Source organism: Pseudomonas sp. RGM 3321 (assembly GCF_022836805.1).
In the GTDB taxonomy this organism is placed as follows: domain Bacteria; phylum Pseudomonadota; class Gammaproteobacteria; order Pseudomonadales; family Pseudomonadaceae; genus Aquipseudomonas.
Genome location: NZ_JALHBH010000093.1, coordinates 1 through 57,671 on the forward strand (window position 1 = coordinate 1; position 57,671 = coordinate 57,671).

General features: G+C 55.1%; 47 protein-coding genes and 1 pseudogene (1 of these 48 running past the window's edge). 16 read left to right on the top strand and 32 right to left on the bottom strand.

All coding sequences use genetic code 11. The features are described 5' to 3' along the window. Positions 1–273: 273 nt before the first annotated feature. From RGM3321_RS05015 to RGM3321_RS05025, 3 genes are all read right to left on the bottom strand, one after another. The gene (locus RGM3321_RS05015; protein WP_244391846.1) at positions 274–492 is read right to left on the bottom strand and encodes a DUF1289 domain-containing protein; all 219 of its coding nucleotides are present in this window, start codon (positions 490–492) and stop codon (positions 274–276) included. Further along, positions 492–1,016: a gamma carbonic anhydrase family protein gene (locus RGM3321_RS05020; RefSeq protein ID WP_244391847.1), complete on the bottom strand. Its 525-nt coding sequence runs from the start codon at positions 1,014–1,016 to the stop codon at positions 492–494. Before RGM3321_RS05020 ends, RGM3321_RS05015 begins: the two co-directional genes overlap by 1 nt. Before the next feature lie 91 nt (positions 1,017–1,107). After that, positions 1,108–1,704, bottom strand: coding sequence for a CoA pyrophosphatase (locus RGM3321_RS05025; protein WP_244391848.1), 597 nt, complete (start codon positions 1,702–1,704; stop codon positions 1,108–1,110). Between the two features lie 150 nt (positions 1,705–1,854). Between RGM3321_RS05025 and RGM3321_RS05030 the strand changes: the two genes are divergently transcribed. Both RGM3321_RS05030 and RGM3321_RS05035 read left to right on the top strand, forming a co-directional pair. Next, a complete protein-coding gene (locus RGM3321_RS05030) occupies positions 1,855–2,406 on the top strand; it encodes an NUDIX hydrolase (protein WP_244391849.1) in 552 nt (183 codons plus the stop codon). Positions 2,407–2,470: 64 nt separating this feature from the next. Then, the gene (locus tag RGM3321_RS05035; RefSeq protein WP_004656325.1) at positions 2,471–3,034 is read left to right on the top strand and encodes a L,D-transpeptidase family protein; all 564 of its coding nucleotides are present in this window, start codon (positions 2,471–2,473) and stop codon (positions 3,032–3,034) included. A gap of 146 nt (positions 3,035–3,180) precedes the next feature. Here RGM3321_RS05035 and RGM3321_RS05040 read toward each other — a convergent pair whose 3' ends face one another. Both RGM3321_RS05040 and purL read right to left on the bottom strand, forming a co-directional pair. Next, on the bottom strand, positions 3,181–3,492 hold the full coding sequence (locus RGM3321_RS05040) for a YqfO family protein (RefSeq protein ID WP_244391850.1): 312 nt from the start codon (positions 3,490–3,492) through the stop codon (positions 3,181–3,183). 5 nt (positions 3,493–3,497) lie between these two features. Further along, complete coding sequence (purL, locus tag RGM3321_RS05045) at positions 3,498–7,394, bottom strand: phosphoribosylformylglycinamidine synthase (RefSeq protein WP_244391851.1); 3,897 nt, start codon at positions 7,392–7,394, stop codon at positions 3,498–3,500. Positions 7,395–7,607: 213 nt separating this feature from the next. On the opposite strand from purL, the gene mltF reads away from it, so the two are divergent. After that, on the top strand, positions 7,608–9,098 hold the full coding sequence (gene mltF / locus RGM3321_RS05050; RefSeq protein ID WP_244391852.1) for a membrane-bound lytic murein transglycosylase MltF: 1,491 nt from the start codon (positions 7,608–7,610) through the stop codon (positions 9,096–9,098). Here the strand turns inward: mltF and tadA are convergent. The 3 genes from tadA to RGM3321_RS05065 all read right to left on the bottom strand — a co-directional run bounded on the left by tadA (position 9,095) and on the right by RGM3321_RS05065 (position 13,130). Next, positions 9,095–9,604: a tRNA adenosine(34) deaminase TadA gene (gene tadA / locus RGM3321_RS05055; protein ID WP_244391853.1), complete on the bottom strand. Its 510-nt coding sequence runs from the start codon at positions 9,602–9,604 to the stop codon at positions 9,095–9,097. The two genes, mltF and tadA, sit on opposite strands and share 4 nt — an antisense overlap. After that, complete coding sequence (locus RGM3321_RS05060; protein WP_244391854.1) at positions 9,604–10,977, bottom strand: multicopper oxidase family protein; 1,374 nt, start codon at positions 10,975–10,977, stop codon at positions 9,604–9,606. The genes tadA and RGM3321_RS05060 overlap by 1 nt, the downstream gene beginning before the upstream one ends. Positions 10,978–11,153: 176 nt before the next feature. After that, positions 11,154–13,130, bottom strand: a complete 1,977-nt coding sequence (locus RGM3321_RS05065; RefSeq protein ID WP_244391855.1) for a tetratricopeptide repeat protein — start codon at positions 13,128–13,130, stop codon at positions 11,154–11,156. Positions 13,131–13,375: 245 nt separating this feature from the next. Between RGM3321_RS05065 and RGM3321_RS05070 the strand changes: the two genes are divergently transcribed. Then, complete coding sequence (locus RGM3321_RS05070) at positions 13,376–14,110, top strand: hypothetical protein (protein ID WP_244391856.1); 735 nt, start codon at positions 13,376–13,378, stop codon at positions 14,108–14,110. 171 nt (positions 14,111–14,281) lie between these two features. On the opposite strand, the gene RGM3321_RS05075 is transcribed toward RGM3321_RS05070, so the two are convergent. After that, the gene (locus RGM3321_RS05075) at positions 14,282–14,767 is read right to left on the bottom strand and encodes a hypothetical protein (protein WP_244391857.1); all 486 of its coding nucleotides are present in this window, start codon (positions 14,765–14,767) and stop codon (positions 14,282–14,284) included. Between the two features lie 323 nt (positions 14,768–15,090). Between RGM3321_RS05075 and RGM3321_RS05080 the strand changes: the two are divergent. Beyond that, positions 15,091–16,080: pseudogene (locus tag RGM3321_RS05080) on the top strand (membrane dipeptidase). A 530-nt stretch (positions 16,081–16,610) separates the two neighbouring features. Here the strand turns inward: RGM3321_RS05080 and RGM3321_RS28450 are convergent. The 3 genes from RGM3321_RS28450 to RGM3321_RS05095 all read right to left on the bottom strand — a co-directional run bounded on the left by RGM3321_RS28450 (position 16,611) and on the right by RGM3321_RS05095 (position 21,094). Further along, positions 16,611–17,333: a reverse transcriptase domain-containing protein gene (locus RGM3321_RS28450; RefSeq protein WP_347880965.1), complete on the bottom strand. Its 723-nt coding sequence runs from the start codon at positions 17,331–17,333 to the stop codon at positions 16,611–16,613. 607 nt (positions 17,334–17,940) lie between these two features. After that, complete coding sequence (locus tag RGM3321_RS05090) at positions 17,941–18,147, bottom strand: hypothetical protein (RefSeq protein WP_244391858.1); 207 nt, start codon at positions 18,145–18,147, stop codon at positions 17,941–17,943. Between the two features lie 229 nt (positions 18,148–18,376). Beyond that, complete coding sequence (locus RGM3321_RS05095) at positions 18,377–21,094, bottom strand: AAA domain-containing protein (protein ID WP_244391859.1); 2,718 nt, start codon at positions 21,092–21,094, stop codon at positions 18,377–18,379. 728 nt (positions 21,095–21,822) lie between these two features. Between RGM3321_RS05095 and RGM3321_RS05100 the strand changes: the two genes are divergently transcribed. The 4 genes from RGM3321_RS05100 to drt3b all read left to right on the top strand — a co-directional run bounded on the left by RGM3321_RS05100 (position 21,823) and on the right by drt3b (position 27,978). Next, complete coding sequence (locus RGM3321_RS05100; protein WP_244391860.1) at positions 21,823–22,365, top strand: SLATT domain-containing protein; 543 nt, start codon at positions 21,823–21,825, stop codon at positions 22,363–22,365. Then, positions 22,350–23,726, top strand: a complete 1,377-nt coding sequence (locus RGM3321_RS05105; protein ID WP_244391861.1) for an RNA-directed DNA polymerase — start codon at positions 22,350–22,352, stop codon at positions 23,724–23,726. Before RGM3321_RS05100 ends, RGM3321_RS05105 begins: the two co-directional genes overlap by 16 nt. A gap of 1,029 nt (positions 23,727–24,755) precedes the next feature. Beyond that, positions 24,756–25,982 carry an antiviral reverse transcriptase Drt3a gene (gene drt3a / locus RGM3321_RS05110; protein ID WP_244391862.1) on the top strand — a complete coding sequence of 409 codons (1,227 nt, stop codon included), beginning with the start codon at positions 24,756–24,758 and terminating at the stop codon, positions 25,980–25,982. After that, a complete protein-coding gene (drt3b, locus tag RGM3321_RS05115) occupies positions 25,969–27,978 on the top strand; it encodes an antiviral reverse transcriptase Drt3b (protein WP_244391863.1) in 2,010 nt (669 codons plus the stop codon). Before drt3a ends, drt3b begins: the two co-directional genes overlap by 14 nt. 788 nt (positions 27,979–28,766) lie before the next feature. On the opposite strand, the gene RGM3321_RS05125 is transcribed toward drt3b, so the two are convergent. Then, positions 28,767–29,138, bottom strand: a complete 372-nt coding sequence (locus tag RGM3321_RS05125) for a CopG family transcriptional regulator (protein ID WP_244391865.1) — start codon at positions 29,136–29,138, stop codon at positions 28,767–28,769. Positions 29,139–29,742: 604 nt separating this feature from the next. Here RGM3321_RS05125 and trbJ point away from each other — a divergent pair. From trbJ to RGM3321_RS05140, 3 genes are all read left to right on the top strand, one after another. Continuing rightward, complete coding sequence (gene trbJ, locus RGM3321_RS05130; protein ID WP_244391866.1) at positions 29,743–30,474, top strand: P-type conjugative transfer protein TrbJ; 732 nt, start codon at positions 29,743–29,745, stop codon at positions 30,472–30,474. Between the two features lie 190 nt (positions 30,475–30,664). Continuing rightward, positions 30,665–32,275 (top strand): P-type conjugative transfer protein TrbL, encoded by a 1,611-nt coding sequence (gene trbL, locus RGM3321_RS05135; RefSeq protein ID WP_244391867.1) that lies wholly within the window; start codon positions 30,665–30,667, stop codon positions 32,273–32,275. 2 nt (positions 32,276–32,277) lie between these two features. Then, on the top strand, positions 32,278–32,598 hold the full coding sequence (locus RGM3321_RS05140) for a hypothetical protein (protein ID WP_244391868.1): 321 nt from the start codon (positions 32,278–32,280) through the stop codon (positions 32,596–32,598). 142 nt (positions 32,599–32,740) lie between these two features. On the opposite strand, the gene RGM3321_RS05145 is transcribed toward RGM3321_RS05140, so the two are convergent. The 9 genes from RGM3321_RS05145 to RGM3321_RS05185 all read right to left on the bottom strand — a co-directional run bounded on the left by RGM3321_RS05145 (position 32,741) and on the right by RGM3321_RS05185 (position 42,440). Beyond that, positions 32,741–33,352 (bottom strand): hypothetical protein, encoded by a 612-nt coding sequence (locus tag RGM3321_RS05145; RefSeq protein WP_244391869.1) that lies wholly within the window; start codon positions 33,350–33,352, stop codon positions 32,741–32,743. Continuing rightward, positions 33,342–34,334 carry a hypothetical protein gene (locus RGM3321_RS05150; RefSeq protein WP_244391870.1) on the bottom strand — a complete coding sequence of 331 codons (993 nt, stop codon included), beginning with the start codon at positions 34,332–34,334 and terminating at the stop codon, positions 33,342–33,344. Before RGM3321_RS05150 ends, RGM3321_RS05145 begins: the two co-directional genes overlap by 11 nt. A 619-nt stretch (positions 34,335–34,953) precedes the next feature. Continuing rightward, on the bottom strand, positions 34,954–35,460 hold the full coding sequence (locus RGM3321_RS05155) for a hypothetical protein (protein WP_225924198.1): 507 nt from the start codon (positions 35,458–35,460) through the stop codon (positions 34,954–34,956). 232 nt (positions 35,461–35,692) lie between these two features. Continuing rightward, positions 35,693–36,571: a helicase RepA family protein gene (locus RGM3321_RS05160; RefSeq protein WP_244391871.1), complete on the bottom strand. Its 879-nt coding sequence runs from the start codon at positions 36,569–36,571 to the stop codon at positions 35,693–35,695. 3 nt (positions 36,572–36,574) lie between these two features. Then, positions 36,575–36,805: an AlpA family phage regulatory protein gene (locus tag RGM3321_RS05165; RefSeq protein ID WP_244391872.1), complete on the bottom strand. Its 231-nt coding sequence runs from the start codon at positions 36,803–36,805 to the stop codon at positions 36,575–36,577. Between the two features lie 304 nt (positions 36,806–37,109). Beyond that, positions 37,110–38,318 (bottom strand): site-specific integrase, encoded by a 1,209-nt coding sequence (locus RGM3321_RS05170; RefSeq protein ID WP_159909187.1) that lies wholly within the window; start codon positions 38,316–38,318, stop codon positions 37,110–37,112. 308 nt (positions 38,319–38,626) lie between these two features. Beyond that, a complete protein-coding gene (gene guaA, locus RGM3321_RS05175) occupies positions 38,627–40,204 on the bottom strand; it encodes a glutamine-hydrolyzing GMP synthase (RefSeq protein WP_004406449.1) in 1,578 nt (525 codons plus the stop codon). Positions 40,205–40,327: 123 nt separating this feature from the next. Further along, complete coding sequence (gene guaB, locus RGM3321_RS05180) at positions 40,328–41,797, bottom strand: IMP dehydrogenase (RefSeq protein ID WP_003314194.1); 1,470 nt, start codon at positions 41,795–41,797, stop codon at positions 40,328–40,330. Between the two features lie 94 nt (positions 41,798–41,891). Next, positions 41,892–42,440: a sugar ABC transporter ATPase gene (locus RGM3321_RS05185; protein ID WP_244391873.1), complete on the bottom strand. Its 549-nt coding sequence runs from the start codon at positions 42,438–42,440 to the stop codon at positions 41,892–41,894. 131 nt (positions 42,441–42,571) lie between these two features. On the opposite strand from RGM3321_RS05185, the gene xseA reads away from it, so the two are divergent. From xseA to RGM3321_RS05205, 4 genes are all read left to right on the top strand, one after another. After that, complete coding sequence (xseA, locus tag RGM3321_RS05190) at positions 42,572–43,951, top strand: exodeoxyribonuclease VII large subunit (protein ID WP_244391874.1); 1,380 nt, start codon at positions 42,572–42,574, stop codon at positions 43,949–43,951. Positions 43,952–43,958: 7 nt separating this feature from the next. Next, on the top strand, positions 43,959–44,783 hold the full coding sequence (locus RGM3321_RS05195) for a peptidoglycan DD-metalloendopeptidase family protein (protein ID WP_244391875.1): 825 nt from the start codon (positions 43,959–43,961) through the stop codon (positions 44,781–44,783). A 373-nt stretch (positions 44,784–45,156) separates the two neighbouring features. Further along, entirely contained in the window at positions 45,157–46,827 is a 1,671-nt protein-coding gene (gene leuA / locus RGM3321_RS05200; RefSeq protein ID WP_244391876.1) for a 2-isopropylmalate synthase, read from the top strand. Positions 46,828–47,184: 357 nt separating this feature from the next. Beyond that, positions 47,185–48,054, top strand: a complete 870-nt coding sequence (locus RGM3321_RS05205) for an oxaloacetate decarboxylase (protein ID WP_003314188.1) — start codon at positions 47,185–47,187, stop codon at positions 48,052–48,054. A 110-nt stretch (positions 48,055–48,164) separates the two neighbouring features. Here RGM3321_RS05205 and RGM3321_RS05210 read toward each other — a convergent pair whose 3' ends face one another. The 10 genes from RGM3321_RS05210 to pilW all read right to left on the bottom strand — a co-directional run. Continuing rightward, positions 48,165–48,611: a FlxA-like family protein gene (locus RGM3321_RS05210; protein ID WP_244391877.1), complete on the bottom strand. Its 447-nt coding sequence runs from the start codon at positions 48,609–48,611 to the stop codon at positions 48,165–48,167. A 59-nt stretch (positions 48,612–48,670) separates the two neighbouring features. Continuing rightward, the gene (locus RGM3321_RS05215; RefSeq protein WP_244391878.1) at positions 48,671–49,462 is read right to left on the bottom strand and encodes an amidohydrolase; all 792 of its coding nucleotides are present in this window, start codon (positions 49,460–49,462) and stop codon (positions 48,671–48,673) included. Continuing rightward, positions 49,450–50,598 (bottom strand): pyridoxal phosphate-dependent aminotransferase, encoded by a 1,149-nt coding sequence (locus RGM3321_RS05220; RefSeq protein WP_244391879.1) that lies wholly within the window; start codon positions 50,596–50,598, stop codon positions 49,450–49,452. Before RGM3321_RS05220 ends, RGM3321_RS05215 begins: the two co-directional genes overlap by 13 nt. A gap of 109 nt (positions 50,599–50,707) precedes the next feature. Then, the gene (gene der / locus RGM3321_RS05225) at positions 50,708–52,180 is read right to left on the bottom strand and encodes a ribosome biogenesis GTPase Der (protein WP_004666071.1); all 1,473 of its coding nucleotides are present in this window, start codon (positions 52,178–52,180) and stop codon (positions 50,708–50,710) included. A gap of 138 nt (positions 52,181–52,318) precedes the next feature. Further along, positions 52,319–53,473 (bottom strand): outer membrane protein assembly factor BamB, encoded by a 1,155-nt coding sequence (gene bamB, locus RGM3321_RS05230; RefSeq protein WP_003409122.1) that lies wholly within the window; start codon positions 53,471–53,473, stop codon positions 52,319–52,321. Next, on the bottom strand, positions 53,466–54,107 hold the full coding sequence (locus RGM3321_RS05235) for a tetratricopeptide repeat protein (protein WP_244391880.1): 642 nt from the start codon (positions 54,105–54,107) through the stop codon (positions 53,466–53,468). The genes bamB and RGM3321_RS05235 overlap by 8 nt, the downstream gene beginning before the upstream one ends. A gap of 39 nt (positions 54,108–54,146) precedes the next feature. After that, positions 54,147–55,436 carry a histidine--tRNA ligase gene (hisS, locus tag RGM3321_RS05240; protein WP_244391881.1) on the bottom strand — a complete coding sequence of 430 codons (1,290 nt, stop codon included), beginning with the start codon at positions 55,434–55,436 and terminating at the stop codon, positions 54,147–54,149. Positions 55,437–55,458: 22 nt separating this feature from the next. Continuing rightward, a complete protein-coding gene (ispG, locus tag RGM3321_RS05245) occupies positions 55,459–56,568 on the bottom strand; it encodes a flavodoxin-dependent (E)-4-hydroxy-3-methylbut-2-enyl-diphosphate synthase (protein ID WP_004656273.1) in 1,110 nt (369 codons plus the stop codon). A 3-nt stretch (positions 56,569–56,571) separates the two neighbouring features. Then, positions 56,572–57,582 carry a RodZ family helix-turn-helix domain-containing protein gene (locus RGM3321_RS05250; protein WP_244391882.1) on the bottom strand — a complete coding sequence of 337 codons (1,011 nt, stop codon included), beginning with the start codon at positions 57,580–57,582 and terminating at the stop codon, positions 56,572–56,574. Further along, positions 57,582–57,671 carry the 3' portion of a type IV pilus biogenesis/stability protein PilW gene (gene pilW, locus RGM3321_RS05255; protein ID WP_244391883.1) on the bottom strand. Its footprint extends 669 nt past the window's final position, so 90 of the gene's 759 nt are visible here — the last part of the coding sequence; the start codon falls outside the window, past its right edge — the gene reads right to left on this strand; its stop codon occupies positions 57,582–57,584. The genes RGM3321_RS05250 and pilW overlap by 1 nt, the downstream gene beginning before the upstream one ends.

A 57,671-nucleotide genomic window follows, 5' to 3' on the forward strand; every position in this document is an offset into this window, starting at 1 on the left:
CAGTCGCACGGCCTCAAGCTTGAACTCGAGGGTGTATTTAACGCGGTCTGTCTTGAGCTTAGTCATGTCGTATCCTTGCGGCTATTGAGGCACCTGGCAAGGGATACGTTTTTCAGGGGCAAGGTCAAGAAGCGAACTAAGTCCCTCCTCCTCCCTTCAAGTCTTACCATACAAGCGAACTTGTTCGCCAAAGTGCTATTCCTGACGCAGGAAATGCATTGACTGCACCGGCCTCTTCGCGAACTTGTTCGCGGCTACAAGACCATCGGAACATCAGCGTGCCTCGCCCACTGTCCACATCAGGCCGCTAGCCCTGGCGCGCTCGTCGCACAGCCCGAGCACGACACGGCGCTCGTCGTTGCTCATACGGCTCCACCGGGTGATCTCGTTCACGGTTCGCTGGCAACCGGTGCATATATCCTGCTCATCGAGCGCACAAATACTCACGCAGGGAGAACGGACCGGCTTTTCAATCGGGGTATCAGTGCTCATCACTCTTCCTGCACAACCAGGTCACGGGCGTAACGCTGGGCATTGTGTACATAATGGGCGGCGCTGGCTTCCAGCATCTTCTTCTGCACGTCGGTGAGTTCGCGCACCACTTTACCCGGTGTGCCCATGACCAGCGAGCCATCAGGAATGACCTTATTTTCTCCGATCAGCGAATTGGCGCCGATGATGCAGTATTTACCAATCTTCGCCCCATTGAGGATGACCGCATTGATACCGATCAGGCTGTAATCGTCAACGCTGCAACCATGCAACATGGCGTTATGCCCAATGGTCACGCCTTTGCCGATGCTCAGGGGTGAGCCCATGTCGGTGTGCATTACTGTGCCATCCTGCACGTTACTGTTTTCACCGATATGGATCAGCTCGTTGTCGCCACGTAACACCGCGTTGAACCACACACTTGCCCCGGCTTCCAGCCTGACATTGCCGATCAGCACTGCATTGGGAGCAACCCAGCTCTGCGGGTCGGTCTGGACACGGGATTCCCCCAGGCGATATTTCATACAGCCTCCTCAGGCGGGTCGTACTCATAGGTACGGATTGTTATGAACAGCACTTCTTGTGAACAGCTCTTTTGCTGCAGGCCACTCAGGTTCAGGTGGTCGAGCGTTCGGGCGGATGATGCAGACTGATTTTGGTGTCGTACAGCACATTGACCAGTTCGACGATCATGATCGCGGTAAGCCCCCAGATCTTGTACCCGCCGTAACGGTAACTGGGCACGTACCAACTGCGGCCTTCGTAATCGATGCGGTGCGTGTGCTCACGGGCGTCCTGACGAAAAAACTCCAGCGGTACGCTGAACACCGCCGCGATCTCGCCGTCATTGGGCTGGTATTCGACAAAATCGGGGATGACACCGACATACGGCGTGACTTTGATGCCATGTCTGGAGATGAGCGGGCTTAACGGGCCGACTACTTCGACCAGCCCGGGAGGCAGGCCGATTTCTTCCTCGGCTTCGCGCAGGGCAGTAAAAATCAGGTCCGGGTCACCCGGATCGCGTCGACCACCCGGAAAAGCCACTTCGCCACCATGCGTCGACAGGCCACTGGCACGCAGGGTCAAAATCAGCTCGGGTTGCTCACTGCGGGTGACAGGCACCAGAACAGCCGCCTCGGGGAATCGTCGATCCGAGTCGAGGGTTTCGGGCGTATGATTGACTACACGGCGAAGTAGCTCATCCAGCATGGGAAATCTCGATCTGTTGCCTGTCTGGCATCATGCACCAAAGCGAGGTTGCGCCCAACCCCTTGCAAGGCAACTCCTGTCGCACAGAGGGTTGCCGAGCCGCGGTACGACAGGCCAAGATAGCGACTGCGTTCACTATCGAATGACCCCATGAAATTTTGCAGCCAGTGCGGCAACCCCGTTATCCAGCGTATTCCCGAAGGCGACAGCCGATTGCGGTATGTCTGCGAGCATTGTCACACCATTCATTACCAGAATCCGAACATCGTTGCGGGCTGCCTGGTGACGCTGGGCGACAAGATCCTGCTGTGCCGCAGGGCCATAGAGCCGCGCCTGGGCTTCTGGACGTTACCGGCCGGTTTCATGGAGAACGGCGAAACCATAGAACAGGCCGCGCGGCGCGAAACCACTGAAGAAGCCTGCGCCACCCTTACCGAGCTGCATCTGTACACCTTGATCGACGTTCCGCATATCAATCAGGTGCATGTGTTCTATCGGGCAGAAATGGCTAATGATGCGTTCGCCGCAGGAATCGAGAGCCTGGAAGTGCAGTTATTCGACGAAGCCGACATTCCGTGGTCAGACCTGGCTTTCATGACAGTCGGACGTACCCTAGAATACTTCTTCGCGGATCGGCGTCGGCAGGTCTACCCGGTTCATACCAGCGCCCTTCCCCCGTCACGTCCGTTGCTGGACACCTGAAAGTCAGGGTCGCACACAATATCGGCGCTTTTTTATAGAAAGAAGCACCTTCAGGGAAATCGTAATGCGCTGGTTGTTCGCCTTCTTTTGCATGTCATTCGTACCGCTTTCGCAGGCTGCGTTTACCCAGACCATCGTGCCCAAGGGCAGCGAACAGAAAATCATCAACAATAAAGTCATCAATACCGAGAGTATTGCCAGCAAGCCGATCGACAAGGTGCTGGTACTCAAGTCGGTTCGCCAGTTGCAACTGATCAGCGGTGGCGAAGCCCTGAAAACCTATCGAATCTCTCTGGGCAAGAACCCCAAGGGCACCAAACTGCAGGAAGGCGACCAACGCACGCCGGAAGGTTTCTACTGGCTCGACTGGCGCAAGCCCAGCAATAACTACAACCTGTCGATGCACATTTCCTACCCGAACATTTCGGACTCGGCACGGGCACGTCGCGAAGGCGTGAAACCGGGCAGCATGATCATGATTCACGGCACGCCAGTGGATGAAGAGTATCCGGAGTGGTACTTCCACACACTGGACTGGACCAACGGCTGCATCGCGCTGAAGAACAACGATATGCGGGAGATATGGGATCTGGTGAAAGACGGGACGATGATCGAGATTCGGCCTTGATCATTGCAGCGGGCAGTCAGGATTGGACGCAGAGCGTCCAGAACAGCATGCCGACGCGGAGCGTCGCACGATAGGCGTCAATAGTTATACATCGTGGGAGCGGCCGGGCGACGCTTGGCTTGCTCGCGAAGAGGCCGTGCAGCGCCTCAGAACTCTGCCAGCCGCCATACTTCGTAAGCAGGCGTTTCGTAGGGATGGCTCTGCTTGAGAGCCACCACCACTTGCTGAATCAGATCATCAGCCACGACCAGCTCGACCTTCCATTCCTCCACTGATTCTACCACTCCACTCTGCCCGACAAATGGCTGACTGCCATCCAGCGGGCGGAACTGGCCCTGGCCGAGCACTTGCCATGAACAGTGATCGTAAGCGCCGATTCGCCCTGCACCAGCAGCGAATACGGCGCTCTTGACCTCGTCCACATGACTCGGAGGAACAAAGAAGGCGAGCTTGTACACGCGCCTTAGTTAACCCAGGCCCGCGCGTTGCGGAACATGCGCATCCAGGCGGCGTCCTCGTTCCAGTCCTCGGGACGCCACGAGTTCTGCACTGCGCGGAACACGCGTTCCGGGTGCGGCATCATGATCGTCACGCGACCGTCCAGGGTGGTCATGCCGCCGATACCGCGCGGCGAGCCGTTCGGGTTGGCCGGGTAGGTTTCGGTGACCTTGCCGTGGTTATCGACGAAGCGCAGTGCCACAGTACCCGACACATCCGCTTCAAGCAGCGCGTCGTCATTGCGGAACTCTGCGTGACCTTCACCGTGAGCGATGGCGATTGGCATGCGCGAACCGGCCATGCCTTGCAGGAAGATCGACGCCGACTCCTGAACCTGAACCATTGCCACGCGCGCTTCGAACTGCTCGGAGCGGTTACGCACGAAATGTGGCCAGAACTCGCTGCCCGGAATCAGCTCGTGCAGGTTGGACAGCATCTGGCAACCGTTGCACACACCCAGCGTGAAACTGTCGGCACGCTCGAAGAAGCCCTGGAACGCATCGCGGGCGCGGCTGTTGAACAGTGCCGACTTGGCCCAGCCTTCACCGGCACCAAGCACGTCGCCATAGGAGAAGCCGCCACAGGCAACCATGCCCTTGAAGTCGTTCAGGTCGACACGACCGGCAAGGATGTCGCTCATGTGCACGTCAATCGCGTTGAAGCCTGCGCGATCAAAGGCTGCCGCCATCTCGACCTGACCGTTGACACCCTGCTCACGCAGAACGGCAACCTGAGGGCGGACGCCCGTCTTGATGTACGGCGCAGCGATGTCTTCGTTAACGTCGAAGCCCAGTTTGACGGTCAGGCCCGGATTGTCTTCTTCCAGCAGTGCATCGAATTCCTGATCAGCGCATTCAGCGTTATCGCGCAGACGCTGGATCTGGTAGCTGGTCTCGGCCCACTGACGTTGCAGCAGGCGGCGCTGGCCACTGAAGACCGGTTCGCCGTGGAAACTGATCGAGACTTCGTCGTTGTTGATCGGCTGACCGATCACCGCAACGCAATCTTCCAGACCGGCAGCGCTGAATTGCGCCAGCACCAGCGGAGTCGCGTCCTGACGCACCTGAATGACCGCGCCCAGCTCTTCGTTGAACAGGATCGCGCTCAGCTCGGAAACGTTGTCGGCCAGACCGTCGAGGTGCAGGTTCAGGCCGCAGTGACCGGCAAAGGCCATTTCCAGCGTGCTGACCAGCAGGCCACCGTCGGAACGGTCGTGATAGGAGAGGATATGACCGTCTGAATTGAGGCCCTGAATCACGGCGAAGAAGGCTTTGAGGTCTTCAGCGTCGTCGACGTCTGGTGCGACACGACCCAGTTTGCCGTGGGTCTGGGCGAGAATCGAGGCGCCCATGCGGTTCTGGCCACGGCCCAGATCGATCAGGATCAGGTCGGTGATGCCCTTGTCCATGCGCAGCTCGGGCGTCAGGGTCTGACGGATGTCGACCACTGGTGCAAAGCCGGTCACGATCAGCGACAGCGGCGAAGTCACGCTCTTCTCAGTGCCTTCGTCGCTCCAGCGGGTTTTCATGGACATCGAGTCCTTGCCCACCGGAATGGTGATACCCAGTTCCGGACACAGCTCCATGCCGACCGCTTTGACAGTGTCATAAAGACGCGCGTCTTCACCAGGGTGGCCAGCAGCCGACATCCAGTTGGCCGACAGCTTGATGTCAGACAGCTTTTCAATACGTGAGGCCGCAATGTTGGTCAGCGTCTCGCCAATCGCCATGCGGCCCGAAGCCGGAGCATCCAGCAGCGCCAGCGGAGTACGTTCGCCCATCGCCATGGCTTCGCCGGTGTTGACGTCGAAGCTGGTGGCGGTGACGGCGCAGTCAGCCACAGGCACCTGCCATGGACCGACCATCTGATCGCGAGCGACCAGACCGGTAATGCTGCGGTCACCGATGGTGATCAGGAAGCTTTTGCTGGCGACGGCCGGGTGGCGCAATACGCGCTGCACGCTTTCTTCGATGTCCAGCGTGCTCGGGTCGAAATCATCGCCGATCTCTTCTTCGCGTGCGACCGAACGGTGCATGCGCGGCGCCTTGCCCAACAATACTTCCAGCGGCATGTCCACCGGACTGTTACCGAAATGGCTGTCGGTGACGGTCAGTTGCGGCTCTGCAGTGGCTTCGCCGACAACCGCAAACGGGCAGCGCTCACGCTCGCAGATAGCCTTGAAACGGTCGAAATCTTCAACGCCCACGGCCAGCACGTAACGTTCCTGGGATTCGTTGCTCCAGATTTCCAGCGGGGCCATGCCCGGCTCGTCGTTGGGTACGTTACGCAGTTCGAAACGTCCGCCGCGATCGCCATCATTGACCAGTTCAGGGAAGGCGTTGGACAAACCACCGGCACCGACGTCATGGATGAAGCTGATCGGGTTACGGTCGCCCAGCTGCCAGCAGCGGTCGATGACTTCCTGGCAACGACGCTCCATCTCGGGGTTTTCACGCTGAACCGAAGCGAAATCCAGGTCTGCGGAGCTGGTGCCGGTCGCCATCGAGGAAGCCGCGCCGCCACCCAGGCCGATCAGCATCGCCGGGCCACCCAGTACGATCAGCTTGGAACCCACGGTGATCTCGCCCTTCTGGACGTGATCTTCGCGGATATTGCCCATACCGCCCGCGAGCATGATCGGCTTGTGGTAGCCACGAACCTCGTCACCGTGCGGCGTGGTGATGGACTGCTCGAAGGTACGGAAATAGCCGGTCAGCGCCGGGCGACCGAACTCGTTGTTGAACGCCGCGCCACCCAGCGGGCCTTCGATCATGATGTCCAGCGCAGTCACGATGCGCTCGGGCTTGCCGTACGGCACTTCCCAAGGCTGCACGAAACCGGGAATCTGCAGGTTGGAGACGGTGAAACCGGTCAGCCCGGCCTTGGGCTTGGCACCGCGACCGGTTGCACCTTCGTCGCGAATCTCGCCGCCGGAGCCGGTCGCTGCACCAGGAAACGGTGCAATGGCGGTCGGGTGGTTGTGCGTCTCGACCTTCATCAGAATGTGCACCGGCTCCTGAACCGCGCCGTACTGACGGGTTTCAGGGTCCGGGAAGAAGCGACCGGCGACATTACCGACGATCACCGAAGCGTTGTCCTTGTAAGCGGACAGCACGCCTTCGCTGTGCATCTGGTAGGTGTTCTTGATCATGCCGAACAGGCTTTTTTCCTGGCTCTGGCCGTCGATATCCCAACTGGCGTTGAAAATCTTGTGGCGGCAGTGCTCGGAGTTCGCCTGGGCAAACATCATCAGCTCGATGTCGTGCGGGTTGCGCCCCAGACCGTTGAAGCTGGTGATCAGGTAATCGATTTCATCTTCAGCGAGGGCCAGACCCAGTTCGACGTTGGCTTTTTCCAGCGCCGCGCGGCCGCCACCCAGAATGTCCACCGCGGTCAGCGGCTTGGGCTGGGCGTGGCTGAACAGGCTGGCGGCCTGTTCGTGATCGCCCAACACCAGTTGCGTCATGCGGTCGTGCAGGCTGTCGGCGATTGCCTGAGCCTGGGCCTCACTGAACTGGCCTTCTACATAGAAGGCAATCCCGCGCTCGATGCGCTGGATTTTCGTCAGGCCGCAATTGCGGGCGATGTCGCTGGCCTTGCTCGACCAGGGTGAAATGGTGCCAAAACGCGGCAACACCAGAAACAGACGGCCGCTCGGCTCTTGAACCGGCACGCTGGGGCCGTATTTCAGGAGACGATCAAGAACCTGCTGTTCTTCGCTGGTCAGAACGTCGTTGACGTCCGCGAAGTGGGCGAATTCGGCGTACAAGCCACTGACAGCTGAAACTTTTTGTTTCAGTTGTTCTAGTAATTTGCTGTGGCGGAAGGCAGAAAGGGCAGGAGCACCGCGCAGGATCAACATCTTCGGGACAGCCTCGAGAAGGGGGTGTGCTTTGAGGCCGCACATTCTAGCCTAAAGCGGGCCTTTGATCACCCAAAACGGCGGCATCGGGTACGCCCGAATGTCGCTCCGCGCAAAAAAAGTCTGAAAATGCCTGTAAAACCTCCTCGCCTATCAGACGCAGGCTTCACTGTCGAGATATGGCGCCCGGTGCGCTTTGCGTATACTGCACCGATGTTCTTCAGACCAGATTTCCGCCCACGTTGCGCCAAGTGGCTCATCGCAACCGGACTCTTCCTGATGCTCGGCGCCTGTGTGGATAAACCCACCACACTGGAGCGAGTCAAGGAGGACGGCGTACTGCGGGTGATCACCCGTAACAGCCCGGCGACTTACTTTCAGGATCGCAACGGCGAAACCGGCTTCGAATACGAGCTGGTCAAGCGTTTCGCCGACGATCTGGGCGTCGAACTGAAGATCGAAACGGCCGACAATCTGGACGATCTGTTCGACCAGATGAACAAACCGGGCGGTCCGGTCCTGGGTGCCGCGGGCCTGATCGAGACGCCAAAGCGAAAGCAACAGGCGCGGTTCTCGCACGCTTATCTGGAAGTGACCCCTCAGGTTGTCTACCGCAACGGCCAGTCGCGCCCCACCGACCCGGGCGATCTGGTGGGCAAACGCATCGTGATCCTGAAAGGTAGCGCGCATGCCGAGCAGCTTGCGGCGCTCAAGGCGCAGAATCCCGGCCTTGAATACGAAGAGTCGGACGCGGTCGAGGTCGTCGATCTCCTGCGTATGGTCGATGAAGGCCAGATCGACCTGACGCTGGTCGACTCCAACGAGCTGGCGATGAATCAGGTGTACTTTCCCAATGTGCGTGTAGCCTTCGACCTTGGCGAAGCCCGCGAACAACGCTGGGCGGTTGCCCCGGGGGAAGACAACAGCCTGCTCAACGAAATCAACGCGTACCTCGACAAGGTCGAAAAGAACGGCACGCTGCAACGCCTGAAAGACCGTTACTACGGCCACGTTGACGTGCTCGGCTACGTTGGCGCCTATACCTTTGCCCAGCATTTGCAGGAACGCCTGCCCAAATACGAGAAACACTTCCAGACATCGGCCAAGAAAGAACAGGTCGACTGGAGATTGTTGGCCGCCATCGGCTATCAGGAATCAATGTGGCAACCGGCTGTTACCTCGAAAACCGGTGTGCGCGGCCTGATGATGCTGACCCAGAACACCGCTCAGGCGATGGGCGTGACCAACAGGCTCGACGCGCGACAAAGCATTCAGGGCGGGGCAAAGTATTTTGCCTACGTAAAGGATCAGCTGGATGACAAAATTCAAGAGCCTGATCGTACATGGCTGGCTCTTGCGTCCTACAACATTGGTGGCGGACATCTTGAAGATGCACGCAAACTGGCGGAAAACGAGGGGCTGAATCCCAATAAATGGCTGGACGTGAAAAAAATGCTGCCGCGTCTGGCGCAGAAGAAGTGGTACAGCAAAACACGTTACGGCTATGCCCGAGGCGGCGAGCCGGTACATTTCGTTGCCAACATTCGTCGCTATTACGACATTCTGACCTGGGTCACGCAGCCTCAGCTCGAGGGCAGCCAGGTCGCCGATGGCAACCTGCATGTTCCCGGTGTAGACAAGACCCAACCACCTGCGCCGCCTACACCTGCTTCAGGCAGCAGCCAGGACAAGCCTGCGCTCTAAACGGCGCCCTGGTTTTTGTCTGCATCCTTGGCCGCCCGGCGCATTCTGAAAAACTCGCTCAGCATTGCCCCGCACTCCTCGCCCAATACCCCGCCCTCAAACAGCACGCGGTGATTGAGAAAGCCCTCACTGAAAAACTGCCCCTGGCTTTGAACGATGCCTGCCTTGGGCTCAAGCGCGCCGTAAACCACGCGCGCCACCCGCGAATGTACGATCAACCCGGCGCACATGCTGCACGGCTCCAGCGTCACGTAAAGCGTACTGCCCGGCAGCCGATAATTGTCCAGCGCCTTGGCGGCATCGCGAATAGCGACCATTTCGGCATGCGCACTGGGGTCGCTCGCACTGATCGGGCAATTGTAACCACGACCAATGATCTCGCCGTTCTGCACCACGACTGCACCGACCGGCACTTCACCAAGCAATGCGCCTCGCGCGGCGAGCGCCAGTGCCTCACGCATGAAGTCCTGATCCTTGCTGCGGTCGATGATTTGCGGCTGACGCATTACGACACCTCGATCGCGGCCATGAGACCGGTTTCCATGTGATCGATCACATGGCAGTGGAACATCCACACGCCAGGGTTATCCGCCACCAGCGCAACCCGCGCCCGCTCGTTGCGGCCCAGCAAGAACGTGTCGGTAAAGTACGGAATGACCTTGCGCCGATTGGACGCAACTACCTTGAAACTCATGCCGTGCAAGTGAATCGGGTGCTGATACTGAGTCATGTTCTTCAACTCGAAGATGTAGCTCTTGCCCAGCTTCAATTTGGCGATAGGCCGGTCGGCGCAGGTCTTGTCAGTAATGTCCCAGGCTTCGCCGTTGATCTGCCACAGGCTGGGCGGCTTGCCGTTGTCGGTGTTGACCGACATCGAGCCCACCCATTCGAAGTTGAAATTGATCTTCTCGGCATTATCCATATCCGGCTCGGCCACCGGGTTGGCAGGCAGCTCGGGTGGCCATTGGCCGGGCGCGTCGTTATTGGCGACCGACCGAAATGTCCCCAGGCGCACCGGGCCGTTACGCAATGAAATTTCCTCACCCGCAGGCGGTGCCTTGATCGCCAGACAGATGCGCATGCCCGGCCCCAGCCAGTATTCGTCGCCAAACGGCCGCGGCGTGACCGGGTTGCCATCCAGCGCATAAATCTGCGCCTCGGCGTCCGGCAGGTTGAGGCGATAGGTGACGGTATTGTCGAGGTTGAGCAAGCGCACGCGGGTAATCTGCCCCGCAGGCAATTCAATGACCGCCTGCGGAACACCATTCAATGTCGAAAGCCGCCCTGCCGTACCTTCACGCGCCGCCTCACGCAGCACGCTGAACTCGGTAAACGCGCCAACTTCATCCACATGCCAGCTTTTCAGGCTGACCGTGCGCTCATGGGCGAAACCGGTAGGCTCGCGCTCTTCAACGATCAGCGGCCCGACCAGCCCACGGCCCAGTTCTTCGCTGCTGCTGACGTGCGGGTGATACCAATAGCTACCGGCATCCGGCACCCGGAATTTGTAATCAAAATATTCACCCGGCTTCACTGGCAACTGTGAAACGTACGGCACGCCATCCATCTCCAGCGGCAAGCGGATGCCATGCCAGTGAATGGTCGTCTCGACCGGCAGCTGGTTGATGAAGCGCAAGCGCAACCACTCGCCCTGCCGCACCCGCAACTCGGTGCCCGGTGCAGAACCGCCAAACGCCCAGGCAGGTGTCTTGTGGCCAGAGACCAGCTCTATATCCAGCGGCGCAGCGATCAGCACGAAGTCCGAGCCCACTTGCGACTCGCGACGCCCCATCCAGTAACGCGAAGCACCACCAGCACCGAGGCCGACTACAGCAAGACCGGCGATGCCTGTGAGGATCTGACGACGGGTAAAGGACATGAACGGCGCAACCTCAAAAACGACGACTAAGCGCATCTGCGAGCAAATGCGAGGGGCGAATACGATACACCTGCATTTGCGTAAAGATAAGGGTGGATACCACGAACTGAAGTTGAGGCGTAAAAAAGCCGGACAAGGCAGTGACGCCTGCTCCGGCTTTTTGCATCGATCAACCGCTACGACTGACTAACTCGCTCCAGCCATTCGATATACGCAGGCTCTGCATCAAGCGATACATTGGCGCGGTAATCCTGCAACTCTGCCTGCATGCCAAACCCTTTCCATATCAGCGGTGCCAGGCGTGATGCCGGGCTGTTCGCCCGTTCCAGTTCGCTCAGCACTTGCAGGCTTCGTTGCTCGTGCTCGGCCACTGTTTCCGACTTGTAGTCGAAAGCCTTTCCCAACACGGAGATGTACATCAGTTTTGCGGTTTCTATCTCAGGCCACTGGAGCGCCATATTCAGGGGCCATTCGAGCATCGCGCGCTCCCCCCACATCGACGATTTGGGTAAGTGGTCGTTCGCAAGCAACGTCAGCATGAATGATTGGCCCAACTGAGTCAGATACACCGGCAAGACCTCAGCAGTAGGCTGCCGGTAAAACACATCCAGTGGCTGCTCACGCTTGAGTCCGATGCCGGCCAGCAAGCGCTGTTGGAGATCAAGTACCAGCGCGCCAAGTTCCGCCTTGCCTGCACTACCGTTTTCAACGGTTTGCCGGGTGCGGGTCGTGCAATTCCATAGGCTCAGTGAAATCCGCCATTGGGCCTGATCGCCCTCACCCGAACAACCCACCTCGCCCGTGACGAAATACTTCGTCGTTGGCGGGACGATATCGAACAGTGTGTTGCCGTCGACCTCAACCCCCGATACAACCGGCCCCGCACCCTCCGCGACCTGAACATAGCAATTGGCTACATAGTCATGCCAATAGTGAACCGACTCCGCCAGGTAAAGAGGAATGGCACGCGTATAGCGCCCGACATCATCTTCGCGCTGCGATTCGGCAGGCTCTGCTTTCTCCATGATTTTGGACAAGGCGAAGAAACCGATTTCTGGCGCACCTTCCGGTTTTTGCGCGAAGAGCCAGTCAGCATTGCGCAAACCGTAGTGCCAGACCGGCTTGTTCAGCGCCAAGGTATTGATCGTCACGCTGGCAGGGTCAATCGGAATGCCTTTGTCTTCCTGCCTGCGCACGTCCTCGAAAGCATGCGCAAACTGGTCAAGGTGACTTTTGATTGGCGCAAAGCCGAGTGCATACAAGCGAGTAAGCAACGCTTCGCCTTCATCCACCCTGCCAAGCTCCTGATAGGCACGCAGCAAGTTGAGACCTGCCGTCGAATCATGTTTGTGCTCATCATAAGCAGGCCCGACAAGCTCAATGATCAGCGGGATGTGGCCATTGTTGCCCAAGTCGCCCGATATCATCTGCAAGGCACTGCGGTCGAAATGACCTCCTGCCAGTACCTCCTCATACAACACACGCGCCTGCGCGACGTTCTGCTGCTGCAGGTAATGCCGCGCCATCCACAACTGCGCACGCCAACTGCCCGGCAACGCCGCTACAGTGCGTAGAGCATCGAGATAGGCGGCCTCACCACCCCGTTCCTGCTGGATGCTCAGCCACCACAACAGACCGTTTTCCTGATTCGGATCGGCTTCAACCGCCTGCCAAAGCGTCGCCTCTGCACCTGATTGATCACCACGCTCGGCAAACACCTTGGCCAGATTGGTCAGAATGATTCCCGACACGCCGACTTTAGCCAGCCCTTCGCGTAGCGAGGCTTCTGCTGCATCGAGCCGCGCGTTATGCATCAGCACGATGCCATTCACCACATGGCTGCGCTCGGGATTAGCGTCGATCTCGACCAGTCGTTCGGCGGCAGACATCAGGTCAGTCGCAAATCCATCGTTCAGCCCCGAAACGATGAGGTTGTAGAGCTCGTCAGCATCACCCCACTGCTGTTGCAGATTGGGCAGGAACACCTTCTCGCGCCACTCGCTCCGAGTGATCTTTATCTCGCGTCCGTAACTGTCGTAGGCAGTGATCAACTCGCCGTCGTGAGCTTCTGGCGGCGTTGTATCAGCAGGCGAGTTATCTGTTGAAGCTTGAGATTTCTTGCCGCTGAGAGCGGACAGAATGCGTTTGAACATAAATGGAGCCGCCGCGGTTTGGGGTTAGTGGGCAAGTGGCTTCAGGTCATAAAGTGTGCGGAGGGCCAGCCTTTGAATTCGCCACTGGAGATATTGTGGCGTTTGGACCTGGTTTGGCTGGCGTCCCTGGAGTAGCCGCCATAGCCTAGTACAGTTACAGCGGTCGGCCTGCTCGCGCAATGCGCAATGCCCAGAGTCGGCCAGGACAAACTGCTGGATGACACAACAAAGGATTATTGGCCGAGATGAGCACTATTTACGATCCGGACGCACGAACGGTCAGGCAAGTATCGACAGCGATATTCTTGCTCACCGGGACCTTTGGCGTCATGGGTCCAGTGAGCTTTTCAGGTGGCTGGTGGATTTACGGCTGCATGTCGCTGACGTCTTTCATTTATGCGCTTTATATAAAGTATGCGTGTGAGCGCTACACATTGTTCGCCTCTGGCTACTTAACACTGTTGATCTTTCTCCTGGGATTCGCGCCCGCGTGCGTCAGCTATAGCGTTGTCACAGATGACCTGAGCGGTTCCAGGCTCGCGGGTGGGTTTGCCGCTGCCTTGCTGTTGGCTGCCGTGATGCTGCTCTATTTGTTTATCTATCTGACGCCGACAAAAGAGTTTCCATTCGGGGTGTCCGGCAATAGAGTTGCCTTCAGTTCGCCCGACACATCCAGCGTCAGCGGCGGAGTTATCGCTGGCCTCGGAACACTGGTCGCTTCAGCGGTTATAAAGTCTTTCACGCCAATGACAACAGGCATCCTTATTATTCTGCTGTTTGTATTTGGATGCACGTTCATGCTCATCCACTCTCGTCACCTCATCAGAGGCCTGCGCACCCTGCGCGTCCAGGAAAAAACGATGCCCACGCCTTACACCTTCATGCAAATCGATGAGATACGCGACGCTCGCGCCCGCTGGTGGCTGAGCAGGTTGTTCAGGTGGGTTGCTTCCCGGGGAAAGCGGCAAGCGGATAGTTGAAGAGTTGGCGGTGACATAGCCTGCCCCACACTCGTCGAGCACGCATGGCTCGGTTGCCGAGCGCTGCGCTTGGACCCGCTAGCCGACTTTGAGTCCTTATCGCACTGGTTACAGCGCGAGCACCTTTTTCGGGAGACCCTTCACAGCGCTATGCGAAGGGCCTGCCCGTGATCAGTCTCGCACGAGCTTCAGCAGTCCGCCGTCATACCAGGAAAGAGCTAACGATCCGTCCTGTGCCAGGAAAAATGCCGGCGTTTCTTTATCAAAAGGACCCCAGCTTCCAGATTTGCATTCAACGCTATAGCGCACAGCTTTTTCGATGCCAAGCTTATGAAGTTGCGGCTCCAGTTCAGCTCCACTCATCGCCGGAAGCTTATGAAAAACAGGCCCCTTGCACACATCTTCCGTCGAGTCTGCGGACGCTTTCCATGCCAGTTGGTCGTGATTGAAGCTGAGACGTCGCCCCATAAAGCTCGGATCATCATCCCCCAGTGCCTGCACGCCCGAGTCTGATACCGCTACACCTGCAACATGCCAGCTACCGTAAAGCGCGCTTTCCCCAGGCTGATCGTGCTTTGGAGCATCCATAGTCGCTGCGCATCCTGTCAGCGACAACATGATCAGGAACGATGAACTGAAAGAAAATCGGGATTTCATGAACGGGGGTCCTTGGTTTTTGGGGATGTGAATATCGAATCTTTTTGCTGGGCGCGCCCTGCGTCGACGTTGGGGCTTGGGTTACCTTTGAGCAGATTTTCCGTAACGATTTTCCTCGAACTTCAGATCAGTTTCAAATGAGGTATTTTGCGGATTGCCCAATGTACCGACTTGCTCACCTTAGGTAGTTTTAGAGAGCCTGCTGATACCCACCCCACGAATCCCGGAGCTGTGCGATGAATTCAAATACCGTGCCTACGCCTACCCCCGGTGCCATTCGTTGGGAGGCCCATGCCTGCCTGCCGTTGCTGCCCAACCAGGACATGTCTGCGGTGCTGCGCTACCGCGACAACGGCTTTCACCACGTCTCGATCAATGTCGGTATGGACATGACCCCGGTCGGCGATGTGATGCAGGTCATCGCAGGCTTTCGCCAATGGCTGATCAAGCATCCAGAGAACTTCATGCTGGCCGGTACGCTTGCCGATCTGCAAAGTGCCCGCGAGCAGGGCAAGCTAGCGGTGTCCTTCGACCTGGAAGGCTCTGACATGTTGCTGCAAGACCCGGCAATGGTCCGCTTGTATGCCGACCTGGGCGTCCGTCAGATGCTTCCGGCGTACAACCGCGATAACAGCTGTGCGGGCGGTTGCCATGGCAGCGGCATGGGACTGACCGCGCTGGGGCGGGAGTTCGTGGGGGCGATCAATACTGCGGGTATCGTGATGGATTGCTCCCATACCAGCAAGCGCGCGAGTATGGAAATAATCGAGCTGTCACAGTGACCGGTCGTCTTTTCACACACTAATATCAAGGCTGTGTATGACCATCCACGCACGGTGGATGACGAACAGATCATGGCCTGTGTCGAATCGGGTGGAGTGATCGGGCTGACCGGTCTGGGTATTTTCCTGGGCGATCCGCAAGCGTCAGTCGAAGCCTTCGTGCGCCAAATCGATTACCTGGCCGAGCGAGCGGGGACGGCGCATATCGGCCTGGGCCTCGACACCGAGCTGCATCTTGATGTTAAGGGTTTGTCCGAGGACGTGAACGAAGAGGATTGGTGGCCCAAAGCATTCTATGGCGGCATCACTGGACATCGTCAACTGCAACCGGAAGCGCAGGGGCTGGTGGCAGAGGCATTGCTAAGGCGTGGCTATGATGCCGCGCAGATCGACGGCATTTTTGGCGGCAACTTTATGCGGATCGCCCAGGCCACCTGGCCGGTCGCGGTAGGGACGGCAGTTGCCTGCCGCCCCCCGCACAGATCCGTACGTGCGGAACTACCGCATACGGCTCCTGCCTTGGGTACGTGACGCGAAGCGATCCTCCGGGTATGGGTGTGCAATTCTGGGTCTAGGTATGTAGAGGTCGGCAAGACGTCCGTATCGTGACCACTGAAGCCGGTTACGCTGGCTGCGTCGCTTGAGAGCCTGCCGCCATAGACGGCACACCGCCAAACGAAAACCGCCAAGACGTATCAGGTTTCCCGGCACCGCGTGATAATTGAAATACCCACTGAACACTCGGTTAAGCCATTGCCCTTGAACCCGGATGGGTTCATGACGTGGGCGTTTCAGCTCATCCCGAATGACTGGCAGCGTTGCACGCATTCGCTTCTTGACCGTCAGACGCAGTATTTGAAAGCCACCGTTTCTGTTGGTACTACAACAGTGTGTGAAGCCCAGGAAGTCAAACGTCTCCGGTTTACCCAAACCTCGATCTCTCCGATTTTTCGCAGCAAAACGACCAAACTCAATCAGACGTGTCTTCGAAGCATTGAGCGATAAACCGAATCTGGCCAGTCGTTCTCGTAATTGCTGCAAGAATTTCTGGGCCTGCGATTTCAACCTAAAACCACCACACTGTCGTCCGCGTAACGCACAACAATCACATCGCCACGGGCGTGGCGCTCGCGCCACTGCCTTGCCCACAGATCCAGCACGTAGTGAAGATAAATATTCGCCAGTAACGGCGATATCACTGCGCCTTGAGGAGTCCCCTTGGTCGCAGCCACTCTACGGCCTTCTTCCATTATTCCCGCCTGAAGCCATTTGCAGATAAGTCCGAGTAGGCGCCGATCTGCAATCCGGTGTCCCAGAAACATCAGCATCCATTCATGGTCGATCTCATCAAAGAAAGACGTGATATCCGCATCCAATATCCAGTTCACCTTCTGGCCCTTGAGCGCGACCGTTAATGCATCCAACGCATCGTGCTGACTACGTCCCGGCCGAAACCCATATGAGAATCCTAGAAAGTCTTCTTCATAGATCGCATTCAGAACAGCGACAACTGACTGCTGTACGATCTTGTCCTCCAGAGAGGCAATGCCGAGCGGGCGCAGCCTACCGTCAGCTTTGGGAATATAGACCCGCCGCGACGGTGTTGCCCGATAGGCACCACTATGAAGCCGTGCGTGCAAATCGCTCACCCGCTGGAGAAGACCTTCCTCGTACTCCCGCCACGACATGCCGTCCACGCCCACCGCTGCATCCCGGCGCAGGGCATAAAAGCTTTGCGCCAGTAATTGCGGTGTAACGTGGTGCAGCAATGCCGTGGACTGCATGCCCTTATTCCTTGGCTGCTTCACGTACACCTTCAAGTCCCATCGACGCGCAACTGATCCGGCTCTGTGTCCGGGGCGCGGGGGACGTGTCGGTGTTTCCCTTGGCTACGTCCCTTTCCTCCACCCTCTCCGCAGGGCTAAGCCCCTTGCTCGATGGCTTCTCAGGTACTACGGGCGTATCCGACTTCTCAACGACGTAGACAGCAGGGTTACGGCTTTTGGCCTTTCCTACTCCGCCCGGTGCTTGCGCACCGGGCATCGCTGAGATCCCCCAGTTTCTGTGCGAAGGACTTCCCGACGTGCACAGGGTCTCCGACCGCGCGGGATCAGAGCATGACAGGCGTGTAACGCCATGCTCCGTGTTGCCTTCTGCTTCGCTTAACAGCATCGGCATCCCGAATTCCTGATTACGCGGCTCAATGGCTGGCCCATCGGTCTCCCCTGTCAACGCTTCACCCTGCACCTCACGGTGCAACATGCATGACTCGGGGTCTGGTTGATTCGCCATTTCTTACCAGTATCGAACTTTCATCGACTATCCTCCGCCAGCTTTAACTGGCGCACTAAGCGTCCGGAGATCACACCTGCGAACGGTGTTGTCGGTGCGCTATGGAAAAATGAATTGTTTCATGGCTGCCATCATCGCGATCATCAGAACGGCGAACCCCACCGCAGAAGTCCACTCGGACTCCGGTGTATAGGCAAACCAGGAGCCCTTCGATGGATATTTACCTCGCGTGAGAAGCTTCACGATGGGCCAGCCAACAGGGAAGCAGATGGCGCGAAAAATCACTTCAATCAGTACATCGAGCACGCTCGTACGTCCCTTTGCTCGGCGATAGTCGACAGGCAAGTATTACGTGCCGGGGATTATTCGACAATGGCGATGCAGAACGACGTTTGCACCAAGTAGCTACCCTTTTCAGGTCGTAAATAGTTTGCAGAATGCGGGCGATGAGCCGGCACCGCTGTTGCCGCTCTACCGCCAACCATAACATCTTCAAAAGGGTAATTAGCAGTCTCGATACAAGGTCGGCATCGCTTCAACCCGGCGAAACTCTGAGACTTTTATCTGGTGCAGACGGCGTCCATTGATCCACAAACGCCGCGACTTTTTCTTCAATATGGCTCTCGATAGTGCGTAGACGGAGCAAAGGAATGCCGCACTTTTCCAGAATGCTGTTTTTTACAGCGTCTCGTTCAATCTGTAACGGATCGTCATGGTGACCACCATCGACTTCAATCACGCCCAATGGGGTCTTACCCACCTTGAAATAGAGCACGAAATCGCATCGCGCAGCGTTTCTCATAAACTCCAGCTCTCTCTCCGTGAAGGTTGCGCGGGCCACCGATGCCAGTTGCATCAGCCGGATCTCACGGTGGAACATGATCCCTCGGCGGGGTTCCTGAGCCAATGCCTCGCGAAGTATCTGCGCCGCAATCTGTTCGGACTTGAATAATGAGTCATTGGGATTGAGCCTTTTATTGAAGCGCTCAAGTGATCGGTCGTACTCTTTATAGAGCAGATCGAATGCCGAGATAACAGGCGCTCGATGGACCTGCCCATCTTCTGCGTAATATTCCATATAGCGGATAAGCGCAGCGATATGCCCATTGCTGGTTTTGAAAACATTGTCGCCTGTAACCAGCGTAAACCTGTTCTTGGCTCTGGATACCGCCACATTAACCATCCGCGCATCATCTACAAAACTCAGGCGCTCCGGGCTTTTGTACTTGTCCAGCACAGTAGAAAAAACGATTTCGTCGCACTCCCTGCCCTGAAATTTATGCACGGTGGCTCTGACGAAATCAGCTGGCAGACAGGAACCTGAAAGTATCGCCTGATTCTTGAAGGGGGCAATGAACCCTCTGCCATCTTCGCCCTCCCAGAGGCTTTCCCCGTCGGCCTCAAGCACTGCCAATAAAGAGTCGAGCTCTCTGAGATTGGAATTGTTGCGCGTGTGGTTTCCCTTGGCAGTCACCAGCAGCGTCAACGGTTTTTCGCCATTGTCCATTGTCATCGGTACTAGCTGATTATCGTAAAACTGCTGATTGCAGAACTGAATAATCCGGGGATGACACCGATAGTGCTCTTTGAGCAACGTCATCGGTATCGAGTTGCCGAACACACTGACGCATGAGTCCAAAAGGCTGTACTTCTCACAGTCATACCAGGGCGCGGGCGCTTCCAGCCCGAGTTTTTCCGGAATGTGTGCAAGTTGCTTTCTGTCCCCCACGATGATCAGATTTTTCGCACAACTGAGTGCCAGTACACCTGGGACGATGTCCTGTTGCGAGGCCTCGTCGATAATCACGTAATCGAGAACAGCTTTGCCGCCAAGGGAGTTGACGATTGAATGCGTACTGCTGCCAATGACCGGGTAGCGCTTCAGGAACGCATCAAGCCGCTTTCTGTAAGTGGTGTCGAAGGTATCGTCATCAGAGATATGACGATGCAGGTGGTGTTTCAGGTGAAGCATGGAAGAAGTGGTCAACTCCTCCAGCAGCGCCTTGAAGTTACCGACGCGCAATGCCTCTTCATGGGCTGCCAACTCTGCCTTCTTACCTTGCAAGACCTTGTCGTAATAATGGAGCTGCAGGCTGTAGAAGGCAGACATGCGCTTGTCCCAATTATCGAAGGGGCGGGTGCGCAAAATTCTGAAATTGAACAAGAGCTCGATACGGTCCTTGATTCTTATGCGCTCGCTCGCAAGCTGCTCGAGGTAAGCCATCAAGTCCGTCGTCTTTTGTGGCGACAGTTTATATCTGTCCAGAGAAGGACCGGCCACACCGTTATCCCGCTGCCACTCAGTAAGGTAGCGACGCTCTATCTCCAGCTCGTTAATCTCGAGCTGCAACTGCGCCACTGCGTTACGAGCGCCCAGGTAGCCTTTGAGCTGTTGCAGCACAGCCTGGATATGCTCAATGGCAGGCGCTGGTGAAGGATCTGTGGAAGGTCGAGAAGGACGGTTGGCAAAAAACTCTTTCTGATTGTCGTTCTTACCCAGCCTCGCGACCAGATAATCCAAGCCGCACTTGCCTAGCTTTTCATAAACATTCTCGACTGCAGAATTGTTGTTGGACACCACCGCCACTGTTTTTCCCTGCAAAAGGATGTTGGCAATGATGTTCAGGATAGTCTGCGTCTTGCCCGTGCCGGGAGGACCTTCAATCACGCTTATCTGTGAAAGGAACGCTTGCTCCACCGCCTGGAGCTGACTTTCGTTGAGGCCGAAAGGAAAGATAAAATTGCCTGACGACTCCAGCGTTCCATGCTGCCCTTTGCAGTAGGCATGCAGCGCCGTGGTCGGGGACAATGAAAGTGTGCCCATTTGGCGGTCAATATTTTCGGCTATGCCCTTTTTATCACCGGCAGCGGCAGTGCTGACCCTGGCTGCGGCCACTGAGCGAAAATAAGTGAATGCAGGCTCATCAGTGATTGAGGTCGGGGAAAAGAACTCAACACTGTCCATGTTAAAAATGTACTTTTTCGGTTTTCCCGGATATTGAACGAGGGCGTGTTTCTCACCGTATATCTCCACCCTAGCGACGGGATTGAATTCCGAGCTTCCTTTTCTCAGAAGAAGCATATCCTTCAATTCCAGGGTAGGCACGACCCTGCACTCACTCAGCGGGCGGGAATAAGTTTTTTGAGAGGGGTAGTGGCACGTCAGGGTGAACCCGCCCTTGCCATCTGGTTTTATATCCCAGCCGCTGATCTGCCGGGTCTTGTCCTCGCCACGTACATAGATGGAAACCATAAATCCCTTAAACAGGCTTGATCACCGCCTGTACGCATCCGTGCCGTAAAAACCCGAATTCATTGATTCGGTAGCCGATGACATTCTGGCATTGCTAAACAGATTGATGCCAGTACGAAGTGTGGCGAGGGGGCCGTTTGAGAGATCACGCCACATAAACACGGTGCTTGGCGATGCACAAAGCTGCCAGAATTTGCCAGACCCAAAAAACCAAAAGCCCGCAATTACGCAGGCTTCAGGGCATTTCTTGCTAGATCGTGCCGGACAATACCAGCCACCCAATCATTCCCACTCTATTATTTTATATAATTAAAAATACATATAATTCAGACAGTTACATCACAAGAACTTAGCTATACCATGAAAAATACCATGCCAAGATTCTGATTACTGACCCTAAGTTCGAGCTTGATCGTCTCATCAGCTTCAGCAGGCACCATCGTCGGCAAAGCAGCCTCTACGGCACATCACCACCTAAGGCCAGGCTTAGCTTTGCCAGATATCTGGCTGGCCGCTAAAACTACTCAGACAGACTCTTCTTTCCAGAGCTAATAGTGTCAATGTAGAATCACTCAGGAAGAGGCAGGTTTTTCCTCTCGCGCAAGTGAGGGTGGTTCTGATAATGAACGGTTTCGACCGTTGGGCATACGCTCACCGATCCCCTTGGGGATGTTCAAATGTACTCAAATCCCCCTGCCTTCTTCCCCTATTTTCATGGAGAAATGTGAGTGAAGGACAAGGTCTGGTTTACGTACAAGGCGCGCATCCAAGCGCATAAACGCCTGGAATGGCTGGACTTCCATTCACAAATGCTACTCGTATGGTACGCCATTCTCAGCACGGTCCTTGCAGTGCTTGCCGTTCGCTACGAGCATGTTCTTGGCCCCGATACCGACGTGATGGCAACAGTCCTGTCTGTAGCCTTGCTCGGGGTTTCCCTCGCCGTAAGCAATCGAGACTTCAGAGGGAGAGCCATGGCGATGCGCAGCAACTACCTGCAGCTGCAGAAGTTGTATAACGAGCTATCCGTCAGCATGCCACCTACTCCGGTTCAGACCAGTCGATATGACGACCTTTTGGCCGAGTCCGAAAACCATAACGAGGTCGACGATCGGATCGCTCGAGTTTTCGCTAGTGGCCTCTCCAGCAGACAACCAACTTGGTTCGAGAGTACCTCTGCCATCTACTGGCTCGGTCTACGCCTTTTGCTCACTAGCTTGCTCTATGCACTGCCATTGGCCGTAGGACTATATGCTTGGGCTATGAAGTGAACGCCGCTAGAAGCTTCAAGAAACACTTCGCTCACAGGCCCTTGCTTCAGATCTATACCGATAAAATCAAGCCATCTGGTGCGATTGGGCTTGATCGCACCCGGCCGGCACAGCTGGATACTCGGTTGAACGAGGAGCTTGACCTAATCATCCGAAAGGTCCACCAAGGAAATTACCGCTTCACCGCCTACAAGGAAAAGCTGATCCTTAAAGGTGCCACCTCCCAGCCAAGACAGATCTCTATCCCGACGGCCAGGGACAGGATCGTTCTCAGAGCGTTGTGCGACTGCCTTGCCGAGGTTTACCCCTCGGCAAAGCTCTCATTGCCTCAGGAGGTCATAAATGATTTAAGAGCGGGCGTGGCATCAGGAAAATATGCGGAATACGCGAAAATCGACCTGAAAAATTTCTATCCTTCGATCCCGCATTCTTTGATCAGAACGACGATCTGGAAGAAAGTACGAAAACGAGAACTCAGAAGCCTGATCGAGGCTGCGATAACCACGCCAACCGTCCCCGAATCCAAGGGTAAAAAAGATACACCCGACTCAACAATCGGCGTACCTCAAGGCTTGGCGATCTCCAACCTATTGGCCGAGATTGCCCTGCAGAACATTGACTCTGTGTTCAAGGCCCACGCTGGAATTTGGTACAAACGCTACGTCGATGACATTCTGATCCTTGCACCGGAGGGCCAAGCCAAAGCAGTAGCAGATGAGCTGATCGCTGCCTTGAAAAAATTGGGGCTCAACCCCCATGACTTTGGCCCTGGCTCGAAGTCCAAAGTTGCACCGCTCACGGAGCCCTTTAGCTTTCTGGGTTATCAGGTAGAAGGGGGCGAGATCATCATTCGCCACGAGAGCATTCTTCGATTTGAGTCCTCTATCGCGAAGATCTTCACCGCCTACAGGCACAGGATAGCGACCGCACATTCCCCCAAGGACTTGCAACGGGCCAGAGCGTACTGTGAATGGAAGGTAAATCTCCGAATCACCGGATGCTACTTCGGTTACAAACGCAGAGGCTGGGCATCGTATTTCTCCCAGATCACCTCGACGACGCAGCTCCGGTCAGTCAACCACACTATACGCAAGCTCACCCAGCGGTTTGCGCTAGAGGGTCATATTCAAACAAAGTCGCTCATCAAGACGTTCTATGAGTTGAGACGTGGAGGTGCCGGCAGCCATACCTATATCCCGAATCTAGATGATCGTGACATCGGCCAGAAGCGAGCGCTCTTGGCTATCTGGATCGGCGATGAAGCTTGGCAGCTCCCTGACCACCATGTTGAGCGGCTTTTTGTGATCAAAGTAACCAAGGCCATTAGGGAGCTTGAAGAAGACATCGCCCATGCGTCGTAGCGCAGGCAGTCCCCTGCCTGTATGGGATCGCCTTCGAAAAGATCATAAACGATGCAAAACCGATGATGCCCCTCTCGCCAAGACCTCCAGCCAAGGCGCGAAAGCCGCGTTTGAGCCACTAGTCGCCAAAAAATGGAGTAGATATGGCGTTCTGATATGAATTCAGCGTAGTCTGCAATTTGATCTACTCCGGCTCCGGTTTGAGACTGTTGGTCCACTGGCGTCAGCCGTACCTCAGCAAATCGCTGGAGAGAGAGGCGGTTGAGCTGTAAGGAGTAACTGGATTGCTCAAGGATGGGTTAAGACGAAAATCAATCGATCTAACTAAAACGCCTGAGCACAGGGGAATTTTTTGTGCGCGCTGAAGTGTGAACAAATAACAAAATCAAAGTGGGGGTGGGATATTCCTAACACAAAGCTAACAGCATATGAAAAACTATATACGTCAGTTAGCTGCACAGCCGACTACAGATTTAACACTTATAGGAGACTGAGCAGTCTAGATGGCGCAGCTAATATTGCTTTAATTTTAGCTTCGACAGCATTGATAGTTGTATCATTTATAGTCACCATGTATGCGGGAAAGCTAGGGCGAAGCGAGGCTATCATAACGATAGGACAAAATTGCCTACCCATAGTCATGCTCGCCCTATCAATCCTAGTTTCAGGAGCAAAATATGGCGCACGAGCAGAAAAAATTCACGATTGCGCTCAGGCTCTTAATCACTTTAAAAAAATCTTAAAATTCGACATCACTAACGAAGACTTCTCCCCATCTGCAGAAAACTTTAAAAGCTACGCAACTCAATATGCTGACATAATTTCAAAATACGAGAATCATAGCAAAATAGATCTAAGCATCGAAAGCATAAGAAATATAAGCTGCCCACACATCCTAAAACCCGTACTAGAGCTATTAGCTGGTATATTCGGGCGCGGCCTACTTTATTATTTTTACTTGTTCATTTCTTTCACCTCCATAGGCTGGATGCTCCTAGGCATATATCTAGCAACCAAAGAGGTGTCGCCTTGTTAGATCAAAACTTTACAGGAAAAAGCTTCCTTAGACTGACCTCAATTAAAGACATTGTAAAATTTAAGCTAGGCAGAAAGCGAAGTGAGTATCTTGAGAAACTAGAACTTGTTGCCAAGAACATATTAGAAAACGGCTGTGAGTTTATTGATCTGACATCTTACGAAAAGAAAGGTAAGACGATTTTTAAGGCGTTGTCTCTAGAGAGCGTATATAGCTTACGAAGAGTTAATAAAATATTAGGTAGAATATACAAAGTAAAACAGGCAGACCGCGATACAATCACAGAACAAATTAGCTCTCTAATCTCGGACACTAGCCACTTCACAATTATAAAAGGTGACATCAAAAGCTTCTATGAATCGATCCCTAGAGAATCAATTACCGCAAAAGTAGAATCGAATAGAATACTGTCATATCATAACAGAAAAATTTTACGGCAAGTCTTCTTACGCGTAAGCATGACAGGTGCCAAAGGCCTACCCAGAGGCATCAGCATAAGCTCCTCTCTCTCTGAGTTATACATCAGAGAATTTGATCGATATGTACAGTCATTGGAGGGTGTCTATTATTACGCTAGGTACGTTGATGACTTTGTGGTTTTTTGTCATTCCAGAAGTGATAATATCCTGGGTGACATCGCAAGAAAACTTAAACAGCTACACCTAGGCCTAAATCACAAAAAAATTAAGAAAGTATGTTCGAAAAAACTACACCTCGGAAATGATCGACTTAGTTTTCTGGGTTACGAGCATTTCCTCACTCCAGATAAATCGGTGAAGGTACGCATCTCTCGCAATAGAATTAGAAAAATCAAGACCCGCATCATCCTCGCATTTTTGGACTACGCAAAAAATAAGGACATCAACCTTCTATGTCTCAGATTAAAATTTATCACCGGAAATTACTTAATCCGTGAACCTTCAAGAAATGATGATATCTCGCATGGTTTAATGGCGGGTTTCTACTACAACAACAAAATACTTTCCGACCTAGAACAAATTAGAGAATTAGATAAGTTTTTATTAAGGTTGAGCCATTCAAAAAGGGGCGGTATCTACAGGGCGATCGGAGCTGCTGATATGCGCGCCGCTTGCATTGCTACACGAGGAATCAGTTTCGACAAAGGATTCATTCAACGGGCAATCTACGCAATAGCTAAAACAGAATTCTCAGAAATAAAAAAATGCTGGGCTAGGGAAAGCGACTATGAAAAACAATAACAAAGACACGAATCTTAAGCGAGTATATAAGTCGAATTACCGACGCGTATTACTTACAGAGGTACTTCCATACGAGGTACCTATTCTTTTAACGAATGAAGGTTTTTATTTACGTCCGCACAATCCCAATGAAGCAGGTCTATTGGGAACCATATTACACTCCCACAAGGAAACGCAGCCTTTCACATTCAAAATAGTCAAAACCGCTTCAAGCTATAGAACACTTCATCTTATACATCCGTCCAGCCAGCAAGACTTTGTTGACTTTTACAAGACTTACAATAGCTTGATCTGTGGACTGACTGCTCGGAGCGAGTACACCTTACGTGCACCAGCAGAGGTAGCAGCCTGGTATTACGAGCCTGACAACTTACTGAGAGATAACGTGGTAAAAGACGAGGGTGCGGAGGCTAACGTTGATGAGTCGATGTCTGTACAATTTAAATATGCCAGCTCATTTTTTCTTTACAAAAAATATTCTTTTCTATATAAATTTTACGACTCTTACGAATTCCACAGACTGGAAAAAAAGTTTAAAAAACTATTAAAGTTTGACATCTCCAAGTGCTTTGACAACATATCTACAAAAAGACTAGGCGAAGCAGTTAAAAGTGAAAAATATCAAAAGGAGCATTTCGGGAAGCACAACTTTGAAAACAAATTTTCCAAATTAATGGAATCTGCTAACTTTGGCAGGAATGATGGATTAGTCATAGGACCGGAATTCAGTAGAATTTATGCAGAAATAATATTACAAGACATAGATAAAAAGGTTTTACAAGCCAACTTACACCTTCAAGGTGAATACGATGTTAGGCGTTACGTAGATGATTACTTTTTATTTTACAACGATGAGAAAGTTGGCGAGCACATACTAACCGAATTCGAAAACTCACTTGAGAAAATAAAATTATATTTAAACGAATCAAAAGTATCAAGACATAGGGCGCCATTTCTCACTGGCATTACTATGGCAAAAAAAGATATACAGGATATTTTTTCAGCTCTGTTCGACACTTTTGACGAATCAAAAAAAGGAGTGAGACCTGATATTGCGTTAGCAGAGAACGTCGACAGCCAAACTGATCAGCCAGAAGAGAAAATTACATTCATAAAGTATTTTAAAGGACCAGGCGTAGTAGCGAATAGATTGATCAGAGACATCAAAGCCATTGTCAGAAGCAATGAAATAGAGTTCGAGACCATAACCGGATACTTCTTTACAGTAATAAAAAATAAGATACATGAAGTTTATGGGTATAGCGCCACCTTGGACGACAACCAACAAGAAAACGTATTAAAGTTCCTGCTAGTTATTATGGACGTTACATTTTTCGTATACTCCATGGACGTCAGGGTAAGAAGTACTTTTTTGGTAAGCCAAATATCTATATTATGTTGCAGAATCGCTAAACTTATGAAGCCTGTTTATGGCGACGAGATAGTCAAAAAAGTTCAAGACGAAATAATTTTCACGATGAAGAACAAGAGAGCCGATAAGGTCTCCTCAGGAGTGGAAGTAATAAACCTTCTGATAGCGCTAAGGGAAATTTCCGGCGATGTAGATTTAGTTTCAGAGAGTAACATTTCAAATTTCATCTTCAACGAAGAAACAAAAAACATCCAATCAGCTAACTATTTCCAGATAATTTCTGTGCTTTTTTATATGAAGAACAACACTCATTATCACAACCTCAAGCGGAAGCTAAAAAGCATTGTGCTTGAAATATTAGCGACTCGGCGAGCGTCAGTTTACTCGGAGGCAGCTCACTTACTTCTAGACCTAGTTCGCTGCCCCTATCTTGACAGGGCATTCAAATCTCGAATGATAGTTCGCTCATTTGAAACTGAATTTGGTAGAAAACCTAGCTCGACAGAATTGAGGTTGCAATACAAGCGTATCTCACTCCATGACTGGTTCGTAGACTGGAGCGAAATGGGCATAAAAATCGAACGATTACTTCAGAAAAAAGAGTTGAAAACCGCCTACGAATAACGGCATACTGACGTTGCAGGCGTGCTTACAGGTGAAGTGCTAAATACCCATGCGAGTGCAACACTATTTATTACTCCCATGATGACTCCGACACATGTCGGACACACACCAATAACTTTACCTCAGCGCCTGCCCTTTTATAGAACTATATTGACTATAGATCACCTCACCCAAAACACCTCTGATATATTTTTGCAGCTTTTGAAACTCAATAGCCTAGCTTCAACATCTCTTTCTTTGAAGACTATCTATTGCTCTCGCTAAGCTATAATCGCGCACGAACGAGATCCTCAAAATCCGCAAATCAATTTTTTTAAATTCGTAGTTTATGCAGCAGCATCGTCCGTCGTAAATCTTGCTCTAGTCAGTCGCTATTAGCAGACCCGCGATGCTGCTGCTAAAGAAGCAGATCCTTCAGTATGTAATAGCATAGGCGTGTCATGATTCGTCGACACCGTCTTGCTGTGTGTGGTCGTTCACTCCAGACGCAAGGGTTAGCTGTTGTAACAAAATAACCAGCTCTTCTGGGCTGCCGTCGCGTAGCACGTGTGTTAGCAATTCAGCCGCGTATACCGAGTCTGCACGAAGCGCCTCGGACATAACCTCACTGTGCGGTCGATCTCTCATTTGGTCCTCCCCATATCGCCTAGAGACATATGCGCTAAAGTTCACTAATAGCATACGTGGAACAATTCGGGTGGCATCAAGCTGAGAACAGTTCGACGGGCTGCGAACCGGCTATAAATTTTTGTGGATTGCACAATCCAAAAGCTATTCAGAGCTGAGACTTACCTGTGAGCTTTGACAATGGCTCCCATCTTCATTCCTATGGCCACCTGCAACCTCCGAAACTCGATCATCACACTTTCCACGTCAATGGGGTTCGCACCTTCTCCACGCTTCTCTGCAAGCCAAAGTTTTAAAAGACCAGCAGCCCGCCCGAGGTCCCCGCTCACCTTGGCCAAGTCCCCCACGGCGGTCAGGTCAACGACCGACCGGATAGGCGTGTTCATGCCTAGCGCGCTAAGGTAGCCCGAGCGGTACATGCCAGCTTCTTTGGCCTTGTCAGTGATCACCGCTTTTTCCTCGTCAGTGACCCAAACCTCGATTGGCTTGCTGCGTCGGCGAGCCGTGGTTTTTTGTTTGGTGCCGCTTGTCATAGGTGCTCCAGGTGTTGCGGTGTTTTTGCCCTTAGACGCGGCAGCGGCTGTGCGCCTCGCAGAGCAAGATACGTTGAGCCGAAGGCGAATAAGGGACAGTGATGGATGGGTACGGGCTTGCCCGTACCCGTACAACACACATCTTGCCGTCTCGTCGCAGGCAATTAAAATAAATTTAAAAAGCAATATCCACCACTTGCTTTAAATTACACTAAATCGTCTACCGTTGCGTTTAATTGCCTTAATTTGCGTTAATTTTCCTTGAGTTGCATATAGTTGCGTTAAATTTCTTTAGTTTTCACTGTCTCGTAATTGAGTGTTTTTTTAGGCTTCCATCCGTGCTAAAAACAACAGAATCAAAGGGAGGCAAGCCGATGCAAAGTGATAGCCCAAAGCCTATCAAGAGAAGAGCTGGCCGCGCCGAGTTTTTCTCGGTCAGAAAGGAGTTAGAATCGAAAATTCTGCTTGGCCACACCCTAAAAAAACTTTATACCGAATATGTGGATCGGTTTAGTTTTGGATATGTGCAGTTCACGCGATATGTCTCTCGCTACTGTAAGAAATCGCGATCATTTGTCATAACAGGCTCACACTGGGGATAAAAATGAGGAAATCACTTAAATCATTAACAGTAGTTATCATTTTTCTATTCACGGGGCAAAATGCTTTCGCTATTTACTGCGCAAACTGCTCTACATTTTACCAGCAAATGTTCGAATATGCCGAGCAGGTCAACACAGCGCTGAACACCGCCGAGACATTACAAACGCAGATTCAGCAGTATCAGAACATGGTTACTCAAGGCACCGGCTTGCCCAGCTCAATGTTCGGCAGCATAGCAGCCGACCTTAAAAACGTGGCCAACATCTACAACCGTTCGCAATCCCTAGGCCGCCAGATCCAGAATATGGACTCGCAGTTCAACACCGCTTTTCCTGGCTTTCAGTCCTACCTAAATCAAGCTGCAAACTCGGCGGAAGTACCGACGCGTGAGCGCTATCAAAAGTGGTCAGAGCAAAACCGCGACAGCGTAAAAGCGGCCCTTGAAGCTGCCAACCTCAATACCAGCACTTTCGAGTCTGAGGATACCCAGCTCGATCACATGGTGGCTCGCTCACAGTCGGCCGTGGGCCGGATGCAAGCCATTCAGGCAGGCAACGAGATAGCCTCCCAGAACGTGCAGCAGTTGCAAAAACTGCGTGATCTACTGGCTACGCAAATAAATATGCAAGGTAACTATATGGCTCAGCAGGGCGACCGAAATGCTGCTAGCGAAGCCGCCGAGCAAAAGTTCGAGGCTCGTAGAAACAACTGGGGGCCCTCCGAGGATTTCTAACTATGTTCATATCTAAAAATCTGATCGCTGGGTTATGCATCGTCTCTGCTCTTAGCGGTGCTGTTCTGTCCGGATTTATTGTCTCTATCCGCACCGATTGCGTGGCTACTGAACGTTCGATGCAATCAGACACGGATAAAAACTTTGAAGCCCGGAAAAACAACTGGGGCCCGTCTGAGGATTTCTAACTATGCAGCGCTCAACATTTCTAGCACTCGTCAGTGCAACACTCTTGCTTTCGGCCGGTAGCGCGATGGCGGCAGGAGACGTAACTCAAAGCAATGAAATGAACGGGCTTTTGCGGATGCTTTATCAAGCCGCAAGTGAATGGTCACCACGGCTACAGGGGTATGCAATCAAATTGCTGGCGTCTCTCGCTCTCATCCAATTGGTTTGGACATTCATGCCTTTAGTGATGAAACAAGCTGACTTAGGCGAAGTTGTCGGCGAGCTGATCCGCTTCTTCATGGTCATTGGCTTTTTCTACGCAGTCATTGAGCATTCCGTTCCATGGGCGACAGCCGTAGTGGACAGCTTCCGACAAGCAGCGGGCACGGCTAGCGGTCTGGGCCGTGCGCTTCAGCCCGGTGATATGTTCGCGGTGGCCGTCAACTTCTCACGCACCATCGTGGAGGGAATATCACTTTTTTCTCCGGGTAAAGCAGTCCTTATCGCGCTAGTTGGTTGCTTGGTTTTACTGTGCTTCGCCTTTATTGCGGCATTCATGTTTGTGACGCTTGTAGAGTCGTACGTCATCATCAATGCCTCCGTGCTTTTCTTCGGTTTCGGTGGTTCGCAATGGACACGCGACTTTGCAATTGCACCACTCCGCTTCGTTGTTGCCGTAGGTGCCAAGCTGTTCGTCTTAACATTGATCGTAGGAATTATTGTCACATCGGCGAAGTCCTGGTTAGCGGCTTATACCAATGACGAAGCATCTCTGATGACTTTGGCAGGTTTAGCTCTGGTATGCGCCTATCTGACCAAGACTATTCCCGAACTGATTGGTGGGATGATAAGCGGCACGTCTATGGGCGGCGGTTCGGCCCTCGGCGGAATGGCTGCGGCCGGTGCGGCCGGTGCTGCTGCCGCAGTCGCCACCATCGCCACGGCCGGTGCCGCTGCGCCCGCCGCCGCTGGTGCGCTTGGCGCTGCCAGTAGTGGTGCTAGTGCCGCAGGGGCTGCCGGTAGCGGAGGATTGGCTGGCGCTATCAACTCCAGCTTTGCCGGTGCGGCAAACTCCGGCACCGGTGCAGTAGCGTCAATGGGCAATACCGCATCCTCTGGAGTAGGTGCCAGCACTGGTGGCGGCGCGGTCCTCAAGGGCTCTAAATCAGCAGGATCGAGCGTAGGGGGCAGTACGGCTAATGCGAGGCCTAGCCCTGCCCAGCAATCTAACAGCGGCGTACAGCAGGCCGCCAAGCAGGCTGGAACACCAATGCAAGACAAAGACGACAAAGACAAACAGCAAGAGACACCAAAAAGGGGTGCTGAAGGCTCTGGAAATGCCCTTTCTCAAGCGGCGAACGGAGGTGCAAAGGTGCTTGGGGTGATGGCTTCAATGGCTGTACCGGGCATGGAGAATGCGCATGGCCTGTCCCTTGGTGCTGGATCAACCCCACCTTCAGATAGCGAGGTCAATTCGGCGCCGATAAACAGCGATGGAGCTTTAGCCGCTGATTCCGGGCAGGGGGACTCCAACGTGATCCGTCCAGCCTCAGACGCAAGCCCTCCTAATGGTCGCCTAGCCTCGCTGAGTGTGCCGGGTACGGCCTTCAACAACGAAAAAACGGAGAAATAATCATGATGGGCTTTCTGATGTTCGCTGGATTCGTAGTATTCGCCTTTACGTTCGCCTTAGGCATGTGGGCACTCGGCCGATGGCTGCGAAGCAAAGGTTACGGGCCGCAGCTAGATAAGCTGGATCGGCAGTACACGGCGTTGCAGCTTCGCGTTAGCCCGCTCGCAATGTCCGCTTCATATCGCATGTTTGTAGGGGCACAGGCTCTGAATCGCATGCCTTTATTGGGTAGCAAGACTAACGCTAACTTGAACCAGCAGGTTTTGACGGCCATCCACGCCGCGCAGGAAATACAAAAGCGAGAGAACCCTGACAACCGCTGAAAAATGAAGCATTACTTAGATGACCCCACCCGAGTGTGGGGTTTTATTTGCCAGCCGCTCATAAAACCGCATGTTTTCCGCACTGCTGATCAGCATCAGGCTCACCGAAATCATAGAACGCCACAAGACAGTCTAGTGACGTTTATTGAAGGGCCTTCCACCTGATTGCAGTCATTACCGAATGATACACATTGAAGATAAAAGATTTAAGCTGCACTAATAGGAAGAAAAGCCCCGCATACAAAACCACGTACGCCAAGCCTACGAGCCACTCGCTTATCTTGCATGAAATAGGAGATAGAATGATTATCTTATGGACCAAACCTCCCTTAACACCAAAGACTATAACCAACAAACAAAAAACCGTATAAATCAAGTAATATATAAACACACGCATAAATATAAAGAAATTATGTTTCAAATATGATAGCCCTGAAACTTCATGGCGATGTTTTGACATTGAAACAAACATATCGGGCTGGCTAATCGTCGCAAAAATCGTGAATCCAGCCAAGATAAATCCCAGCACGGATACTACAACTCCCATAGCGACTAACGAAAACTCTCTAACAACTTTAAGTTTTTCATCAAGCGTAATATCAAGCACACAGTACTGCGCAATCACAAGTACCAATACAAGCGCCGTAGACCAAAAATTGAAAGAGTTAAAAGAAATTCTCCGCGCTTTTAAATAAATAGCCCAGAGATTTTTTTCTTCCGTCAACGATTTGGTTGATAGCTCGTCATTGGTCATTACGGTCTTCCCTATAAGGTTCTAGCTTCGCAAGTGCCGACTTAGTGGGCGTGCCAACCTGTATCAGGCCGTCACCGACAAGCTGAAGAAACTTTGCAAACATTTTCCTGGCAACTCTTGAAGGTGTATAGCTCGAAACCTCAATAGCGGCTTTTAATTGAAAATCGGTATTATCCCCCCTCAACTGTGTTCCTGACGAGTCTTTCCCTACCATAACCACCTTCTGATTCCCCTGGGCCGTAGCTGCCTGAACCTCATCAATAACAGAATCCTTATCAAGCCCAAGTGAGTTTGAATGTTTTACGGTGGTAGCTTTACTACCCACATCATCTTTCTGCTTCTGCACCGCGCGAAAAAAACCCTCATTGTCCTGTTCATCGTTACGATCAGAAAAAACATAGGAAACTGAACTTAATATTTCATATTGCTGGACAAATTCTTCAACACTACGGGCTGATGTTAGAGGAATAATATCCAGCGTAGGAGGAAAATGATCGAGAAGCAATTGTTTTTTTGTCACTTTCTTGTCTGAGAGCTTGCTTTCCTCCCAAAGATGTTCAATGTAATTCTTATGTTTGATTTTTATGAAGCTCTCGATAGTAGACTTAAAGTTCTCTAACGTGGGAGCATATTTGGTTTCTTTCAAAAATATTAGTCGATGTATATCTAAAACCAAAACAAAGATAGATGATGGAGAGGATTGAAGTTCTTCATGATCTTCCGTCAGACCTTTTGAAGGGGTATATATCTGCTCTCGCTCAAGGATCATATCTTTTATAAATCTACCAACTAGCAACACCCTTCCATCAACTGTAATCAGCTTCACCTTACTGAAGAAATACTTAGTGTCCGAGTACTTCCTGACAAGGGTTTTATCAAAAAAAGCTGGATGAACAACTTCTCCGAAGTAATCGAGCAGGTTTTTTGAGCCAAACTTGCATACAAGATTGCCCATTTCAACGGGGCGTTGAGCCTTTGACATAGATCCCTCTACAATTGCGGCTGATATTTCTGTAAAAATTCAGCATAGCCATTCTGATATAGGATGTCATCCGAATAAATTGGTCGTCGACCTCTACCGCGATAGGTTGCCAACCAACTGCTGAATCGGCTTCGGTTTCGACGAGTAGTCGAACGACTACAAAGGGACGACGTCTTCCTGCCATAGACACACAGTGCGACAGGCGAATCTGAGCCCCTTGGTTAGACGTAACGCAAACGGGTGGTCAGACGGAATGCAATTATGCAATTGCTTCCCACTGCCTCTCCCCTGTTGGTCTCCCAAGTCCGCAAGCCTACCGGTCAACCCGCATCACATCAGTATCTGTTTCCTGATCCCTGTGTTCTGAACAGTCGCCCCAGCAGCTACTGCAGCCTTATCGCGGCCATAACGGATATCCCCATCTCGGTGCTCTTCAATTTTGGTGCTCATCGGCCGTAGGCCAAACGGCGCTTCAGACCGCGCCTAAGCGCGGGCTGCGCCGCGCAGGAGCTGAATATCCTGAAGATCCTGCTAATCCCGGGCGGGTGTGGCACGTTTCGGGCGGTTGTGACGCGCTACCGGGCGGCTGTGACACGCCATCGGGCGGGTATGGCACGCTTCAGCTGCTGCAAGCACTGCTTTTCTTGATGCGATCACCATCAAGTACAAGCCCAATTCCCCTTAGATCTTCAGCTTCCTCCTTGAGCCTTCGCCGCGCATTGCGCATGTCCTGACTTGAGGCTTGTCCGGCTACCGCCACGATAACGGTGTCTAGATACCAACCGCCTGTAGGCACAACTTTGTGGCTCAAAACGTGCCGAGCTACCGCTTGGCTTATGCCGTGCTGGAGGCGCGCAATGGGAGCTGGGTCGTAGTAGAGACTCAGATCATGCTCAAGGAGCATTACAAGCGCAATTCCGAGCCGCACCCGCCATAGGTTCCGGGCTCCTCCTGTCAGAGGATCGGGACGTGTCATGGGTGAAGGGATGACGTGGTCAATCAATCCGCCGATGATTGGAAAATCAAATTGCGGCGTTTCAATGGTGATCGTTGCGGCTCGCAATTCGGCGAGCAGCTTTTCAATCTGTGTGAAGCTGTAGCGGCTATCGGAAAGTGTCTTTCTCACACGCGCGGGATCTACCAGAAGTTCTACGCCACCATCTGAGACAGACCGTCGACGTTCTGCGCAGTACAGAACAGCTTCCAGTATGTCCGCGTGCCTCTGCCCTAGTCTGCCTGTCACGCGGCAGCGCCCAAATGATGTTTCTGCCCAATTACCCTCCCGCAGTCGCGGGCGCTGGCTAGGCTGATAAAGCATCACTCTGGCCTGTGCGATAGAACTGGTGGGGACCACGGCGTTACCACCGCTCATCGTCACTTCCGTTTACGGCTTGCAGCGGGCTACCTTTCTTCACTTCCGCCAACTCAACCGGCACAAGAACGCCGCCTTCCTGGCGCTGGTACCATTGGTCGAGCGGGGTGGCGTCGTAGTTCTGCTTGCTAACACCGAAACGAACAAAAAACTTGCGCCTATCGTTGCCAATGGCCTGTCGCTCATAGGTGCGATCACTCAGTCGCTTTGCCTCTTCCTCTGTCATCTTGGCCACGAAGCCGCACCAACGGGCGTTATCGATTAGAGCTGATGCGCCCCGCGCTGCCTGCTGCTGATCGACTTGACCCTCGCGAGCGCTGCCTTTACTGACATGATGAAGGTAAAGCACCGATGCTCCGGTGCTGGCCGCAACGTGCTCAAGCGTGGCGACAAGCCGAGACATGTCGCCGTTGCTGTTCTCGTCACGGTCGTGGATCCGGCTAAGTGTATCCAGTACGATCAACCGGGCACCGATGCAAAACTCGGTGATACGGGCAAGATGCCGATCATCCATGACGTTTAGTCGTTTGCCCATGATCGACTCAAGGACGAGGTTCTTCGCGATGGCCTCGCGTGCCTGCTGATTTAAGTGCTGGCCTATGGCATGTATGCGGCGCACCAACGCGACTTCCGGGTCTTCTCCGGCGAAATAGACCACTCGACCAGCGCATGAAGGCGCAAGCCCTACAAGATCACCGCCGGCGACGCTGCATGCGATAGCCATCGCCGCTTCCAACGCCCAGAAGCTCTTCCCTGTAGCTCCGGGAGCTACCAGTGCTCCCACTGTGCCAGCGAGGAAGCCGGGCCATATGAAGTCCAGTATGGGCGGTTCGTTCTCGAATGCTGCCCGTAAGTCAATCGCCACAACTCAAGCTCCCATTCCGGGACGCCTGGCCGGGCCGGATTGCCTGCACGTATCAATCCATGTCTCGACCTCTTCCAAATCCCAAACGACCTTCCGGCTGCTAACGGTAATACGACGAGGGAATTTCCCCTGCTTTTCGAAGTTATAAATCGTCCGCTCACACAAAGGAATCATTGCCAGCAATTGCTTTTTGCTGATTAGCACTTTGCACGACTTCCTCAATTCTTTTTCCACACCGAACTCCTCGCTTTGTCGCATTTGAGGTTCGATTATTGCCCCATATTTCCAGAGCATTCCACAGATATTTATGGATTTATTCCCTTCAGAATCAGCAACTTACTGTCCTACAAACGTATAGTTTCGGGACAGAAAGACAACGCGATGTCGTTGTTCTTTCAGAAGTTTTTTTCGTCAAAGACGTCAGGAAAAATGTGTCCCACAAACGGGTAGTTTCCGGACAGAAAAAAACCCACAAATGTGGGTTTCTTGATAGAACAAAATAGATCAGCGCTCGCTTATCCCATTACGAAAAACGAAATCAACTTTCTGAGCGCGTTTTTTTGCGCGTCCATTCATCAATCATATCCGCCCAATCTTGCAACATCGCCCGACGCTGATCACGGTATTCAGCCTTGTTGTAAACGGCCCGTACGCCCTTCTGCTCGTGTGCAAGGCACTTCTCTATCCAGTCTGAGTTGTAACCCGCCTCATGCAGCAGTGTGCTCGCTGTGCGCCTCAAATCATGCGGTCCGAACTTACTCAGTGGCTGCCCCTCTTTTTGCGCAAGCCGATAAGTCAGCGTCAGCACCTGATTGATCGTCGCGGTGCTCATTGGCAAATCGGAATCGTAGCGAGAGGGAAAGACGTAATCTGAACCACCGGCAAACGTCTTCAAAGCAATGAAAAAATCCAGCGCCTGCTGAGATAAGAACACCAAATGGGGATTGCGCCGCTTCATCCGCTCTTTCGGAATGGTCCACAGGGCTTCGCTGAAATTGATTTCGTTCCAAGTAGCGTTGGTCAATTCACTTTTGCGAACCATGGTCAGCAACAGCAGCTTAGCGGCGACTCTCACGGATGAGGCAGTGCCGATGCGGTCCAGGTACTGATACATCAACGCGATTTCGTCAGGCCCTAGAGCGCGATCACGTGGCTCGAATTTAGCGATGCTTGCAGGACGCACCAGATCAGCCGGATTCTCAACCTTCTGGCCACGCTCTATCGCCCATCGGAACACCTGCATCACAATCTCGCGGGAGTGCACGGCCGTGGCTGGAGCTCCACGCACCACAATTGCATCTGTCAGCGTCCGCAGATCCTCATGATTGATTTCCACCAGTTTCTGATTACCGAAGTGCGGCTTTAGCTCGCGCTCGTAAACCGATCGGCGCATGTCCCGGGTTGAGTCAGCCATCTGATACCCACGCAGCCATTTCTCAGCCCACGCATCAAACGTCTCTGCCCCTTTTGTGCGTGCCTTGGCACGGGCTTTCTCTTTGGCAGGTGACTTACCCGCCGAAACCATCTTTTTAGCCTCGCCCAGGCGCTCTCTGGCTTCCGCAAGTGTGATGCCACCCACGCCATAACGACCGAACGTGATGGTCTCCTGACGACCATTGATTGAGTAGTTGTAACGAAATGAGATGTAACCGGCAGCAGTGACGGCCACGTACAGCCCGTCGCGGTCGTTCACCTTGTAGAGATTTTCTTGAGGTTTGAGGTTACGCAGCTTGGTATCGGTCAGCATGGCAGTTAATGGATCCCATGGAAAAAATACCATGCTCAGAAAAGCACTCATGCACCACGATAAAACCCAATGAAAACGGGCTGATCATGAGATTTGATACCATGCCCACCTCTACTAGGGCGACATGGTATCGAGCACCAAGCATGGCAGTTGGCTCAGTCAGTGCCCCGTACCATGCCACATAAACACGGTGCTTGGCGATGCACGAAGCTGCCTGTATCTGCCAGACCCAAAAAACCAAAAGCCCGCAATCACGCGGGCTCCAGGGGATTTTCGCTAGCAGGTACCGGAAAATCCCGGCAACCCAATCATTCCCACTCAATAGTAGCCGGCGGCTTGCTCGACACGTCATAAGTCACCCGCGAAATCCCTTCGATCTCATTGATGATCCGGCCGCTCACTGTCTCCAGCAACTCATAAGGCAGGTGGGCCCAGCGAGCGGTCATGAAGTCGATGGTTTCGACAGCGCGTAGCGCAACGACCCAGGCGTAGCGGCGGCCGTCGCCGACGACGCCGACTGATTTGACCGGCTGGAACACGACGAACGCCTGGCTGACCTTGTGGTACCAGTCGGCCTTGCGCAGTTCTTCGATGAAGATGTGGTCGGCACGACGCAGGAGGTCGGCGTATTCCTTCTTCACTTCGCCGAGGATGCGCACGCCCAGGCCTGGGCCTGGGAATGGGTGGCGGTAGACCATGTCGTAGGGCAGGCCGAGTTCGAGGCCCAGGCGGCGGACTTCGTCCTTGAACAGCTCGCGCAGTGGCTCGACCAGCTTGAGGTTCATTTCTTCCGGCAGGCCGCCCACGTTGTGGTGCGACTTGATGACGTGGGCCTTGCCGCTTTTCGCGCCAGCCGACTCGATGACGTCCGGGTAGATGGTGCCTTGCGCCAGGTACTTGATGTTGTCCAGCTTGCAGGACTCGGCATCGAATACGTCGATGAAGGTACGGCCGATGATCTTGCGCTTCTTCTCTGGATCGCTCTCGCCTGCCAGGTTGTTCAGGAACTGCTCTTCGGCGTTGGCGCGGATCACCTTGACGCCCATGTTCTCGGCGAACATGGCCATCACTTGCTCGCCTTCATGCAGACGCAGCAAGCCGTTGTCGACGAATACGCAGGTCAGTTGATCGCCGATGGCCTTGTGCAGCAACGCGGCAACGACAGAAGAGTCAACGCCGCCGGACAGGCCCAGCAACACGTTGTCAGTACCCACCTGAGCGCGAACCTGAGCGATAGCGTCTTCAGCAATCTTCGAAGGGGTCCACAGTGCTTCACAGCCGCAGATGTCGAGGATGAAGCGCGACAGGATGCGACCGCCCTGCTTGGTGTGGGTCACTTCCGGGTGGAACTGCACGCCGTAGTAACCGCGAGCGTCGTCAGCCATACCGGCAATCGGGCAGCTCGGGGTGCTGGCCAGAATGTGGAAGTTTTCCGGCAGTTTGGTGACCTTGTCACCGTGACTCATCCATACGTCGAGGCCAAACAGGCCGTCGGCGTCGATATGGTCTTCGATACCATCGAGCAGACGGCTTTTGCCGACTACGTCAACGCGGGCGTAGCCGAACTCGCGCAGCTCGGAACCGGCAACCTTGCCGCCCAACTGCTCGGCCATGGTCTGCATGCCGTAGCAGATACCGAAAACCGGCACACCCAGGTCAAATACCGCTTGCGGGCAGCGCGGGCTGTCGGCTTCGTGTACGGACTCGGGGCCGCCGGCGAGGATCACGCCTTTTGGAGCGAATTCGCGAATCGCTTCGTCGTCCATGTCAAACGGATGCAGCTCGCAATACACGCCGATTTCGCGCACGCGGCGGGCGATCAGCTGGGTGTACTGGGAACCGAAGTCGAGGATCAGGATACGGTGGGCGTGAATGTCGAGGGCCATGGAAACTCTCTGAGCAGCTGCAAGCTATACGCTGCAAGCGGCAAGTTGTCGGAATCAATGCGGTAGTTACACTTGCGTAACTACCGCTTGTAGCTGATTGCTTGGGGCTTGAAGCTGGAGGCTTTAGCCGACGCGATAGTTCGGCGCTTCCTTGGTGATCTGCACGTCATGGACGTGGGATTCAGCCATACCGGCACCGGTGATGCGAACGAACTCGGGCTTGGTGCGCATTTGCTCGATATCGGCACTGCCGGTGTAACCCATGGAGGAACGCAGGCCGCCCATCAACTGATGGATGATGGCCGACAGCGGACCTTTATAGGCCACACGGCCTTCGATACCTTCCGGCACCAGCTTCTCGGCACCGGCGGACGAATCCTGGAAGTAGCGATCGGAAGAGCCTTGCGCCTGGGACATCGCACCCAGCGAGCCCATGCCGCGATAGGCCTTGTAGGAACGGCCCTGGAACAGTTCGATCTCGCCTGGCGCTTCTTCAGTACCGGCGAACATCGAGCCCATCATCACGCAGGAGGCGCCAGCCACGATGGCCTTGGACAGGTCACCGGAGAAGCGGATACCGCCGTCGGCGATCATCGGCACGCCAGTGCCTTCAAGGGCAGCGGAGACGTTGGCGATGGCGCTGATCTGCGGCACGCCGACACCGGCAACGATACGCGTGGTGCAGATGGAGCCCGGGCCGATACCGACCTTGACTGCATCGGCGCCTGCGGCAACCAGTGCCCTGGCTGCTTCGCCAGTGGCGATGTTGCCGCCGATGACCTGCACCTGAGGGAAGTTTTCCTTGACCCAGCGGACGCGGTCGATCACGCCTTTGGAGTGACCGTGAGCGGTGTCGACGACAACAACGTCAACGCCAGCCGCGACCAGTGCGGTGACGCGCTCGCCGGTGTCCTTGCCGGTACCGACTGCAGCGCCGACACGCAGGCGAGCCTGATCGTCCTTGCTGGCCAGCGGGTAAGCCTTGGCTTTTTCGATGTCCTTGACGGTCATCATGCCCTTGAGCGCGAAATTGGCATCCACGATCAGGACTTTTTCAAGACGGTGCTTGTGCAGCAGTTCGCGCACTTCGTTCTTGTCGGCGCCTTCGCGCACGGTGACCAGACGCTCTTTGGGCGTCATCACTTCGCGGACAGGGACATCAAGACGGTTTTCGAAGCGTACGTCGCGGGACGTCACGATGCCGACCAGGTCGCCATTGTGCAGGACCGGTACGCCGGAAATGTTGTGCATGCGGGTGAGTTCGAACAGATCGCGAACAGTGGCGTCGGCTTCGATCGTGATCGGGTCCTTGACGACACCGGCCTCGAACTTCTTGACCTTGCGCACTTCGGCAGCTTGCTGCTCGATGGTCATGTTCTTGTGGATGATACCGATACCGCCTTCCTGGGCCATGGCAATTGCCAGACGGGCCTCGGTGACTGTATCCATTGCAGCAGAGACCAAAGGTATATTCAGCTCGATGCCACGGGTCAAACGGGTTTTCAGACTGACTTCGTTAGGGAGTACCTCGGAATAACCGGGCACAAGGAGAATGTCGTCGAATGTAAGGGCTTCTTGACTGATACGCAGCATCGCGGGGGCTCCCGGGCGGGAAATTGGAAGCGCGCCATTATACCCACAGACCCCGCCCGGCTCAATGTAAACCTCAGCCTATTATCAAAGCTGTTTATAGAAGCACATTAACGCAGGAGACCGGGCGATCCAGACGTTCGGCGAAGTCATCCAGAAAGGTCTGCGTGAACGACGCATCCAGCCAGTTATTGAAGATGAAACCGAGGTTGGAGAACCCGCAGGCGTCGAGAAAAAGAAAGCCGTTGATGTCATCTTCGTGGCGGCATTCGGGGCAGGTGAAATTATCGGTGTGACCGGGCATCCAGTCTTCCAGGCTGTCGAACAGCGCCTCCCCCACTTCACGGCGACACTCCGGGCAACCGGCCTCTTCGGCGAAGTCGTTCAGAGGGGTATAGATGCAGCGTTTGGTGACGATTTCCAGGCCGTTGACGACCTGCCCGAACGGCAGAGCATCGGGATTCTTGACCACTCGCTTCGCTCCCGATGCCACCGCGTAGGCCATCTTGTTATAGGTGCGTCCGCACGTGGTCAGCTCTGGCTCGACCACATTTAGCTTTACCAGCCAGCGCAGGATCAGCCGCGCCCTGGCCTCGTGCCCGGGAAAGGTAGAGATTTGCGGGACGATGATGCTTTGGGTGTTCATAACGGAGCGTCGCTTAAAGCTGTTCGAGGCCGCAGCTTAATGGGCTGGCCATTCAGGTCAAGAAGCAATCCTGCCTTTACCGACGAGACAGACCTGTGCGCCAGACCGGCATTGCCATTATGATGCCCGACATGATCAAAGACCCTTTCGCAAGACTCGGCCTCGACCGGGAAGTCCTTACTGTCAGCCAGCTCAACGGCCGTGCGCGGGTGTTGCTGGAGGACGTGTTCAGCAGTATCTGGGTCGAAGGCGAGATATCCAATCTCTCGCGCCCGGCGTCGGGCCATGTGTACTTCACGCTGAAGGACTCTGGCGCGCAGGTACGCTGCGCCTTGTTCCGACAGAGCGCGGCGCGGGTGCGTCAGGCGCTCAAGGACGGTTTGCAGGTCAAGGTGCGCGGTAAGGTCTCGCTGTTCGAGGGCCGCGGCGACTATCAGTTAATTCTCGATACGGTGGAACCTGCCGGTGATGGTGCGTTGCGCCTGGCGTTCGATGCACTGAAAGCCAAGCTCAGCGACGAAGGCCTGTTCAGCGCCGAGCGCAAGATTGCCTTGCCGTTGCATCCGCAACGTGTCGGCATCATCAGCTCGCCGACCGGCGCGGTAATCCGCGACATAATTAGTGTGTTCCGCCGCCGCGCACCTAGGGTCGAGCTGACATTGATCCCCACCGCCGTTCAGGGCCGTGAGGCTATCAACCAGATTGTCCGTGCGCTGAAACTGGCTGACAGCAGAGGCTTCGATGCGCTGATCCTGGCCCGTGGCGGCGGCTCGCTGGAGGACCTGTGGTGCTTCAACGAAGAAGCCGTCGCCCGCGCCATCGACGCGTGCGTTACGCCGATTGTCAGCGCTGTCGGGCATGAAACCGATGTGTCCATCAGCGACTTTGTCGCCGACGTGCGCGCACCGACGCCCTCCGCTGCCGCCGAACTGCTCGCCCCTGACTCCAGTGACCTGCATCGACGCGTCGACAGCCTGCACCGACGACTGGTGAACCGCATGCAGGATCGACTGATGCGCGAGCGCCTGCGTCTTGAGGGCATTTCGCGGCGTCTGCGTCATCCTGGCGAGCGCTTGCGTCAGCAGTCGCAAAGGCTGGATGACCTGGACATGCGCCTGCGCCGCGCTCTCGAACAAAACATGCACCAACGTCAGGTGCGTCTCGCCCACATGCAGAGCCGTCTCGCTGCCCAGCATCCAGGCCGGACTCTGGCCTTTTTGCGTCAGCGTCTGGATGCCCTGGCCGAGCGCCTGCCGAGAGCCATTCGTGAACAGATCAAGGCGCGCAAGCTGCAACTGCAAAGCCAGATGCAGACCCTCAACGTGGTCAGCCCGCTCGCCACGCTGGGGCGCGGCTACAGCATTCTGCTCGACGAGCGGGGCCACGCGATCCGTAATGCAGCACAAACCCGAACGGGCCAGCGACTTACCGCCAGGCTCGGCGAAGGCGAACTGCAAGTACGCGTCGAAGACAATCACCTCACGCCTGTGACCCTTTCCCTTCTGGACTGACTGCCTGATGCTACGTTTTATTGCCCCGCTGTTCGCCCTGCTCCTGTGTGTGCCCGCCCACGCCGACAGCTTCATCACCCGCGCACTCGACAAGCCGGTACCCGGCGGCGTGGCGGTTATCGATCTGGGCACGGGTGCTCAGGCACCGACCGCCACCTATCAAGGAAAACCAGTGTTGGTGATCAAGGAACAGGGCGCGCGATGGCTGGCCATCGTCGGCATCCCGTTGACGGTCAAACCCGGCACTCAACAAGTGACCTCGGGCGGGCGCATGCTGAACTTCACGGTCGGCAGCAAGAAATACCCGGAACAGCACATCACGCTCAAGAACAAACGTCAGGTGAACCCAAACCCTGAAGACAACAAGCGTATCGAGGGCGAACTGGCTGAACAGCTACGCGCCTACCGCAGTTTCAGCCCCGGAACGCCGAGCAACCTGATTCTGGACAAGCCGGTCAACGGCCCGCTATCGAGCAAGTTTGGCGTACGCAGGTTCTTCAACGGCGAAGAACGCAACCCGCACTCAGGACTGGATTTCGCTGTACCGGCCGGCACGCCGATCAAATCTCCGGCAGCAGGTAAGGTCATTCTGACCGGTAATTACTTTTTCAATGGCAACACCGTATTCGTTGACCACGGCCAAGGCTTCATCAGCATGTTTTGCCACATGTCGAAAATCGACGTGAAAGTCGGTGATCTGGTCCCACGCGGCGGCGTGGTTGGCAAGGTCGGTGCCACCGGTCGCGCAACCGGCCCGCACATGCACTGGAACGTCAGCCTCAACGATGCGCGCGTGGACCCGGCAATCTTCATCGGCGCGTTTCAGCCGTAAGCATGTTGATGAGTGAGCGTTACGGCGCTCGCTCACGCAAACCCTCACTTGCGCGCATCGCTTTTGACCAACAACAACCAGCAAATAAACGCTCAGAAACCGCTATAAAAAATCAATAAAGGCGTATTTTCGAGAATTTATCCCAATCTTTTTCAAGTGCTTGCCATCATTCATCCCAATGGTTACGGTTGGCCTCATGAAAACCTCTCAAACCCTTATTCTGTTGCGCCAACACCGGTGCCTCAGCCTGGTCAGCGCCCGACTGCCTGGCTAGCATGCTGTGCCTCGTCCCTGTGTTCGCAATTCCCTGTGCTATCTATCCAGAACGGCAGGCCGCCCAACCCCGGCCCCGTGAATACAAAAGGATTTCCTGATGACCATGCTCAAAGACCCTTCGAAGAAGTACCGTGCGTTCCCGACCATTGATCTGCCTGACCGCACCTGGCCTTCGAAGACCATCGATGCAGCGCCGATCTGGTGCAGCTCCGACCTGCGCGACGGCAACCAGTCGCTGATCGAACCAATGGACGCGGCCAAGAAAATGCGCTTCTGGAAAACCCTGGTCAGCGTTGGCGTCAAGGAAATCGAGGCATCCTTTCCATCGGCTTCGCAGACTGACTTCGACTTCGTCCGCACCCTGATCGAAGACGGCCACATCCCGGATGACACCACCATTCAGGTGCTGACCCAAGCTCGCGAAGACCTGATCGCCCGCACCTTCGAATCGCTGCGCGGCGCGAAAAAGGCCATTGTCCACTTGTATAACGCGACCAGCCCGTCGTTCCGCCGCATCGTCTTCAATCAGGACAAGGCCGGGGTGAAAGAGATCGCGGTCAATGCGGCCAAGCTGTTCGTAAAATACGCTGCACAACAGCCTGAAACCCAGTGGACCTTCGAGTACTCGCCGGAAACCTTCAGCGCGACCGAGCTGGAATTCGCCAAGGAAGTCTGCGATGCAGTGATCGAGGTGTGGAACCCGACGCCCGAGAACAAGGTGATCCTCAACCTCCCGGCCACCGTGGAAGTGGCGACACCCAATATTTACGCCGACCAGATCGAATGGTTTGGCCGCAATATTACCCGCCGCGACAGCGTGCTGATCAGCCTGCATACCCACAACGACCGTGGTACGGGCGTTGCCGCTACCGAGCTGGGCCTGATGGCCGGTGCGGATCGCGTCGAAGGTTGCCTGTTCGGTAACGGCGAGCGGACCGGCAACGTCGATCTGGTCACCGTGGCCCTGAACCTTTACACCCAGGGCATCGACCCGGAGCTGGACTTCTCGGATATCGACGGTGTGCGTAAGGTCGTCGAAGAGTGCAACCAGATCCCGGTGCACCCACGCCACCCGTACGTTGGCGACCTGGTTCACACCGCGTTCTCCGGCTCGCACCAGGATGCGATCCGCAAGGGTTTCACCCAGCAGAAGGACGGCGAGTTGTGGGAAGTGCCTTATCTGCCGATTGACCCCGCCGACATTGGCCGTAGCTACGAGGCGGTTATTCGCGTCAACAGCCAGTCGGGCAAAGGCGGCATCACTTACCTGCTGGAACAGGAATATGGCATTTCCCTGCCACGCCGCATGCAGATCGAGTTCAGCCAGGTGGTTCAGGGTGAGACCGATCGTCTGGGCCTGGAGATGACCGCTCAGCAGATTCATTCGCTGCTGCGCCGTGAATACCTGCAAGCCAACACACCTTACGCGCTGATCAGCCACAAGTTGCAGGAAGAGAACGGCAACAGCGCGGTCGATGCCGAAGTGCATGTGGACGGTGAAACCCAGCATTGGCGCGGCAAGGGCAAAGGCGCTCTGGAAGCACTGGTCGCCGGTCTGCCAGTTGCTGTGGAGATCATGGACTACAACGAGCACGCCATTGGTTCGGGCACCACGGCCAAGGCCGCTGCCTACATCGAACTGCGCGTGAATGGCGAGCGCGCCGTTCATGGCGTGGGTATTGATGAAAACATTACCACCGCCAGTTTCCGTGCACTGTTCAGCGCACTGAACCGCTCGCTGAGCCAGACCCACGCCAAGGCCGCCTGAGTCTACAGTAAGGATGGCGGACACCAGTTCGCCATCCTTACGCAAACCAAGCGCGCGACTCCCCTCCCCGCCAGCGTCTTGCATTCCACGCATGACCCTGCCTGTTTCGGCATAATCTTTTTCATTTATGCTGTGGTAGCATGCTGCCTTTATTTCAGGACGGGCAAATATCCAACAGCAATTCATATGCTGACGATACCCTTCCGGACTTACCTGCCAGCTACACCTTTCCTATAAAACCAAGACGACTATTGCATTGATTTCCGGACGAAAAGAATGCTCGGGCAGACCCACCGTGCATTGAAATTACCATCGGCCTCGGTACGCTGAGCTGATCCAATCACATTTGGAGCGATTATGCCCAAGGCTTCCCATCAAGATTTGCGCCGTAGCTTCCGTGCGCTCACCTCGTCGAACGCTTGCTTTCACACAGCCTCGGTGTTCGACCCCATGTCAGCGCGAATTGCAGCGGATCTGGGCTTTGAAGTAGGCATCCTCGGCGGCTCCGTGGCGTCGCTGCAAGTCCTGGCAGCCCCTGACTTCGCCCTGATCACCCTGAGCGAATTCGTTGAACAGGCCACGCGCATCGGCCGTGTCGCACAGCTCCCGGTCATCGCGGACGCAGACCATGGTTATGGCAATGCCCTTAACGTCATGCGCACCGTTGTCGAACTGGAACGCGCCGGTATTTCTGCACTGACGATTGAAGATACCCTGCTGCCGGCGCAGTTCGGACGCAAATCCACGGACCTGATTTCCACTGCAGAAGGTGTTGGCAAGATCCGCGCAGCACTGGAGGCACGTGTCGACCCGGAGATGTCGATTTTCGCTCGCACCAATGCGGCGATCATTCCGGTTCAGGAAGCCATCAGTCGGGTTCAGCAGTATCAGGCTGCCGGGGCTGACGGCATTACCATCGTCGGCATTCGTGACTTTGATCACTTGGCACAGATATCCGAAGGCGTGACCGTACCGCTGATGCTGGTGACCTACGGCAACCCTGAGTTGCACGACAATGCGCGTCTTGCCGAGATGGGCGTGAGAGTCTGCGTACATGGCCACGCCGCGTACTTTGCCGCAATCAAGGCCACCTACGACTGCTTGCGCGAACAACGCCAGATTCTGGGCAGCGAGTCGAACATGAGCGCAACCGAACTGACCCACACCTATACACAGCCTGAAGACTACGTAGAGTGGGCCCGCAAGTTCATGAACGTGAACGAGTGACAGGCAACGCCGGACGCTGAGCCGCCTGATCTGGGCGGACGCAGCTGAATGCCCACGCAACACCGTGCGTGGGCATGATGAGCGTCACTTCGGACGCTCGGCGGGAGAGATCACGCAGTGGTGTTCACGCCACCTTCAGTCTCCAATTGCAACAACGAGGCCTGCAAGGTCTGCAGATTGGCACTGGTGCTCGCTATCTGACCCTGAATCGCCATGGATTTCTGCGCCTTTTCTTCCGCCGTGCCTTTGCTGCTTTGTGCGGCAGCCAACTGCGCTTTCTGCTCGGCGAGTTGTTTCTGAGCGTCCTTGATCTGCTGCTTTATTTGCTCGATAGTCTGATTGAGAGACGACTCGCTGGAGCCACCCACGCTGCCGCCGCCACCCGCCGCACCGGCCTTGCCACCGTCAGTTGACGCCTGATCAGAGCTCTTCTCTGTTTCAGTAGTCGTGGTGGCAGCAGCAGTAGCGGCCTTGGCGGTTTCAGCGTCAGTAGGTTTGACCGCTAGCGTCAACGAGCTTGTGTAACTGTTCAGCGTAGAGGTATTGATAGTAGTCATAACAGTCTCCTGGAAGTCTGGAACAGCTATCGGCCGACTTGAAACATTCTGAAGTACTTTTATTCAATATTAAAAGAATCAGCGTCCAGCCCGGCTGGAAACCGTGTGCGGTAGGCTTGCAAGTCTGCCGCGCTTAGCGTCGCCTTGAACACTCCGTCCGCCTCACCCACGCTCAACAGGCTCTCGCCCTGGAAATCCAGAACCTGGCTGTCACCAGTGTAAGCGAAGCCCTTGCCGTCCGACCCGACCCGGTTGACTGCCGCCACATAGCACAGGTTTTCAATGGCTCTGGCAGGCAGCAAGCGATTCCAGTGCAGACGCCGCGCACCCGGCCAGTTGGCGGTGTACAGCAAGAGGTCGGTACTCTCGGCATCACGGCTCCAGACCGGGAAGCGCAGGTCGTAACAAATCAGCGGGCGAATACGCCAACCATTGAGCTCGAACATCACCTGACGCTCGCCCGGCGTGTAGTGTTCGTGTTCACCCGCCATACGAAACAAGTGACGCTTGTCGTAATGCAGCAACTCACCATCCGGTCGCGCCCACAGCAGGCGGTTGCGATAACTGCCATCGGCGGCGCGAATGATAACGCTGCCGGTCACCACCGCATTGATCCGCCTAGCCTGCGCCAACAGCCAAGTCGATGTAGGCCCCGCTTCAGGCTCAGCCAGGGCCTCGGACTCCATCGAGAACCCGGTAGTGAACATTTCAGGCAGAATCACCAGATCAGCGCCATGCGCCTGGCCCAGCAAGTGCTCGAAATGCTCCAGGTTGGCCTCGCGATCATGCCATGCCAGAGTCGTCTGAATCAGCGCAAGGTTCAGGTTTGGCAGTTCGCTTATATCGCGCATAGTTTCTCCGCCGCCTGACGCAACGTCTCTTCCTGTTTGGCAAAGCACAGGCGGATCAGGCGCTGCCCTGCTGGCGGGCTCTGGTAGAACACAGAAATCGGAATGCTCGCCACACCGTGTTCACGGGTCATCCACAGCGCCATGTCCACGTCATTCAGGTCAGGCCGTATCTGCGAATAATCGACCAACTGGAAATAAGTACCGCCAACAGGCTGGAAGCTGAAACGCGATTCAGCCAGATGACCGCAGAAGAAATCCCGCTTGGCCTGGTAGAAAACTGGCAGTTCGTCGACATGTTCCGGGTGCTCAGCCATGAAATCGGCCAGCGCGTACTGCAATGGCGTCACGCCACAGAAACTCACGTACTGATGCACCTTGCGCAACTCGGATGTCAGCGCGGGTGGCGCGACCACGTAGCCGGTTTTCCAGCCGGTAACGTGATAAGTCTTGCCGAAGGAGCTGACGACGAACGCGCGCTGATACAACGCTTCGTGATCAAGCACACTGACATGGCGTGCGCCGTCGAACACCAGGTGCTCATAGACTTCATCGCTGAGCAGGTAGATATCACGATCGGCAATCAGCGCAGCCAGTCGATCAAGCTCGGCGCGACTGATCAGGGCACCGCTGGGGTTGTGCGGGCTGTTGATGACAATCATGCGCGTACGCGGGCTCAGTGCATCGCTGAGCTTTTGCCAGTCGATGGAGAAGTCATCCAGCCCCAGTTGCACATGGACGCAGCGCCCACCGGCCAGCTCGACAGCGGGCTCGTAGCTGTCATAGCAAGGGTCGAAAATGATCACTTCGTCGCCAGCGCGAATAACGCTGTGGATCGCGCAGAAAATCGCCTGCGTAGCACCCGGTGTGATGGTGATCTCGCTGTCCGGATTGACCGTACGGCCATAGCTGCGGGCGATCTTTGCCGCGACCTGCTGACGAAGTGCCGGCAGCCCGGTCATCGGTGAGTATTGGTTATGACCTTGAGTGACATGCCGACAGACCGCATCGCGCAGCGCCTGCGGCCCATCAAAATCGGGAAAACCCTGGGACAGGTTGATAGCGCCGGTTTCGGCGGCCAGCTGTGACATGACGGTAAAGATAGTGGTGCCCACGTTGGGCAACTTGCTGTCGATCATGGAACCCTTTCCCTGCAATCTCCCGGCACCGGGTGGCACGGGTCAGGCAGGATAGCCCATTAAACAGGCACAAAAAAAGGCGCCGGAGCGCCTTTTTCCAGATGCCGACTCAGCGCTTGTCGCGGCGCTTCTTATCGGCTTTCTTGTGGTGCGACATCATCCGGCGCTTCTTGTTGACCTGACGGTCGGTCAGCGTGTTCTTGTTACCTTCATACGGGTTCTCGCCACCCTTGAACTCGATACGGATCGGCGTACCGACCAGTTTGAGCACGCGGCGATAGGTGTTTTCCAGATACCGGACATAGGACTTCGGTACTTTTTCGACCTGGTTGCCGTGAATCACGATTAACGGCGGGTTGGCGCCGCCCAGGTGAGCGTAACGCAACTTGATACGGCGGCTGCCGACCATGGGTGGCGCGTGCTCGCTGACCGCATCTTCCAGAATCTGAGTCAGACGGCTGGTTGGCCAGCGCGTTACGGCAGACTTGAACGAGTTCTGTACCGACTGATACAGGTTACCCACGCCCGTGCCGTGCATCGCAGAGATGAAGTGGATATCTGCGAAGTCGACGAAGAACAACCGGCGTTCCAGTTCGATCTTCACGAAATCACGTTCGCCCGGCGTCATGCCATCCCACTTGTTCAGCGCGATGACCAGAGCACGACCCGCTTCAAGTGCGAAGCCCAGCAGGTTCAGGTCGTGGTCGACCACCCCTTCACGGGCGTCCATGACAAAGATCACCACGTTGGCGTCCTTGATGGCCTGCAGCGTTTTGACCACCGAGAACTTTTCAACTTCCTCGTGGATCTTGCCGCGCTTGCGTACACCGGCAGTGTCGATCAGCGTGTACTTCTCTTCATTACGCTCGAAGGGAATGTAGATACTGTCGCGCGTGGTGCCTGGCTCGTCATAGACGATAACCCGGTCTTCACCCAGCATTCGGTTGACCAGCGTCGACTTGCCGACGTTGGGACGCCCGATGATGGCGATCTTGATGCCGTCTTTTTCGCTCGGACCAGGAATGCGCTTGGCTTCCTGACCTTCGGCAACTTCCTCGACCTCCTCGCCCTCTTCCAGCTCGTCTTCGTCCTTGGGGAACTCCCGCAGGGCGATTTCGAGCATCTGCGAGATGCCGCGACCGTGGGCACCGGCCACCGGAATGGCATCGCCCAGACCCATCGGGCTGAACTCGGCACGTGCCAGATTTTCGTCGATGTTGTCGATCTTGTTGGCAACCACGTAGGAACGCTTGTTGCGTTTGCGCAGGTGCTCACCAATCATCTGATCAGCAGCGGTATAGCCCGCACGGGCGTCCACCAGAAACAGCACCACATCGGCTTCTTCAATGGCCAGCAGCGACTGCTCGGCCATCTTTTCGTCCATGCCATGCTCGTCACCGGAGATACCGCCGGTGTCGATCAGAATATAGGAGCGCCCTTGCCACTTCGCCTCTCCGTATTGGCGATCACGGGTAAGACCGGACAGATCACCGACAATAGCGTCGCGAGTCCTGGTCAGGCGGTTGAACATGGTGGACTTGCCGACGTTCGGTCGACCCACCAGGGCGATTACGGGAACCATGCGGCTCTCCACTTCGTTATTTCAGAAAATACAAAAGCCGCTGCAGGGCAGCGGCCGGAGTTCGGGGCGGTGCCGCAAAGGCACCGCAGCCTTGCCAAGGCAAGGGCACCCGGGGCTATTGGCCCCAGGCATGGACACTTATTGCTTGATGGTCAGGGCTTCCAGTTTGCCGCTGTTGCCATACACGTAAATCATGTCCCCAACCACCAGCGGACGAGCACGCAGGCCGTCGCTGTCGATACGTTCGCGGCCGACAAAACGACCGTCCACCTGGCTCAACAGGTGCAGGTAGCCCTCCATGTCACCGACCGCTACATAGCTGGAATACACTTCCGGCGCGCCGAGCTGGCGGCGAGCCAGTGATTCGTTGCTCCACAGTGCAGAGGACGAACGCTCGTCGATACCTTCGACAGTACCGGAGGCCAGAGTTGCGTAGACGCTGCCAAAGCCTTGGGCAACGCCCGAGTAGCTCGAAGCGTCACGCTGCCAGAGCACACGACCGCTTTCCAGGTCCAGACCGGCGACGCGACCCTGATAGGTAGCGACGTACAGTGTACCGCCGGACAGCAACAGGCCGCCGTCGATATCCACAACACGATCCAGTTCCGAGCGACCTTGCGGGATGGCAACACGCTGCTCCCAGACAGGCACGCCGTTGGTAATGTCCAGCGCAACGACCTTACCGGTTGACAGACCCGCCACGGCGAGACGATTGGTTGCAAGTGGAGCACCGGTACCACGCAGGGTCAGCACCGCTGGAGTGCTTTCGTAAATCCAGAGTTGAGAACCTGTGGAGGCATCGAAGCCGACAATACGGTCATCCTGAGTCTGAACCACTACCACAGAACCGTTGGTGGCAGGCGGGGCCAGCACTTCGCTGGTCACGCGGGCGCGCCACTTTTCCTCACCGGAGGTGGCATCCATGGCAATGACTTCACCCTTGAGGGTGCCGATCATTACCAGGCCATAGCCCACGCCGACTGCACCGGAAACCGGCAGGTCGAGATCTTTCTTCCAGATCACATCACCGGTCAGACGATCCAGTGATACAACTTCGCCAGTGACGTCAGCCGCATAGATGCGGTCGCCATCGATGGCTGGCACGAGCATGTTGTACGTCTTGCCCTGACCGTCGCCGACGGAACGACTCCATTGCTTGTGCAGAACCACTTCTTCTTTGAAGTCGGTCAGCTCGGCCGGAGGCAATTCCTTTTTGCTGTTGCTGCTGCAACCCGCGGCCAGAATGGCCAGAGCCAGCAATGCTGCATGTTTCCAACGAATCACGTCACGCATCCCCTTTCGCCAGATCGTCGAGCTTCATTTGCAGGCCACCCACTGCTGCGTCTTCGGACAGAGCGGATTTGGCCTTTTGGTATGCAGCATATGCCTCGTCGGTACGACCCAGCTGTACGAGCAGGTCACCCTTGAGTTCTTCACGACTGGCGAGGAAAGCCTTGTCGGCATCGCCGTCGAGCAGCTTCAGCGCATCATCGGTCTTGTTCTGCGCAGCCAGCACGCGAGCCAGACGCTGACGGGCGATTTCACCCAGCGTGTCGTTGGCAGGCTTGTCGGCCACGGTTTTCAGCTCGGCTGCAGCATCGTCCAGCTTGCCGGCATCGACCGCCACCTTGGCGACGAACAGGCTACCGAACTGTGCATAGGTAGTGCCACCGAATTCGCTTTTCAGTTTGCCGGATATCTCGGCGACACGTGCGGTGTCTGCCTGGCCACTGGGCGTCAGTGCGGTTTCCAGCAATTGCTGATAAAGCATCGAGGCGCCTTGCGACTGGCTGGCCTGATACCTGTGCCAGAACTGCCAACCCAAGACCACGATCAACGCAAGCAGACCACCGGTCAACAGGGGTTTGCCGTTACGCTGCCACCAGTCCTTCATTACCGCCAGCTCTTCATCTTCGGTACCCGACACCCCAATACTCCTATTCGCTAAACGGCTGTTAAATCAGCTTCAACCCTGCACAACGCAGGAGGCCAGGTGCTCTGACAGAGCGTCCCAGGCAATATTTTGTTGCTCACCCTGACCGCGCAGGGGTTTGACGCCAATGACCTTTGCCGCCAGTTCTTCTTCACCGAGAATCAGCGCATACAGCGCACCGCTCTTGTCGGCTTTCTTGAACTGACTCTTGAAGCTGCCGGCACCGGCGTTGACCTGCAGACGCAGGCTCGGCAACTGATCTCGGACCTTTTCGGTGAGAGCCAGCGCAGCCAGCTCAGCTGCTTCGCCAAAGGCGCACAGGTAAACATCGACCTGACGGGCAATTTCTTCCGGGACCTGCCCGAGGGTTTCAAGCAACAGAACCAGACGCTCGATACCCATCGCGAAACCAACGCCGGTGGTCGGCTTGCCGCCCATCTGCTCGACCAGACCGTCATAACGACCGCCTGCACAGACCGTACCCTGGGCACCCAATTGGTCGGTGACCCACTCGAAAACGGTCTTGCTGTAGTAATCCAGCCCGCGAACCAGCTTCGGGTTGATGACATAAGGAATACCGGCTGCATCCAGACGGGCCTTCAGGCCTTCGAAGTGAACGCGAGATTCGTCATCCAGATAATCTGCCAGCTTTGGCGCATCGACCAGCACAGCCTGGGTTTCAGGGTGTTTGGTGTCCAGCACGCGCAGCGGATTGGTTTTCAGACGGCGCTGGCTGTCTTCGTCCAGTTGATCAAGACGTGCCGAGAGAAACTCGACCAGCGCATCACGATAACGCGCACGCGCTTCGCTGGTACCCAGGCTGTTCAGTTCAAGCTTGACCGCATTACGAATGCCCAGCAGGCCCCACAGGCGCCAGGTCATGACGATCAGCTCGGCATCGATGTCCGGACCGTCAAGATTGAAGACCTCGACACCAATCTGGTGAAACTGGCGATAACGGCCTTTCTGTGGACGCTCGTGACGGAACATCGGCCCGATGTACCACAGTTTCTGAACCTGACCGCCACCGGTGATGCCGTGCTCCAGGACAGCACGCACACAGGCAGCAGTGCCCTCCGGACGCAGGGTCAGGGAGTCGCCATTGCGATCGGCGAAGGTGTACATTTCCTTCTCGACGATATCGGTCACTTCACCGATGGAGCGCTTGAACAGCTCGGTGAATTCGACGATAGGCATACGAATCTGCCGGTAACCGTAGTTATCCAGCAGACGTGAAACGGTGCCTTCAAAGTGGCGCCACAGCGGCGTCTGCTCGGGCAGGATGTCGTTCATGCCACGAATGGCTTGTAGAGACTTACTCACAGAAAATCCTTAGCAATCCTGGTTAGCCGCGCACGATGACAGATGCGTCGGCTTCGGCCTTTTCAGCCGCTTTCTCGCGAATCAAGCGTTCAAGCTCGTCCACGAGATTGTCGTTGGTCAGTTTCTGCGCAGGCTTGCCGTCGATGTAAATCAGGTTCGGCGTACCGCCAGTCAGGCCGATATGCGCCTCCTTGGCCTCGCCCGGACCGTTGACTACACAACCGATCACTGCGACATCAAGCGGCACCAGCAAATCTTCAAGGCGACCTTCAAGCTCGTTCATGGTCTTGACCACATCGAAGTTCTGCCGCGAGCAGCTCGGGCAGGCGATGAAGTTGATCCCACGGGAACGAAGGCGCAACGATTTGAGGATGTCGTACCCGACTTTCACTTCCTCGACCGGGTCAGCAGCCAGCGAGATGCGGATAGTATCGCCAATTCCTTCGGCAAGCAGCATTCCGAGACCGACAGCCGATTTCACCGTACCCGAACGCAAGCCACCAGCTTCGGTAATACCCAGGTGCAGCGGCTGGACGATCTGTTTGGCCAGCAGACGATAGGCTGCGACGGCCATGAACACATCGGAGGCCTTGACGCTGACCTTGAAGTCCTGAAAATTCAAGCGCTCCAGGTGCTCGACGTGGCGCAACGCAGACTCCACCAACGCCTCTGGCGTTGGCTCGCCGTACTTCTTCTGCAGGTCTTTTTCCAGCGACCCGGCGTTGACGCCGATGCGGATCGGGATACCGCGATCACGCGCAGCATCGACGACGGCCCGCACACGATCTTCACGACCGATATTGCCCGGATTGATACGCAGGCAGTCGACACCCAGTTCAGCCACACGCAATGCGATGCGATAGTCGAAGTGGATGTCTGCGACCAATGGCACTTTGACCAGTTGCTTGATGCGACCAAAGGCTTCGGCAGCATCCATGTCCGGTACGGAAACACGCACGATGTCGACACCGGCCGCTTCCAGACGGTTGATCTGGGCGACGGTGGCAGCAACATCGTTGGTATCGCTGTTGGTCATGCTCTGCACGGCAATCGGCGCGTCACCGCCGACCGGTACGGAACCGACCCATATTTTTCGGGATTCGCGACGCTTGATTGGAGATTCGCCGTGCATGACTTATTGCCCTAGCTTCAGGCGAGCAGTTTCGCCGCTGGTAAAAGGTGCCACGTCTACAGGCTGACCGTTGTAGCTGACCTGCGCGCCGCGCGCGTAGCCCAGACGCAGCGTCAACGGCGGCTTGCCGCTGACCTCCAGGCTGTCGCCCTTGCGCTTGAGGCCGCTGACCAGCACCTTGCCGTTTCCGTCAGTAACCTGAGTCCAGCAATCGGCGACGAACTGCACAGTAACCTGACCGGCCCCGGCTATGACTGGCGCTGGCTGCTCGGCTGGTGCAGTCGGCATCGACGGTACGGTCGGCGCAGCAACAGGCGCTTGTGGAGCATTTGCAGGCGGCGTAATGGTGGCCGGTGTCTGTGTCTGTGTCTGCGCAGGCGCATGATTCGTAACACCTGCAGCAGGAGCGGCAGGTGCCGCGCTCGGCGACTCACTGGCAGGCGCGCCGGTGTTCAACGGCAGTGAAGTCTGTCCGGCAGTTGGCGTTTCAGCCACTGCCGGCTCTTCCGGCTCGTCCAGCGGGTGAATCTGAGTGGTGCCGTCGGCGCTTTCGACTTCGACGTGCTCCATATTCAGCCCGGACTGATCCCTGCCGCGCAAGGACGCCTGATCCTGCCACCAGAAGAAACCGCCACCGACCAGAAGCACCAGCAACAACAGGCTGACGATACGCAGGATGTTGTGTGACAGCCTGACCGGCTCTTCGATACGGCCCAGTGCGTGGACCGAACTGCCCTTGCCATCAGTGCCCGTGAACTGGTCGAACTGTTCGACCAGCGCCGCCTGATCGAGGTCAAGCAGCTTGGCGTAGGCGCGTACATACCCCCGGGCAAACGTATGCCCAGGCAGTTTTTCAAAATGACCGTTCTCCAGATTGCTCAGGGAGGTCACGGTGAGGTTCAGTCTCAAAGCCACATCTGGCAGCGACCAGCTCCTGCTCTCGCGGACCTGGCGCAGGGTTTCTCCAGGGTTCACGCGGGTGGTTGCTACAACTTCGGGATGCGCCGCTTTCATCATTGCTCCGACAGGTATTGCTGATATTCCGGCGTACCGGGATAGAGTCTTTTCAACAGCAGACCAAAACTGGCCGCCTTGTTACGATC

Excerpts from the sequence above, each read along its gene's own strand:
- RGM3321_RS05015 (WP_244391846.1), bottom strand. The coding sequence starts at position 492 with ATGAGCACTGATACCCCGATTGAAAAGCCGGTCCGTTCTCCCTGCGTG.
- RGM3321_RS05020 (WP_244391847.1), bottom strand. The coding sequence starts at position 1,016 with ATGAAATATCGCCTGGGGGAATCCCGTGTCCAGACCGACCCGCAGAGC.
- RGM3321_RS05025 (WP_244391848.1), bottom strand. The coding sequence starts at position 1,704 with ATGCTGGATGAGCTACTTCGCCGTGTAGTCAATCATACGCCCGAAACC.
- RGM3321_RS05030 (WP_244391849.1), top strand. The coding sequence starts at position 1,855 with ATGAAATTTTGCAGCCAGTGCGGCAACCCCGTTATCCAGCGTATTCCC.
- RGM3321_RS05035 (WP_004656325.1), top strand. The coding sequence starts at position 2,471 with ATGCGCTGGTTGTTCGCCTTCTTTTGCATGTCATTCGTACCGCTTTCG.
- purL (WP_244391851.1), bottom strand. The coding sequence starts at position 7,394 with ATGTTGATCCTGCGCGGTGCTCCTGCCCTTTCTGCCTTCCGCCACAGC.
- mltF (WP_244391852.1), top strand. The coding sequence starts at position 7,608 with ATGTTCTTCAGACCAGATTTCCGCCCACGTTGCGCCAAGTGGCTCATC.
- tadA (WP_244391853.1), bottom strand. The coding sequence starts at position 9,604 with ATGCGTCAGCCGCAAATCATCGACCGCAGCAAGGATCAGGACTTCATG.
- RGM3321_RS05060 (WP_244391854.1), bottom strand. The coding sequence starts at position 10,977 with ATGTCCTTTACCCGTCGTCAGATCCTCACAGGCATCGCCGGTCTTGCT.
- RGM3321_RS05065 (WP_244391855.1), bottom strand. The coding sequence starts at position 13,130 with ATGTTCAAACGCATTCTGTCCGCTCTCAGCGGCAAGAAATCTCAAGCT.
- RGM3321_RS05070 (WP_244391856.1), top strand. The coding sequence starts at position 13,376 with ATGAGCACTATTTACGATCCGGACGCACGAACGGTCAGGCAAGTATCG.
- RGM3321_RS05075 (WP_244391857.1), bottom strand. The coding sequence starts at position 14,767 with ATGAAATCCCGATTTTCTTTCAGTTCATCGTTCCTGATCATGTTGTCG.
- RGM3321_RS28450 (WP_347880965.1), bottom strand. The coding sequence starts at position 17,333 with ATGCAGTCCACGGCATTGCTGCACCACGTTACACCGCAATTACTGGCG.
- RGM3321_RS05095 (WP_244391859.1), bottom strand. The coding sequence starts at position 21,094 with ATGGTTTCCATCTATGTACGTGGCGAGGACAAGACCCGGCAGATCAGC.
- drt3b (WP_244391863.1), top strand. The coding sequence starts at position 25,969 with ATGAAAAACAATAACAAAGACACGAATCTTAAGCGAGTATATAAGTCG.
- RGM3321_RS05125 (WP_244391865.1), bottom strand. The coding sequence starts at position 29,138 with ATGACAAGCGGCACCAAACAAAAAACCACGGCTCGCCGACGCAGCAAG.
- trbJ (WP_244391866.1), top strand. The coding sequence starts at position 29,743 with ATGAGGAAATCACTTAAATCATTAACAGTAGTTATCATTTTTCTATTC.
- trbL (WP_244391867.1), top strand. The coding sequence starts at position 30,665 with ATGCAGCGCTCAACATTTCTAGCACTCGTCAGTGCAACACTCTTGCTT.
- RGM3321_RS05140 (WP_244391868.1), top strand. The coding sequence starts at position 32,278 with ATGATGGGCTTTCTGATGTTCGCTGGATTCGTAGTATTCGCCTTTACG.
- RGM3321_RS05145 (WP_244391869.1), bottom strand. The coding sequence starts at position 33,352 with ATGACCAATGACGAGCTATCAACCAAATCGTTGACGGAAGAAAAAAAT.
- RGM3321_RS05150 (WP_244391870.1), bottom strand. The coding sequence starts at position 34,334 with ATGTCAAAGGCTCAACGCCCCGTTGAAATGGGCAATCTTGTATGCAAG.
- RGM3321_RS05170 (WP_159909187.1), bottom strand. The coding sequence starts at position 38,318 with ATGCTGACCGATACCAAGCTGCGTAACCTCAAACCTCAAGAAAATCTC.
- guaA (WP_004406449.1), bottom strand. The coding sequence starts at position 40,204 with ATGGCCCTCGACATTCACGCCCACCGTATCCTGATCCTCGACTTCGGT.
- guaB (WP_003314194.1), bottom strand. The coding sequence starts at position 41,797 with ATGCTGCGTATCAGTCAAGAAGCCCTTACATTCGACGACATTCTCCTT.
- RGM3321_RS05185 (WP_244391873.1), bottom strand. The coding sequence starts at position 42,440 with ATGAACACCCAAAGCATCATCGTCCCGCAAATCTCTACCTTTCCCGGG.
- xseA (WP_244391874.1), top strand. The coding sequence starts at position 42,572 with ATGATCAAAGACCCTTTCGCAAGACTCGGCCTCGACCGGGAAGTCCTT.
- RGM3321_RS05195 (WP_244391875.1), top strand. The coding sequence starts at position 43,959 with ATGCTACGTTTTATTGCCCCGCTGTTCGCCCTGCTCCTGTGTGTGCCC.
- leuA (WP_244391876.1), top strand. The coding sequence starts at position 45,157 with ATGACCATGCTCAAAGACCCTTCGAAGAAGTACCGTGCGTTCCCGACC.
- RGM3321_RS05205 (WP_003314188.1), top strand. The coding sequence starts at position 47,185 with ATGCCCAAGGCTTCCCATCAAGATTTGCGCCGTAGCTTCCGTGCGCTC.
- RGM3321_RS05210 (WP_244391877.1), bottom strand. The coding sequence starts at position 48,611 with ATGACTACTATCAATACCTCTACGCTGAACAGTTACACAAGCTCGTTG.
- RGM3321_RS05215 (WP_244391878.1), bottom strand. The coding sequence starts at position 49,462 with ATGCGCGATATAAGCGAACTGCCAAACCTGAACCTTGCGCTGATTCAG.
- RGM3321_RS05220 (WP_244391879.1), bottom strand. The coding sequence starts at position 50,598 with ATGATCGACAGCAAGTTGCCCAACGTGGGCACCACTATCTTTACCGTC.
- der (WP_004666071.1), bottom strand. The coding sequence starts at position 52,180 with ATGGTTCCCGTAATCGCCCTGGTGGGTCGACCGAACGTCGGCAAGTCC.
- bamB (WP_003409122.1), bottom strand. The coding sequence starts at position 53,473 with ATGCGTGACGTGATTCGTTGGAAACATGCAGCATTGCTGGCTCTGGCC.
- ispG (WP_004656273.1), bottom strand. The coding sequence starts at position 56,568 with ATGCACGGCGAATCTCCAATCAAGCGTCGCGAATCCCGAAAAATATGG.
- RGM3321_RS05250 (WP_244391882.1), bottom strand. The coding sequence starts at position 57,582 with ATGAAAGCGGCGCATCCCGAAGTTGTAGCAACCACCCGCGTGAACCCT.